Annotated in this window: 45 protein-coding genes, 1 tRNA gene and 1 pseudogene (1 of these 47 running past the window's edge); 22 read left to right on the top strand and 25 right to left on the bottom strand. The window is 63.9% G+C overall.

Features of this window, described 5'->3' with window-relative positions:
* The first annotated feature begins 345 nt into the window (after nucleotides 1-345).
* Complete coding sequence (locus NOF55_RS05500; protein WP_306410340.1) at nucleotides 346-1,548, top strand: pyridoxal phosphate-dependent aminotransferase; 1,203 nt, start codon at nucleotides 346-348, stop codon at nucleotides 1,546-1,548.
* Nucleotides 1,549-1,627: 79 nt separating this feature from the next.
* Here NOF55_RS05500 and NOF55_RS05495 read toward each other — a convergent pair whose 3' ends face one another.
* Nucleotides 1,628-2,830 carry an OpgC family protein gene (locus tag NOF55_RS05495; protein WP_306410339.1) on the bottom strand — a complete coding sequence of 401 codons (1,203 nt, stop codon included), beginning with the start codon at nucleotides 2,828-2,830 and terminating at the stop codon, nucleotides 1,628-1,630.
* 264 nt (nucleotides 2,831-3,094) lie between these two features.
* On the opposite strand from NOF55_RS05495, the gene NOF55_RS05490 reads away from it, so the two are divergent.
* Nucleotides 3,095-3,340, top strand: coding sequence for a DUF2188 domain-containing protein (locus NOF55_RS05490; protein ID WP_306410338.1), 246 nt, complete (start codon nucleotides 3,095-3,097; stop codon nucleotides 3,338-3,340).
* A 72-nt stretch (nucleotides 3,341-3,412) separates the two neighbouring features.
* On the opposite strand, the gene NOF55_RS05485 is transcribed toward NOF55_RS05490, so the two are convergent.
* From NOF55_RS05485 to trxB, 4 genes are all read right to left on the bottom strand, one after another.
* Nucleotides 3,413-4,528, bottom strand: a complete 1,116-nt coding sequence (locus tag NOF55_RS05485) for an alkene reductase (protein ID WP_306410337.1) — start codon at nucleotides 4,526-4,528, stop codon at nucleotides 3,413-3,415.
* Between the two features lie 37 nt (nucleotides 4,529-4,565).
* Nucleotides 4,566-4,859: an ArsR/SmtB family transcription factor gene (locus tag NOF55_RS05480; protein ID WP_306410336.1), complete on the bottom strand. Its 294-nt coding sequence runs from the start codon at nucleotides 4,857-4,859 to the stop codon at nucleotides 4,566-4,568.
* Nucleotides 4,860-5,436: 577 nt separating this feature from the next.
* Entirely contained in the window at nucleotides 5,437-6,333 is an 897-nt protein-coding gene (locus tag NOF55_RS05475; protein ID WP_306410335.1) for a LysR family transcriptional regulator VtlR, read from the bottom strand.
* A 41-nt stretch (nucleotides 6,334-6,374) separates the two neighbouring features.
* Nucleotides 6,375-7,331 carry a thioredoxin-disulfide reductase gene (gene trxB / locus NOF55_RS05470; RefSeq protein WP_306410334.1) on the bottom strand — a complete coding sequence of 319 codons (957 nt, stop codon included), beginning with the start codon at nucleotides 7,329-7,331 and terminating at the stop codon, nucleotides 6,375-6,377.
* Between the two features lie 263 nt (nucleotides 7,332-7,594).
* Here trxB and NOF55_RS05465 point away from each other — a divergent pair, with 263 nt between their 5' ends.
* Nucleotides 7,595-8,059, top strand: a complete 465-nt coding sequence (locus NOF55_RS05465) for an Lrp/AsnC family transcriptional regulator (protein WP_306410333.1) — start codon at nucleotides 7,595-7,597, stop codon at nucleotides 8,057-8,059.
* A gap of 13 nt (nucleotides 8,060-8,072) precedes the next feature.
* Here NOF55_RS05465 and NOF55_RS05460 read toward each other — a convergent pair whose 3' ends face one another.
* Together NOF55_RS05460 and NOF55_RS05455 are read right to left on the bottom strand one after the other, a co-directional pair.
* Nucleotides 8,073-9,044, bottom strand: a complete 972-nt coding sequence (locus NOF55_RS05460) for a mitochondrial fission ELM1 family protein (RefSeq protein ID WP_306410332.1) — start codon at nucleotides 9,042-9,044, stop codon at nucleotides 8,073-8,075.
* A complete protein-coding gene (locus tag NOF55_RS05455) occupies nucleotides 9,041-11,302 on the bottom strand; it encodes a glycosyltransferase (protein WP_306410331.1) in 2,262 nt (753 codons plus the stop codon). Before NOF55_RS05455 ends, NOF55_RS05460 begins: the two co-directional genes overlap by 4 nt.
* 332 nt (nucleotides 11,303-11,634) lie before the next feature.
* Between NOF55_RS05455 and NOF55_RS05450 the strand changes: the two genes are divergently transcribed.
* Nucleotides 11,635-12,366 carry a hypothetical protein gene (locus tag NOF55_RS05450; RefSeq protein WP_306410330.1) on the top strand — a complete coding sequence of 244 codons (732 nt, stop codon included), beginning with the start codon at nucleotides 11,635-11,637 and terminating at the stop codon, nucleotides 12,364-12,366.
* 66 nt (nucleotides 12,367-12,432) lie between these two features.
* Here NOF55_RS05450 and NOF55_RS05445 read toward each other — a convergent pair whose 3' ends face one another.
* The 4 genes from NOF55_RS05445 to carB all read right to left on the bottom strand — a co-directional run bounded on the left by NOF55_RS05445 (nucleotide 12,433) and on the right by carB (nucleotide 18,645).
* A complete protein-coding gene (locus NOF55_RS05445; RefSeq protein WP_306410329.1) occupies nucleotides 12,433-13,272 on the bottom strand; it encodes a hypothetical protein in 840 nt (279 codons plus the stop codon).
* Between the two features lie 60 nt (nucleotides 13,273-13,332).
* The gene (locus NOF55_RS05440) at nucleotides 13,333-14,388 is read right to left on the bottom strand and encodes a glycosyltransferase family protein (protein WP_306410328.1); all 1,056 of its coding nucleotides are present in this window, start codon (nucleotides 14,386-14,388) and stop codon (nucleotides 13,333-13,335) included.
* A 92-nt stretch (nucleotides 14,389-14,480) separates the two neighbouring features.
* Nucleotides 14,481-14,957: a transcription elongation factor GreA gene (gene greA, locus NOF55_RS05435; protein ID WP_306410327.1), complete on the bottom strand. Its 477-nt coding sequence runs from the start codon at nucleotides 14,955-14,957 to the stop codon at nucleotides 14,481-14,483.
* A 205-nt stretch (nucleotides 14,958-15,162) separates the two neighbouring features.
* The gene (gene carB, locus NOF55_RS05430) at nucleotides 15,163-18,645 is read right to left on the bottom strand and encodes a carbamoyl-phosphate synthase large subunit (RefSeq protein WP_306410326.1); all 3,483 of its coding nucleotides are present in this window, start codon (nucleotides 18,643-18,645) and stop codon (nucleotides 15,163-15,165) included.
* 281 nt (nucleotides 18,646-18,926) lie between these two features.
* Between carB and ypfJ the strand changes: the two genes are divergently transcribed.
* The 3 genes from ypfJ (at nucleotide 18,927) to NOF55_RS05415 (ending at nucleotide 22,262) form a co-directional block, all read left to right on the top strand.
* Nucleotides 18,927-19,841, top strand: coding sequence for a KPN_02809 family neutral zinc metallopeptidase (gene ypfJ, locus NOF55_RS05425; RefSeq protein ID WP_306410325.1), 915 nt, complete (start codon nucleotides 18,927-18,929; stop codon nucleotides 19,839-19,841).
* Between the two features lie 218 nt (nucleotides 19,842-20,059).
* Nucleotides 20,060-21,490, top strand: a complete 1,431-nt coding sequence (locus NOF55_RS05420) for an MATE family efflux transporter (protein ID WP_306410324.1) — start codon at nucleotides 20,060-20,062, stop codon at nucleotides 21,488-21,490.
* Nucleotides 21,480-22,262 carry a nucleotidyltransferase domain-containing protein gene (locus NOF55_RS05415; protein ID WP_306410323.1) on the top strand — a complete coding sequence of 261 codons (783 nt, stop codon included), beginning with the start codon at nucleotides 21,480-21,482 and terminating at the stop codon, nucleotides 22,260-22,262. Before NOF55_RS05420 ends, NOF55_RS05415 begins: the two co-directional genes overlap by 11 nt.
* Before the next feature lie 132 nt (nucleotides 22,263-22,394).
* On the opposite strand, the pseudogene NOF55_RS05410 reads toward NOF55_RS05415, so the two are convergent.
* Nucleotides 22,395-22,525: pseudogene (locus tag NOF55_RS05410) on the bottom strand (glutamine amidotransferase-related protein); the annotation flags it as partial.
* 220 nt (nucleotides 22,526-22,745) lie between these two features.
* On the opposite strand from NOF55_RS05410, the gene NOF55_RS05405 reads away from it, so the two are divergent.
* Nucleotides 22,746-23,366, top strand: coding sequence for a rhomboid family intramembrane serine protease (locus NOF55_RS05405; RefSeq protein ID WP_306410322.1), 621 nt, complete (start codon nucleotides 22,746-22,748; stop codon nucleotides 23,364-23,366).
* Nucleotides 23,367-23,537: 171 nt separating this feature from the next.
* Here the strand turns inward: NOF55_RS05405 and carA are convergent, their stop codons facing one another.
* Nucleotides 23,538-24,755 (bottom strand): glutamine-hydrolyzing carbamoyl-phosphate synthase small subunit, encoded by a 1,218-nt coding sequence (gene carA, locus NOF55_RS05400; protein ID WP_306410321.1) that lies wholly within the window; start codon nucleotides 24,753-24,755, stop codon nucleotides 23,538-23,540.
* Between the two features lie 322 nt (nucleotides 24,756-25,077).
* On the opposite strand from carA, the gene NOF55_RS05395 reads away from it, so the two are divergent.
* The 4 genes from NOF55_RS05395 (at nucleotide 25,078) to NOF55_RS05380 (ending at nucleotide 31,466) form a co-directional block, all read left to right on the top strand.
* The gene (locus NOF55_RS05395; protein WP_306410320.1) at nucleotides 25,078-25,530 is read left to right on the top strand and encodes a GatB/YqeY domain-containing protein; all 453 of its coding nucleotides are present in this window, start codon (nucleotides 25,078-25,080) and stop codon (nucleotides 25,528-25,530) included.
* A gap of 103 nt (nucleotides 25,531-25,633) precedes the next feature.
* Nucleotides 25,634-27,634, top strand: a complete 2,001-nt coding sequence (gene dnaG / locus NOF55_RS05390; RefSeq protein WP_306410319.1) for a DNA primase — start codon at nucleotides 25,634-25,636, stop codon at nucleotides 27,632-27,634.
* Between the two features lie 442 nt (nucleotides 27,635-28,076).
* Complete coding sequence (gene rpoD, locus NOF55_RS05385) at nucleotides 28,077-30,128, top strand: RNA polymerase sigma factor RpoD (RefSeq protein ID WP_306410318.1); 2,052 nt, start codon at nucleotides 28,077-28,079, stop codon at nucleotides 30,126-30,128.
* 267 nt (nucleotides 30,129-30,395) lie between these two features.
* Nucleotides 30,396-31,466: a DUF930 domain-containing protein gene (locus tag NOF55_RS05380; protein WP_306410317.1), complete on the top strand. Its 1,071-nt coding sequence runs from the start codon at nucleotides 30,396-30,398 to the stop codon at nucleotides 31,464-31,466.
* Nucleotides 31,467-31,647: 181 nt separating this feature from the next.
* Here the strand turns inward: NOF55_RS05380 and cysN are convergent, their stop codons facing one another.
* Nucleotides 31,648-33,129 carry a sulfate adenylyltransferase subunit CysN gene (gene cysN / locus NOF55_RS05375; RefSeq protein WP_306410316.1) on the bottom strand — a complete coding sequence of 494 codons (1,482 nt, stop codon included), beginning with the start codon at nucleotides 33,127-33,129 and terminating at the stop codon, nucleotides 31,648-31,650.
* A complete protein-coding gene (gene cysD, locus NOF55_RS05370) occupies nucleotides 33,129-34,082 on the bottom strand; it encodes a sulfate adenylyltransferase subunit CysD (RefSeq protein ID WP_306410315.1) in 954 nt (317 codons plus the stop codon). The genes cysN and cysD overlap by 1 nt, the downstream gene beginning before the upstream one ends.
* Nucleotides 34,083-34,486: 404 nt before the next feature.
* Between cysD and NOF55_RS05365 the strand changes: the two genes are divergently transcribed.
* A complete protein-coding gene (locus NOF55_RS05365) occupies nucleotides 34,487-34,648 on the top strand; it encodes a hypothetical protein (protein WP_306410314.1) in 162 nt (53 codons plus the stop codon).
* Between the two features lie 82 nt (nucleotides 34,649-34,730).
* Here NOF55_RS05365 and NOF55_RS05360 read toward each other — a convergent pair whose 3' ends face one another.
* The 4 genes from NOF55_RS05360 to NOF55_RS05345 form a co-directional block, all read right to left on the bottom strand.
* Nucleotides 34,731-36,248: a tripartite tricarboxylate transporter permease gene (locus tag NOF55_RS05360; protein ID WP_306410313.1), complete on the bottom strand. Its 1,518-nt coding sequence runs from the start codon at nucleotides 36,246-36,248 to the stop codon at nucleotides 34,731-34,733.
* A 12-nt stretch (nucleotides 36,249-36,260) separates the two neighbouring features.
* Nucleotides 36,261-36,752, bottom strand: coding sequence for a tripartite tricarboxylate transporter TctB family protein (locus NOF55_RS05355; protein ID WP_306410312.1), 492 nt, complete (start codon nucleotides 36,750-36,752; stop codon nucleotides 36,261-36,263).
* Nucleotides 36,749-37,693 carry a Bug family tripartite tricarboxylate transporter substrate binding protein gene (locus tag NOF55_RS05350; protein WP_306410311.1) on the bottom strand — a complete coding sequence of 315 codons (945 nt, stop codon included), beginning with the start codon at nucleotides 37,691-37,693 and terminating at the stop codon, nucleotides 36,749-36,751. The genes NOF55_RS05355 and NOF55_RS05350 overlap by 4 nt, the downstream gene beginning before the upstream one ends.
* Before the next feature lie 210 nt (nucleotides 37,694-37,903).
* Nucleotides 37,904-38,971, bottom strand: a complete 1,068-nt coding sequence (locus NOF55_RS05345; protein WP_306410938.1) for an ABC transporter substrate-binding protein — start codon at nucleotides 38,969-38,971, stop codon at nucleotides 37,904-37,906.
* Nucleotides 38,972-39,048: 77 nt separating this feature from the next.
* On the opposite strand from NOF55_RS05345, the gene NOF55_RS05340 reads away from it, so the two are divergent.
* Nucleotides 39,049-39,732 carry a response regulator transcription factor gene (locus NOF55_RS05340; protein WP_306410310.1) on the top strand — a complete coding sequence of 228 codons (684 nt, stop codon included), beginning with the start codon at nucleotides 39,049-39,051 and terminating at the stop codon, nucleotides 39,730-39,732.
* Entirely contained in the window at nucleotides 39,729-41,141 is a 1,413-nt protein-coding gene (locus NOF55_RS05335; RefSeq protein ID WP_306410308.1) for a sensor histidine kinase, read from the top strand. The genes NOF55_RS05340 and NOF55_RS05335 overlap by 4 nt, the downstream gene beginning before the upstream one ends.
* A 29-nt stretch (nucleotides 41,142-41,170) precedes the next feature.
* Here NOF55_RS05335 and NOF55_RS05330 read toward each other — a convergent pair whose 3' ends face one another.
* Entirely contained in the window at nucleotides 41,171-41,803 is a 633-nt protein-coding gene (locus NOF55_RS05330) for a response regulator transcription factor (protein WP_306410307.1), read from the bottom strand.
* The gene (locus tag NOF55_RS05325) at nucleotides 41,800-43,809 is read right to left on the bottom strand and encodes a sensor histidine kinase (protein WP_306410306.1); all 2,010 of its coding nucleotides are present in this window, start codon (nucleotides 43,807-43,809) and stop codon (nucleotides 41,800-41,802) included. Before NOF55_RS05325 ends, NOF55_RS05330 begins: the two co-directional genes overlap by 4 nt.
* Nucleotides 43,810-44,044: 235 nt before the next feature.
* On the opposite strand from NOF55_RS05325, the gene NOF55_RS05320 reads away from it, so the two are divergent.
* From NOF55_RS05320 to NOF55_RS05310, 3 genes are all read left to right on the top strand, one after another.
* Nucleotides 44,045-45,049 (top strand): TRAP transporter substrate-binding protein, encoded by a 1,005-nt coding sequence (locus NOF55_RS05320; RefSeq protein WP_306410305.1) that lies wholly within the window; start codon nucleotides 44,045-44,047, stop codon nucleotides 45,047-45,049.
* 84 nt (nucleotides 45,050-45,133) lie between these two features.
* Complete coding sequence (locus tag NOF55_RS05315) at nucleotides 45,134-45,766, top strand: TRAP transporter small permease (RefSeq protein ID WP_306410304.1); 633 nt, start codon at nucleotides 45,134-45,136, stop codon at nucleotides 45,764-45,766.
* The gene (locus tag NOF55_RS05310) at nucleotides 45,763-47,088 is read left to right on the top strand and encodes a TRAP transporter large permease (RefSeq protein WP_306410303.1); all 1,326 of its coding nucleotides are present in this window, start codon (nucleotides 45,763-45,765) and stop codon (nucleotides 47,086-47,088) included. Before NOF55_RS05315 ends, NOF55_RS05310 begins: the two co-directional genes overlap by 4 nt.
* 264 nt (nucleotides 47,089-47,352) lie before the next feature.
* On the opposite strand, the gene NOF55_RS05305 is transcribed toward NOF55_RS05310, so the two are convergent.
* Entirely contained in the window at nucleotides 47,353-48,396 is a 1,044-nt protein-coding gene (locus NOF55_RS05305; protein WP_306410302.1) for a hypothetical protein, read from the bottom strand.
* A 328-nt stretch (nucleotides 48,397-48,724) separates the two neighbouring features.
* Nucleotides 48,725-48,800: transfer RNA gene (locus tag NOF55_RS05300), tRNA-Ile, on the bottom strand.
* Nucleotides 48,801-48,941: 141 nt separating this feature from the next.
* On the opposite strand from NOF55_RS05300, the gene NOF55_RS05295 reads away from it, so the two are divergent.
* The 3 genes from NOF55_RS05295 to NOF55_RS05285 all read left to right on the top strand — a co-directional run bounded on the left by NOF55_RS05295 (nucleotide 48,942) and on the right by NOF55_RS05285 (nucleotide 51,541).
* The gene (locus NOF55_RS05295; RefSeq protein ID WP_306410301.1) at nucleotides 48,942-49,694 is read left to right on the top strand and encodes an SIMPL domain-containing protein; all 753 of its coding nucleotides are present in this window, start codon (nucleotides 48,942-48,944) and stop codon (nucleotides 49,692-49,694) included.
* A 76-nt stretch (nucleotides 49,695-49,770) separates the two neighbouring features.
* Nucleotides 49,771-50,124: a hypothetical protein gene (locus NOF55_RS05290; protein WP_306410300.1), complete on the top strand. Its 354-nt coding sequence runs from the start codon at nucleotides 49,771-49,773 to the stop codon at nucleotides 50,122-50,124.
* Between the two features lie 304 nt (nucleotides 50,125-50,428).
* Nucleotides 50,429-51,541: a GumK N-terminal domain-containing glycosyltransferase gene (locus NOF55_RS05285; protein ID WP_306410299.1), complete on the top strand. Its 1,113-nt coding sequence runs from the start codon at nucleotides 50,429-50,431 to the stop codon at nucleotides 51,539-51,541.
* A gap of 60 nt (nucleotides 51,542-51,601) precedes the next feature.
* Here NOF55_RS05285 and NOF55_RS05280 read toward each other — a convergent pair whose 3' ends face one another.
* A complete protein-coding gene (locus NOF55_RS05280) occupies nucleotides 51,602-52,321 on the bottom strand; it encodes an AAA family ATPase (RefSeq protein WP_306410298.1) in 720 nt (239 codons plus the stop codon).
* A gap of 249 nt (nucleotides 52,322-52,570) precedes the next feature.
* Between NOF55_RS05280 and NOF55_RS05275 the strand changes: the two genes are divergently transcribed.
* Nucleotides 52,571-53,188, top strand: a complete 618-nt coding sequence (locus NOF55_RS05275) for a DAK2 domain-containing protein (RefSeq protein WP_306410297.1) — start codon at nucleotides 52,571-52,573, stop codon at nucleotides 53,186-53,188.
* A gap of 241 nt (nucleotides 53,189-53,429) precedes the next feature.
* Here the strand turns inward: NOF55_RS05275 and metH are convergent, their stop codons facing one another.
* Nucleotides 53,430-57,139 carry the 3' portion of a methionine synthase gene (gene metH / locus NOF55_RS05270; protein WP_306410937.1) on the bottom strand. Its footprint extends 64 nt past the window's final position, so 3,710 of the gene's 3,774 nt are visible here — the last part of the coding sequence; the start codon falls outside the window, past its right edge — the gene reads right to left on this strand; the stop codon is at nucleotides 53,430-53,432.

The following is a 57,139-nucleotide window of genomic DNA, read 5'->3' as shown; positions in this document are numbered from 1 at the left end:
AAAAAAGGCGGTCCACGGCATTTATCGTGGCGATATTGTGGCGTTGCACAATATGGTTAATCCGTTAATATTTATGAATAAATTTTAACAGTCTGTTATATTGCGTTACATGTTTTCAAGCGGGCGGGAGAGGGGATGCCGAGCGGTGCCGCGCGCGGCTTTGCAAGCTGCCGGTCGCGGGCGCTCCATTCGCAGCGGGACGGGGCCGTCGCGGCCGGCGCGGGGCGCAGATCGCCTTTGCCCGCCGGAAATTTGACTTGAAACCGGCCCCCACATTCGACATAGAAACGGGGTCTCCGGAAGCAGGCTTTCCGGATCGTCTTTAACCAATCAGGACCCAACGTCATGGCCTTCCTTGCCGATGCCCTTTCCCGTGTGAAGCCCTCCGCCACCATTGCCGTTTCGCAGAAAGCCCGCGATCTGAAAGCGAAAGGCCGGGATGTGATCGGCCTCGGCGCCGGCGAGCCGGATTTCGATACGCCGGACAACATCAAGAAGGCCGCCATCGACGCGATCAACCGCGGCGAGACGAAGTACACACCGGTGGCCGGCATTCCGGAACTGCGCGCGGCCATCGTCGCCAAGTTCAAGCGCGAGAACGGTCTCGACTACACGCCGGCCCAGACCATCGTCGGCACGGGCGGAAAGCAGATTCTTTTCAACGCTTTCATGGCGACGCTGAATGCGGGCGATGAAGTCATCGTTCCCGCGCCCTACTGGGTGTCCTACCCGGAAATGGTGGCGCTGTGCGGCGGCACGCCGGTCTTCGTTTCCACGAAGCAGGAGAACAACTTCAAGCTGACGGCCGAGGATCTCGAAAAGGCCATCACGCCGAAGACGAAGTGGTTCATCTTCAACTCGCCGTCCAATCCGTCGGGTGCGGCCTACAGCCACGACGAGCTGAAGGCGCTGACCGACGTCCTGGTCAGGCACGAGCATGTCTGGGTTCTGACCGACGACATGTACGAGCACCTGACCTATGGCGACTTCAAGTTCGTCACCCCGGTGGAGATCGAGCCGAAGCTCTACGACCGCACGCTGACCATGAACGGCGTTTCCAAGGCCTATGCCATGACCGGCTGGCGTATCGGCTACGCAGCCGGCCCGCTGCCGCTCATCAAGGCGATGGACATGATCCAGGGGCAGCAGACCTCGGGCGCCTGCTCGATCGCGCAATGGGCCGCCGTCGAGGCGCTGAACGGCACGCAGGATTTCATTCCCGAGAACAAGAAGATCTTCGAAGGCCGCCGCGACCTCGTGGTCTCGATGCTGAACCAGGCGACCGGCATCGTGTGCCCGAAGCCGGAAGGTGCGTTCTACGTCTATCCTTCCTGCGCCGGCCTCATCGGCAAGACGGCGCCGTCGGGCAAGGTGATCGAGACGGACGAGGATTTCGTATCCGAGCTTCTGGAAACGGAAGGTGTGGCCGTCGTTCACGGCTCGGCCTTCGGCCTCGGCCCGAACTTCCGCATTTCCTATGCGACGTCGGAAGAGCTGCTCGAGGAAGCCTGCAAGCGCATCCAGCGCTTTGCCGCCGCCTGCAAGTAAGTCTTCCGTCGCATCGAGATGAAAAAACGGCCGGGGTGAAAAGCCCCGGCCGTTTGCGTTTGCGGTGTGCCGTTACCGATTATCCCTGCTGGCGGGCAGGGACCGCCGGTGCGGGCGCGACGACCCGCGTGCGTTCCCGGTAGAGCGCCGGCAGGCTCAGGAGCAGGACGCCGGTGATGGCGATGACGGTCTTCGTCGCCTGCGTCAGTTCCGGCGTCAGTCCGTCGATATAGAAGACGAAGTACACGATGACGACGTGCCAGATATACACATGCAGCGAATGGCGGCCGAGCAGCTGGAGATAGCTGCGGGTGAACAGCCAGTTCAGCGCGGCCGACACGTTCTGCACGATCGTGTTGCGGTGGCGCGCGCCGGCGATCAGAAGCCAGGTCACGCCGTAGAAGACCGCCGCGAGGTTGATCAGATAGACCGGGCCGAGATCGGCGCGGATTTCCATCGTCGCGAATTTGGCGAGCACCGCTTCGGGCATCAGGCCATGCGCGGTGAGAATGCGCAGCGGCATGAAGAAAAGGCATATGGCAAGCGCCAGCTTGGGCAGGAACGTCCGCTCCGGATGGAAGACCTCGGACCAGTTGATCTCGCGCATTGAGGTCAGCGCGCCGGCGATGATGCCCGCGAAGAACACGATCTGCCATCCCAGCAGATTGAAGCTGACCCGCAATCCCTCCTTGCCTTCCACGCCACCCGAGAGAAGCCCGTCGAGGGGGACGGTGAGCACGCGTTGCAGGCCGAGCTGGCCGGCCAGCCACAACAGCAGGGAAATCGTCGCGACCGTTCGCCAGCGTCCGTCGAGGCACATGCGGATCGCGAACGGCGCCACCACCATGTAGATGATGTACTGGGGCAGAATGTCCATGAAGGTCGGCTGGAAGAGGAAGGTGGCGATCGTCGCCAGTCGCAGCGGGTCGCTGAGGCGCGTGCCGCCCAGCCAGTTGTCCCAGATGCGGAACGCGCCGGGCAGGAGCAACTGGGCGACGAGAATGAGAAGAATGATCGCCATCGCATGATAATAAAGCTCGAAAACGCGGCGATGTATCTGGTCGCGCCCGGCGGCGTAGCCGCTCTTGAGCATGCGGCGGGAGTAGATCATGCCGGTCAGGAGACCGGACAGGAAGACGAATCCCTGAGCGTCTTCGACGAAGGCGAACTGGCGGTGGTTGATCTCGACGAGCCAGTAGCCGCCCGTGAATATGAGATGATTGATGAGCATGAAAACAAGAAAGTATCCACGCATTCCGTCAATAATATCAAGTCTTTTCAAAACCGGGTCCCTCCACGGTGTACCGTTGTCGGTCAGGGTGGACGTTCTGCCAGGCGATGCGGGATTACCGGGCAGCTCCTCGGTTGGGAACGGTTTTTTCGCCGTAAGGTTCCAGCCGGGAGTACAAAACGCGCGATTGCTATCGCGTTTTTTTGAGACAATACTGGGGCCGGCGTCAGGGATGGTGTGATCTTTCTGCGACAGGGCGCGTGCGAAAGCAGCCTCCCGGCCTGGAAAAACGAGAAAAACACGTTGGAGGAAGGCATGACCAGGATCGTTTACGAAGTCGTTCCCCATGACGGCGGCTGGGCCTATCGTCAGAACGGGGCCTATTCGGAGGCTTTCCCAAGCCATGCAGATGCGCTGGAAGCGGCGCGTATCGTGGCGACGGCGCAGATGGCAGCCGGGGAGGCGAAGCAGATCGTCTATCAGGATGCCAAAGGCATCTGGCGCCGCGAATTCGATGACGGCAGCGATCCGATCGAGACGGAGATCGAGGATCGCTTCTGAGCGTGTCGGTGCCGGCGCCGGTGCGAATGGCCGGCGAAGAGTTTCCTCCCCGCCAGCCTTTGATTCGTTGGTTCAGGCGAGGGCCGGATAGTCGGTGTAACCCTTTTCGCCGCCGCCATAGAAGGTTGCCGTGTCTGGGGCGTTGAGTGGCGCCTTTTCCTTCAGCCGGCGCACCAGATCGGGATTGGCGATGAAGGCACGGCCGAAGGAGACGAGGTCCGCATAGCCGCTTTCGACGGCGTGGGCGGCCGTTTCCCCGGTATAGCCGTTGTTGACCAGCCATGCGCCCTTGCCGCCCGCATTGCGGTAGGCGGCCTTGAAGGCGACGTAGTCGAACGGATTTTCGCCCTGCTGGTAATCGCGCGCGCCGCCGGTCTGTCCCTCGACGACATGGATGAAGGCGAGGCCGAGCGGGGCAAGCCGCTCGACGGCGCGGTTGAACAGCGGCTGCGGTTCCGGGTCGGACGCATCGTTGGCGGGCGTGACCGGGGAGAGGCGGATGCCGGTGCGGCCGCCGCCGATTTCGTTGGCGACGGCTTCGGCCACCTCGAACAGGAAGCGGGTGCGGTTTTCGACCGGGCCGCCATAGGCATCGGTGCGGTGATTGGTGCCGGAGCGCAGGAACTGGTCGACCAGATAGCCGTTCGCGGCATGGATTTCCACGCCGTCAAAGCCGGCGACGTCTACGGCGGCGCGGGCGGCCTTGCGGTAGTCTTCGAGGATACCCGGGATTTCATCGAGTTCCAGAGCGCGTGGCTCCGAGGTTTCCGCGAAGCCGCCGCTGCCGTCGGGATTGATGATGTAGGTCTTGGCATTGGCTTTGATGGCCGAAGGGGCGACAGGCTGGCCGCCGTTCGGCTGGAGACTGGTGTGCGAGATGCGCCCCACATGCCAGATCTGCGCGACGATCCTGCCGCCCGCCGCATGCACGGCATCCGTGACCTTGCGCCAGCCGGCAAGCGATTCCGGCTTGTAGAGGCCGGGCACGTCGGCATAGCCCTGACCCTGCTGGGTGATCGACGTGCCTTCGGAAACCAGAAGGCCGGCGCTGGCGCGCTGGGCGTAGTAGGTGACGGTAATGTCGACCGGTACGGCGTTCGGGGACCGGTTGCGCGTCAGCGGCGCCATGACGATGCGGTTGGCGAGTTTAAGGTCGCCGGCCGTGACGGGCTCGAACAATGTGCTCATGGTTTCGTCCTCTTGGATGCAGGGCTTGGAGGGGAGTTCAGATGTCGTCGGACATCCGTTTCAGGAAAGCCTGGATGACGGGTTCGTTGCGCTTGTAGAACACCCATTGCCCCACCTTTCGGGTCGTCACGAGCCCGGCTTTCTGAAGCGTGGACAAATGGGTGGAAACGGTGGATTGCGACAGGCCACAACGTTCGAACTGGCTGGCGCACACGCCCATTTCCAGCGGATGTTCCTGAGCGGAAAAGTGGAGCCGGGGCTCCTTCAGCCATTTCAGCATTTCCACCCTGGCGGGATGGGAAAGCGCCTTGAGGATTTCGTCGCGGTCCATCGTCTTCTCGTATCGATGTTTTTCGATATTTGAATTTACGATGATCAATATGATGCCGCGCGCACGGATTTGCAAGAAGGTGGGGAAAGGCTACCGGCGGGCAAAAAAAGAGGGCCACTGGAAATCCAGGGCCCTTTTAAGTTTGAAGGTCTATAACCTCCAGAGGGGAACAGCTGCTGCGGTGGCATTGGGAGAAGGCCACCAAAGTGCATCAGCTATGTGCGATATGGCGGTTTTTTGAGCATAAAGCAATGCATTTTTGTGCATGTCTGCCATGCAATTTCATTTTTTTTGATCAATTGGAAAAAACTGAAGGCAAAAAAAGAGGGCCACTGGAAATCCAGGGCCCTTTTAAGTTTGAAGGTCAATTAACCTCCAGAGGGGAACAGCTGCTGCTGTGGAACCGACCGGAGCCGTCCACACGGTGCATCAGCTAATTGGGGATATGGTGCCTGCTGGCTTTATCTTCAATACCTTATTTTGCAAATCAGCCATGCATATTTGCATTGTCTTGCGCCATGTTTCGTCATTTATTCGGAATGTCGAATAAAATTCCAGGTTTAAAGGCGCTGCGGCGTTAAAAATTCCAGTTGCGTGCCTTCGCCACGATGAAGTCCCGGAAGGCTTTCAGTTTGGCGGCGTTCTTCATTTCGTCCGGATAGCAGAAATAGGTGTCGAAGGAGGGCACGTCGGCGCTGGTGAAAAGCTGGAGAAGGCCCGGGTCGCGGCCGACGATATAGTCCGGCAGCATGGCTATGCCGATTCCCAGAAGGCATGCGCGCTTCACCGAGGTGAGGCTGTTGATCTGGAGAATGGGCGTGCGCGGATTGTCGGAGGTGCGTCCGGCCGTCTCCAGCCAGTTCAGGTCCATCAGATAGCCGGGGGCCAGTTCGCCGAAGGTGATGATCTTGTGGCTGTCGAGATCCTCGATGGACTGCGGCTCGCCGTAGCGGTTGACGTAGGAGGGCGCCGCATAGACATGCATGTGTACGGTGAAGAGCTTGCGCTGGATGAGGTCCGATTGCAGCGGCTGGCGCAGGCGGATGGCGCAATCCGCATGGCGCATGTTCACGTCCAGCTCCTCGTTGTCGAGGATGAGCTGGATCTGCATGTCGGGATAGAGTTGCAGGAACTCCTGGATCTTGTCGGTCAGCCAGCCCTGGCCGAGGCCGACGGTGGTGGTCACGCGCAGGCGGCCGCTCGGCTTTTCGGTGTTCTCGGTCAGCTGCACGCGCACCGATTCGAGCTTCAGCAGCACGTCGTGGGCGGTGCGGTAGAGCAATTCGCCCTGCTCGGTCAGAATCAGGCCGCGGGCATGGCGGTGGAACAGCTTGATGCCGACATCCTGCTCCAGCGCGCTGACCTGACGGCTGATCGCCGATTGGGAAAGGTGCAGCTTTTCCGCGGCGTGGGTGAACGAACCTGCCTCCGCCGCGGCGTGAAAGATACGCAGCTTGTCCCAGTCCAAAGGCATTTCCGTTCCCCTTATGATTATGACGGGTCGTTGTTTCGGCGTCAGCCGGATTTTGCCGTCAGGTAGCGTTCGGCCTCGAGTGCCGCCATGCAGCCCATGCCGGCGGCGGTGATCGCCTGACGGAAGGTGTCGTCGGTCACGTCGCCGGCGGCGAAGATGCCCTCGAGGCTGGTGGCCGTCGAATCGGGCGCGGTCCACAGATAGCCGCTGTCCTTCAGCTTCAGGCTGTCGCTGAACAGTTCGGTGGCGGGCGCATGGCCGATCGCGACGAAGACGCCATCGATCGCGACATCGCGGATCTCGCCCGTCCTCGTGTCGCGCAGCCTTGCACCGGTCACGGACGGCGGCATGGGCGGTTTGGCCGCGGTGCCGGTGATTTCGGCGACTTCCGTGTTCCACAGCACGTTGACGTTCTCCTTGGCGAACAGGCGTTCCTGAAGGATCTTTTCCGAACGGAACGTGTCGCGGCGATGAACGACCGTGACGCTTCTGGCGATATTGGAGAGATAAAGCGCTTCCTCCACAGCGGAATTGCCGCCGCCGACGACGATCACGTCGCGGTTGCGGTAGAAGAAGCCGTCGCAGGTGGCGCAGGCCGAGACGCCGAAGCCCTGGAAATGCTGCTCGCTTTCGATGCCGAGCCACTTCGCCTTGGCGCCGGTGGCGATGATCAGCGTGTCGGCTGTCCAGACGGTGCCGGAATCGGTCTCGACGGTGAAGGGACGCGTGGACGTGTCGACCTTCGTCACCAGGTCGTTGACGATTTCGGCGCCGACATGTTTTGCCTGCCCGAGCATCTGCTCCATCAGCCACGGGCCCTGGATCGGATCGGCGAAGCCCGGATAGTTCTCGACGTCGGTGGTGATCATCAACTGGCCGCCCTGTTCCAGACCGGCGATCAGAACCGGTTTCAGCATGGCGCGCGCCGCATAGATCGCGGCCGTGTATCCGGCAGGGCCGGAGCCGATGATGAGAACCTTGGTATGCTGGGCAGACATATATACTTCCTTTCGCGGCACGGTCGAAATCGTCAGGCTGCGGGGAGGAAGGCAGCCATCGAACCGTGCCTGTATTGACCTTTCATTTAGTGTTTTTCCATGCGTTTATTCAAGGTCAGCCCTGCGTTTCCAACAAGGCAATTCAATCAGGATTTCACGACGGCGACATTATCTTCCCCGATTGCGTCATATTCTTGCGAATCCTGTCGTTTTCGCTAAACCTGCCTTGGGTGCGGACCCGGGCGGGAACAAGGAATATCTGCGTGCGCGTTGAACTCGATGCCATCGACCTCAAGATTTTGCGGGAGTTGCAGCAGGATGGTCGCATGACCAATGTCGAGCTGGCCGACCGCGTGGGCATTTCGCCGCCGCCCTGTCTGCGGCGCGTCAGGAAGCTGGAGGAGGCGGGCGTCATCGAGGGCTATCATGCGATGCTGAACGCGCCCAAGCTCGGCTTCGACCTCGTCGCCTTCTGCATGGTCGGCCTCAAGCACCAGTCGGAAGCCAACCTGAAGGCTTTCGCGGCGGCGACTGCGCAATGGCGCATCGTCCGTCAGGCGTGGATGGTCTCCGGCGACAGCGATTTCCTGTTGCATTGCGTGGCTGAGAACCTGACGGCGTTTCAGGATTTCGTCATCGAGGTGCTGACCGCCAACGAACATGTCGACACCGTCCGCACGATGCTGACCATCCGTCAGGTCAAGCGTCTGGGGATCGTGGAAATCTGAAGGGGCGGCCGGCCTACGCCTGCCGTGTGCGTTCCAGCCGGAGGCGGAGGATCGCATCGGCGATCTCGCGCGTCGAGTTCACCGGCGGATAGGTGCCCGACGCGGGAGCCTCCGGGAAGCGGCCGACATGGGCGATCTGCGACAATGCCGTCACGAGCCGGTCGATCTTCGGGTGGCCGCCGCTCGGGTGGAACACCTGCAACGGCCTGCCGGTGGAGGCCGCTTCGCCCAGCATGTTGGTCGAATCCGCCGTCACCACCACTTCGTCGGCGAGCGCCAGATAGGCCAGCAGCGGATTTGCGCCGCTTCCGTTCCAGACCGTGACGCCGGGCAGCGCGGCCAGCGCTTCGAGCGTCTGCTTCAGCACCGGCGGGGTCCGCCGCGAGGCGGTGATCATCAGCGATGCGCCTTCGGCCTGACGGGCCCTGAGTCCGCCGGCCAGCCGTTCGATATCGCCCGGCGTAAAGGTGTGGTGGCGGCTGTTGCCGCCGATCAGCACGGCCAGACGCGGATGCGCCAGACCTGCCAGTGCGGCGGGCGGCTCGCGGCGCAGCGCGTCGAGCGCGCCGGGATCGATGCGGTTCGGCATGGTGGCGACCGTCAGCACGTTCGCGCCGGTCAGCCGGTCGTGCTTCTGGGCGACGATGAGGTCGGCGCCGTTGCGGGCGGTCCGCGGGTTCTTGAAGAAGACGGTCAGCGTCGCGGGCGACGCCTTCTTGAGCGCGCGCAGATAGGCCACGGCGCGCCGACCCGTGGCAAGGCAGATGTCCGGGAAGGGAGGGGCAAGCGGCGAGCCTGGCTTTCCCGGCGCCTCGCGCGGGTCGATCGGGCCGGACGGCATCAGAAGCGTGAAGATGGGCCGGGGGCTGACGCGGCGCAGTTGCGGCTCCGCGCCGAGTGCTTCGCACACGCCGATCAGCGGCTGCTCATCGCCGGCCTTGCCGTCGGTCAGAACCCAGACTGTCGGGCGCGGATCGTCGGTCATGGGCGCTCCGGTGCGGCGGACACGCGGACATAGGCGGAAAATTCCTTGTCCAGCATGGCCTGCGTGGTGAATTGCGCCAGCACGTTCTCGCGTCCCCTGGCGCCCATGACGGCACGGCGGCCCGGGTCTTCCAGCGCCTCGTCGAGGGCGGCGGCCAGCGCGGCGGCATCGCCGGGCGGCACGAGCCAGCCGGTTTCGCCGGGAATGACCGTCTCGCGGCTGCCGCCGTGATCGGTGGCGATGACGGGAATGCGCATGGCCTGCGCCTCGATGACCGCGCGCCCGAAGGCTTCCGGCCGGGTGGAGGCGGAGACGGCGAGGTCGGCCGCGGCGAGAACGGCAGGAATGTCGCGCCGGCTGCCGGCCAGATAGACGCGGCCATCAAGGCCGAGCGCGGAAATCCGGTCTTTCAGCCCGGCAATGACGCTTTCGACGCCGCTGCCGACGAAGGCGAGGTCGGCATCCTGCCGCTTCATCCGGGCAAAGGCTTCCAGCAGGACGGCATGTCCCTTCCAGCCGGTGATGCGGCCGACCATGACGACAAGCGGGCGATTCGGCATGCCGCCGAGTTCGCCGCGAACTTCCGCGCGCCGCTCTGCCGGAACCGCCTCGGGGTCGAAGACGTCCGGTTCGATGCCGCGCGGCGCGACGACGATCTGGCCGGCCGGATAATGATAGACCGAGACGATGTGATCGCGGATGAACAGGGAATTGGCGATGACGACCGGCGCGCGCAGCATGGCGCTGTTGTAAAGCCTTTTCAGCGGGTTGCCGTGGCTGTAGACGCCGTGGAAGGTGGTGACGTAGCGAGGTTTGCGGCGGGCCAGCTTCAATGCGATCAGCGCCGCCCAGGCCGGTGCGCGGCTGCGGGCGTGGACGATATCGATGCCCTGCGCGTCGATCAACCGGGCGATGGCGCGGCCGGCGGTGAGCATGCCGAAGGGCGATTTCGATCCGACGGCAATCGCCGCATGCTTTGCGCCGCACTTTTCGGCCTGCGCCACGAGCGGCCCGCCGGAACTGGCGATCCAGTTTTCCAGGCCCTTGGAGGAGAGATAGCCGGCCATCTCCACGGCGCTGCGCTCGACCCCGCCGTCGCCGAGCGCGGGAACGAGTTGCAGGACGCGCGGGGAGGCGGGTGCGGAGGCGGGCGGCGGAGGCGGGAGGTAAGCGGTCAGCCGGTCGCGCCAGATCTGGCTATGGGCGTGGGCGGCGGCGCGCTCGCTCATATGGGTGAGAAGGTCAGGATCGGACAGGAATTGCCTCACTGCCGCCGTCACTTCGAATGTGTTGTCTCCATCGCAGACGAGACCCGTCTCGCCGTTCAGTACGGCATCCGACGCTCCGCCCTCGTGGCCGGCGATGGAGGGCGTGCCGTACCAGCCGGCTTCGAGGTAGACGAGGCCGAAACCTTCCACCGACGCGCCTTCGCGCCGCGCGGGCATGGCGAATATGTCGGCGGCGGCGTAGAGGGCGGCCTTTTCCTCGTCGGAGACGCGGCCGTGGAACATCACGGCATCGGCGACGTCGAGGGAGTGGGCGAGGCTTTCGAGCCGTTCCCTGTCGGGGCCGTTGCCTGCGACATGCAGCCGGAGCGCGGGATAGTCGGACCGGAGGGCGGCCAGCGCCTCGATCACCTTGTCCACGCCCTTGCGCGGTTCCAGCCGGCAGAGCGTGAGGATGTTGAAGCCTTGCTCGCCGGGCTGGCGGAAGCGCTCGACCAGATCCGGCGCGGCGTCAGGCTGCGGCGGGATCGGCGGCGTTACGACACGGATCGCGCCGCCCTCGGCATAGCGCGCGCAAAGACCAGCGGTGTAGCGCGAGTTGGCGACGATCTCGTCGGCCTTCGCGAGCGCGGCGCGGATGCGGCCGGTTTTTTTCGAGGAGGCGTCCTGCGGAAACTCCATGCCGTGCGCCAGCGCGATCAGTCTGGCGCCGCCGCGGGCAAGCGCGCCGGGCGATAGGAATTCGAGGCTTTTCCAGCTATCCGCGATGACGATCCCGAACGCGCCGGAACGGATCAGGCGGTTTGCGGCAAGGCCCTTGCGCCAGCGCCGGACCGGCTTGAAGCCGCCGAACCGGCGGATGGTAAAGGGCGAGGGGCGGTCGGGTGGCGCATCACGGCCATCGGCCAGCACGGTCACGCCGTAGCCGGCGGCGGCGCAGGTTTCGGCAAGATTGCCCATCATCGATTCGATGCCGCCGACATCCGGGGGAAAGCATTGCGTCAGGATGAGAATGTTCAGTGGCGTCGTCATGGCATTCCTCGGCCGGCAGGGCGTGCGGTGTCGCATCGGCAGCGAAAGGCATCGGGAAAGGAGGCGCGGCGGAATGGGCAAGAGCGGCCCAAGGGCGCGGTATCTCCTTGTTTCTTATGCCGTTGACCAAAGTCCACGCGGGCATCCGGGTGGTTTCCTGTAGCAAGTGTGCCCGGTCACGGCAAGCAGTCTCGTTCGCCGGGCCGCGAACCGGGCGGTCGATGCCGCGAAAGCCGGTCCGCCGCGCCCAAATTAAGGCTGTTCGGAGGCCGGCAACTGTATTATGGACGGTCCGGCGGCAGCCGGGCGCTGTCAACGGGAGTGGACAAGGTATGCAAACCATCGTGTGCATGAAGTGGGGGACGCGGTATCCCGCCGATTACGTCAATCGGCTCTGGTCGATGGTCAAGCGCAATACGCAGCGCCCGACGCGGCTGGTCTGCTTCACCGATGACACTTCCGGCATTTCCGAAGAGGTCGCCGTCCACCCGCTTCCGCCGATCACCCTTCCCGAGCGGGTGATGTGGCTGCCCTGGCGCAAGCTTTCCATGTGGCAGGCACCGCTGGCCGATCTCGATGGGGACGTTCTCTATCTCGATCTGGATGTCGTCGTCACGGGCGGGCTCGACGTGTTCTTCGATTACAGGCCGGGCCAATTCTGTGCTGCTGAAAACTGGACGCAGCCCGGCAGCCGCATCGGCAACACCTCGATCTATCGCTGGCATGTCGGCCGGCATAGCGAGATTTTCGACCGATTTAATGCGGACCCCGAGGCGGTGCTGCGCGACTATCGCATCGAGCAGCAGTATATTTCCGCGCTGGTCGACGACATGGAGTTCTGGCCCTCGGACTGGTGCGTCAGCTTCAAGCACACGCTTCTGCCGAAATGGCCGATGAACTTCTTCAAGGTTCCGCCCCTGCCGGAGGGGACGCGCGTCGTCGCCTTTACCGGAAAGCCGGACCCGGACGAGGCCGAGATCGGGGCGTGGCCGGTCAATGCGCCGTGGAAGCGGCTTTACAAGCATGTCCGGCCGACCCCGTGGATCACCAAGCACTGGCGGTAGAGCGTTTCCGCTTTTCTCCGAAACGCAAAACTACTTCACACTTTTGCTGGAAATGCTTTAAGCGCTTCAGATCACTTTCTTTTCGTCGTCCTGTGGCCGTTCCAGCCGATGATGGCCGAACAGGCCCGGATAGACGATGCCGATACGGAACTTCTGCCCGCGCCACCAGTGCCGGTTCTGCGGGCAATTGATCGGATGTTCCAGATCCGGCAGGCCGTTGACCTTGCGCGAGGTCGGGTGTTCGCGCGCGAAGCGGATCAGCGTATCGAGAAAGAAACCCTTCGTCGTCAGGAACGACCGGTTGCACCAGTTGAGGGTGTTGGAGCGGGCGACGAATATGCCGTCGCCGAGCGGCTCGATGTCGTCGATGCCCTGATGGGGGAAATCCGGCAGGCAGACGGCTTCATTGGTCCGGGCATTGGCCGATTCGCGGCGCAGCCGTCCGGCAAGCGTCGGCCTCAGCGGAAAGCCGGGCTTCCAGTAGTGCCAGTAGCGCGTGGTCGGCTGCTCCGGGCGAACCTGGAGCTGGATGGCCTGAAGGTCCTGCTCGTCCAGAAGGGTAATGCACCGGGCGACCAGCGCGGCGGCGTTTTGCGGATCGCGCAGCATGCAATCGCATTCCATCACCATGACGGTTTCGGCTTCCGGCAGTTCGGCGCAGCGCGCAAGGCCTTCCTGAATGCCGAGATTGCGGTCGGTGGTGACGGGCGTGTAGCCGAACTGGCGGGCGATCTCGATCTCTTCCGGATCACCTTCCTGGCACAGGACGTAATGCTCGGAAAACAGCGGATAGATCGGCGCCAGCGCCGCCAGCGTGTTGCGCAGCGTCTTCGGCGCCTTCCATGTCAGAATGGAAATTCCGGCGGGCTTCGCCGGCGCGGGTCGGGGAGCAGGATGGTTCGACAAGGATGGGCTCGGTTCGATGACGTTGGAGGGGGCAGGCAGGTGTCGCTTTTTCGTGTTCGTTCAGCTCAGAGGGCCGGTCGGCCATCCGTAATCCTCCGAAAGCGGCAATGCAAACAGGCATTCCAGCATGTATTTCGCGACGCGGGTGCTGTTCGTCCTGCTGTGGGCGATTTGCCAGCCCCGCTGCGCGATCCGCCGCCGGCGTTCGTCGTCCTTCGACAGCGCGACGATATTCTCGGCCAGTTCCTCCCGGCTGGAGAAGGCAAGGACGCCGTCGTCGTAAAGCGTGTCGAGCCTTGCGGGTGCGGAGGTGTGGGCGGCCGTTCCCTGGCCGAGCAGCAGCGCGATCCGGTCGGAACTGTAGAGCAGGGCCTCGGGACGGCGGTCGTCGATCGGGATGTTCAGGTTCTGTGCGGCGGTCGCCAGCGCATTCAGGAAGGCGAGGCCCGAAATCCGCTCCGACCCGCGAATGCCGCCGGCAAAGCGGCGGCGGACATCGGGCGCCAGGTGCGAATCGAGAAAATCGATCTGCTCGTCGCGCGTGCCGATCCGGGTGCCGAGAAACAGGAGATCGAGTTCCAGCTCGTTGCGCTGCCGCTCGAACACGCGGGCGGTCTCGACGGAGCCGTCGACCGGATTGGGGAAGAAATGCACGTTCTTCGGTGCCGGCTCGATGGCGCGGATGGCGGCGGCGTCGCCCGTCGTGATGAAGGAGACGTCGACGTGGTTCGCCCGTTCCCCGAACGTCGCCATCGTCTTCGGACGGAAGGTCGGGTCGACGTTGAACTGGGCGAGTCGGACTGTCTTCACCGCCTCGCGCAGCGCCGCCCAGGTTTCCCCGGTGACGAGGTCCGCGTGGCCGACCATGATGACATGCGGCTGGTAATGGCGGGCGGTTTCGACCAGCTTGAGGTTCATCTTCGCCGCGCCGCGACGGCTGGACCGCAGCAGCGAGGATTCGCGGGCAGTATCCCGGTCCGAGAAGCAGACGACATTGTGCCCCAGCCGGATGAAACCGTTCGCGAGCTTGCGTTCGACGCTGAAGAACGTGCGCTGCGCCTTGCTGCGGGCGAAATCGGCAGCAAGCAGGATTCTCAAGGGGGCGTCACCGGTCATGGCCGCATCTTATCTGCAACAGGAAATTTCAAGATCGGCAGGCGTTTCCGTCATGGTGTCGCCCGAAGGTGATCCGGGCGGCACCGTTGCCTTCAACCCCAGTTGACCGACAGGATCTCATAGCCCTTCGCGCCGCCCGGCGCGTTGACCTCGATCGAGTCGCCGACTTCCTTGCCGATCAGCGCCCGCGCGATCGGCGAGGAGATGGAGATGCGTCCCGCCTTCACGTCGGCTTCCTGATCGCCAACGATCTGGTAGACCTTCTCCTCGTCGGTGTCCTCGTCCACGAGCTTGACGGTCGCGCCGAACTTGATCTTGGAGCCGGACATTTTCGACAGATCGATGACCTCGGCGCGGGCCGTCAGGTCTTCGAGTTCGCCGATGCGTCCCTCGTTGTGGCTCTGGGCCTCCTTGGCCGCGTGGTATTCGGCATTTTCGGACAGGTCGCCGTGGGCGCGCGCTTCCGCGATCGCCTCGATGATCCGGGGACGCTCTTCCTGCTGCCGCCAGCGCAGTTCTTCCTGCAGCTTGACGAAGCCGCTCTGCGTCATGGGCACTTTCTCAACCATTTCCACTTCCTTCTGTCTTCTCGTCGCGCAGCGGCGGACACAAAAGAAAACAGGTCCCGAAGCAAGGCCACGGAACCATGTCTCAAATCAAACGTCCGGCGCTTATAGCAGAAGGACGCAGGCAAATGCCACTTAATTCCGCATCCGCGTCACGATGACCCGGAAAGCATGTCGTCGATTGCCCAAATCCCGGGCGCAGCCGCCTTCAGAAGTAGCTTTGCAGCGGGCGAACCTCGAGCTGGCCCTTCTTCAGCGCCTCGATGGCTTCCGCCGCGGCCTGCGCGCCGGCCATCGTGGTGTAGTAAGGCACCTTCTGCATCAGCGTGGCGCGGCGCAGAGATTTCGAATCGGAGACCGCCTTGTTGCCGTCCGTGGTGTTGATGACGAGCTGGACCTGACGGTTGCGGATGGCGTCCTCGATATGCGGCCGGCCTTCCAGAACCTTGTTGATCTTCAGCGCCTCGATGCCCTTTTCGGCCAGGAAGCGCTGCGTGCCGCCGGTCGCCAGAACCCTGAAGCCGATGTTCGATAACAGGCGGATGGCGGGCAGCACGCGCTCCTTATCCTCGTCGCGCACCGAGACGAAGACCGTTCCCTCGCGCGGCAGCTCGACGCCGGCGCCGAGCTGCGATTTGGCAAAGGCCAGCGCATAATCCGTGTCGAGGCCGATGACCTCGCCCGTCGAGCGCATTTCCGGCCCGAGCAGGATGTCGACGCCGGGGAAGCGGGCGAAGGGGAAGACGGCTTCCTTGACGGCGATGTGGTTGAGGTTGCGCGGATCGGGCTTTTTTCCGTAGGCGGCGATGGCGACGTCGAGCGCTTCCCCGGCCATGACGCGGGCGGCGATCTTGGCGATCGGCGCGCCGATGGTCTTGGCGACGAAGGGCACGGTGCGCGAGGCGCGCGGATTGACTTCGAGGATGTAGATCGTGCCGTCCTTGATGGCGTATTGCACGTTCATCAGGCCGCCGACATTGAGCGCCTTGGCAAGCGCCACCGTCTGCCGCTCCAGCTCGTCGACGGTTTCATTCGACAGCGAGTGGACCGGCAGCGAGCAGGCCGAGTCGCCTGAATGGATGCCGGCTTCCTCGATATGCTCCATGATGCCGCAGACGAAAACGTCGCTTCCATCCGAGAGGGCGTCGACGTCGACCTCGATGGCGTTGGTCAGGTAGCTGTCGAACAGCAGCGGGTTCTTGCCGAGCAGGGTGTTGATCTGGCCGGTCTTGTCGTTCGGATAGCGCTGCTTGATGTCTTCCGGCACCAGTTCCGGAACCGTGTCGAGCAGGTAGGTCTGGAGCATGGATTCGGAATGGATGATCTGCATGGCGCGGCCGCCGAGCACGTAGGACGGGCGCACGACCAGCGGGAAGCCGATCTCGGACGCGACGATGCGCGCCTGCTCGACCGAATAGGCGATGCCGTTGTTCGGCTGGTTGAGGTCGAGCTTCATCAGAAGCTTCTGGAAGCGGTCGCGGTCCTCGGCAAGGTCGATCATGTCCGGGGCGGTGCCGAGGATCGGGATGCCGTTCTTTTCCAGCGCTTCCGCGAGCTTCAGCGGCGTCTGGCCGCCGAACTGCACGATGACGCCGACAAGCTGGCCGTTTTCCTGCTCGGCGCGCAGGATCTCGATCACGTCTTCCGCCGTCAGCGGTTCGAAGTAGAGGCGGTCGGAGGTGTCGTAGTCGGTCGAGACCGTTTCCGGGTTGCAGTTGACCATGATCGCCTCGTAGCCGGCGTCCTTCAGCGCGAAGGCGGCATGGCAGCAGCAATAGTCGAACTCGATGCCCTGGCCGATGCGGTTCGGGCCGCCGCCGAGAATGACGACCTTCCTGCGATCCGAGACCTGGGCTTCCGAGCGGGCCTGGCCGACGAACGGCGTCTCGTAGGTCGAGTACATGTAGGCAGTCGGCGAGGCGAACTCGGCGGCGCAGGTGTCGATGCGCTTGTAGACGGGGCGGACGTTCAGGCCGTTGCGCAGCTCCGCCACTTCCTTGGGGCGCCTGCCCGTCAGGCTGGCGAGGCGGGCGTCGGAAAAGCCCATAGCCTTCAGCATGCGCAGGTTTTCGGCGTCTTCCGGCAGGCCATGCTCGCGGATGCGGGCTTCCGTGTCGACGATGGCCTTGAACTGGGCGATGAACCACGGGTCGATCTTGCAGCCTGCGTGGACTTCGGCCTCAGGCATGCCGAGGCGCAGCGCCTGGGCGACCATGCGCAGGCGATCCGGCGTCGGCGTGCCGATGGCCGCACGGATGGCGTTGTGGTCGTCGCCTTCGCCGAGGCCGGGAATTTCGATCTCGTCGAGGCCCGTCAGGCCGGTTTCGAGGCCGCGCAGGGCCTTTTGCAGCGATTCCGCGAAGGTGCGGCCGATGGCCATGACTTCGCCGACCGATTTCATGGCGGTGGTGAGAACGGGATCGGCGCCGGGGAACTTCTCGAACGCGAAGCGCGGGATCTTCGTCACCACGTAGTCGATGGAGGGTTCGAAGGAGGCAGGCGTCGCGCCGCCGGTGATGTCGTTCTCCAGCTCGTCCAGCGTGTAGCCGATGGCGAGCTTGGCGGCGATCTTGGCGATGGGGAAGCCGGTAGCCTTCGAGGCCAGCGCCGAGGAGCGCGACACGCGCGGGTTCATCTCAATGACGACGAGGCGGCCGTCCTTCGGGTTGACGGCGAACTGCACGTTCGAGCCGCCGGTCTCGACGCCGATCTCGCGCAGCACCGCGATCGAGGCGTTGCGCATGATCTGGTATTCCTTGTCCGTGAGCGTCAGCGCCGGGGCGACGGTGATCGAATCACCGGTGTGGACGCCCATCGGGTCGATGTTCTCGATGGAGCAGATGATGATGCAGTTGTCCGCCTTGTCGCGGACCACTTCCATCTCATACTCCTTCCAGCCGAGCACCGATTCCTCGACGAGGACCTCCGTGGTCGGCGAGGCGTCGAGGCCGCCGGAGACGATCTCGAAGAATTCCGAGCGGTTGTAGGCGATGCCGCCGCCGGTGCCGCCGAGCGTGAAGGAGGGGCGGATGATGGCGGGAAGGCCAACGGTGTCCAGTGCCTGGGCGGCGACGGCCATCGCGTGGCTCATGTAGCGCTGCTTGCGGTCGGTCTCGCCGAGGTTCCACTGGTTTTCCAGCTCGTCGAGCGCCTTGTCGAGTTCGGCGCCGGAAAGCCTGGCCTTCAGCCCGGAGCGGTCGGCCTCGTGCTTCTTGCGGTCGGCGTTCTTGATCTCGGTAGCGTTGGCGAGCATGGAGCGCGGCGTCTCCAGCCCGATCTTCGCCATCGCCTCGCGGAACAGGGCGCGGTCCTCCGCCTTGTCGATGGCTTCCGGCTTGGCGCCGATCATCTCGACATTGTAGCGGTCGAGAACGCCCATGCGCTTGAGGGACAGGGCGGTGTTGAGCGCAGTCTGGCCGCCCATCGTCGGCAGAAGTGCGTCCGGGCGCTCCTTGGCGATGATCTTGGCGACCACTTCGGGCGTGATCGGCTCCACATAGGTGGCGTCGGCCAGGTTCGGATCGGTCATGATCGTCGCCGGGTTGGAGTTCACCAGAATGACCCGGTAGCCCTCTTCCTTCAGCGCCTTGCAGGCCTGGGTGCCGGAATAGTCGAATTCGCATGCCTGGCCGATGACGATCGGCCCCGCGCCGATGATGAGGATGGACTTGATATCTTGGCGCTTGGGCATGACTTCCTACTTCCCGTCTCGATGCCGTGCGGAAGGCCAGCCAGCGCGGATTTTCGCACGGGCCGGGCACAGGCTTTTCTCTATTTCAGGCTAGAAGGGGCTTATAGGCAAATGTCTTGCCGAACGGAACCCCGTATTTTCCGGAATCGACAGAATCCTTGCCGCCGGTTTCCTCGGGCGGTTTCGCGCGGCCGGGCGGCGAATCGCGGCCGATATGGCAATGCGACTGGCTATCTGCGATATATGCGCTATGTACGCCGGCACGTTACGGAGAGATTCCCATGAAGTGGCAAGGTCGCAGGCAATCGGACAATATCGAGGACCGGCGCAACCAGTCGGCCGGCGGTGCCGGTCGCGGCGGCGGCGGCTTTCGCGTGCCGATCGGGCGCGGACGGGGCGGCGGACTGAGCATCGGCGGCATCGTCGTCCTGCTCATCATCAGCTGGGTCCTCGGCATCAATCCCCTGACGCTGCTTTCCGGCGGCGACATCGATCTTGGCGGCGATACGCAGCAGACGAGCGCTCCGGGTTCGTCCGCCCCGCCGGCCAACGACGAGATGACGCAGTTCGTGCGCACCGTTCTCGCCGACACGGAAGACACCTGGAGCGGCATCTTCCAGGCTGCCGGCGAGACGTATCGGGAACCGGTTCTGGTCACGTTCAGCGGGCAGACCTCGTCGGCTTGCGGCATGGCGTCCGTCGCCACCGGCCCCTTTTATTGCCCGGGCGACCAGAAGGTCTATCTGGACATGGACTTCTTCCGCCAGCTTCAGCAGCAGTTCGGCGCATCCGGCGATTTCGCGCAGGCCTACGTGATCGCCCATGAGGTTGGGCACCACGTCCAGAACCTCACCGGCATCCTGCCGAAGTTCAATCAGGCCCGCCGCTCGATGAGCGAGGCGGACGCGAACCGCATGTCGGTGCGCGTCGAGCTTCAGGCCGATTGCTTCGCCGGCATATGGGGCCGCTTCACCGACCAGAAGGGCATTCTCGAAAGCGGCGATCTGGAAGAAGCGCTGAACGCCGCCCACCAGATCGGCGACGACACGTTGCAGAAGCGCAGCCAGGGCTATGTCGTGCCCGACAGCTTCAACCACGGAACGTCGGCCCAGCGCATGCGCTGGTTCAAGCAGGGCTTCGACAGTGGCCGGGTCTCGGCCTGCAACACCTTCGAACTGCCCTACGAGCAGCTTTAGGGGCCGTTCCCAAGCGTATCGGAGAACCTGCGTCGGCGCGTTTCCGCGGCGATGCACGAGGAAATTCGCGGTCCGTCATCACGCGGATTGAAGGCATTCATCAATAATTCTGCTCGGTCGCCCGGCAGGCTTGCCAGCTGCCGGCATGTCGAATATGCACGATTGCAAGGCCGCTCACCCTTTCAGGGAGCGGCCTTTTGTCGTCTGGAGAATGGAAAATGCAGGATCTGGTGCGGAAAAGCGCGGTTTTGCCGGAAAATTCATGGTGGTCGCATATTCGCGGCACGCTTTCGATCGGCATACCGCTGGTCGGCGCGCAACTGGCGCAACTCGGCATCCACACGACCGACGTCATCATCATCGGTCAGCTCGGTGCCCAGTCCCTTGCCGCCATCGTGCTGGCCGGGCAGTTCCTGTTCACGATCTTCATCTTCGGCACCGGCTTTTCGATGGCGGTCGTGCCGATGGTGGCGCAGGCCTACGGGCGGGGCGAAGTGACGGCGGTGCGCCGCTCCCTGCGCATGGGGCTCTGGGTCGCCATCGGCTACTGGATCGCGATGCAGCCGGCGCTCCTGAATGCCGAGGCCATCCTCATCCGGCTCGGCCAGCAGCCGGAAACCGCCGCCCTTGCCGGGCGATATGTGGCCATCGCCGAATTCGGCCTCCTGCCGGGCCTGCTGTTCATCGCGCTGCGCTCGATGGTCTCCGCCATCAATCGCGCGGCCGTGGTGCTCTGGGCGACGATCTTCATGCTGGTCACGAATGCGGTGCTCGCTTACGGGCTGGTGCTCGGCCATTTCGGACTGCCGGCGCTGGGGATGGATGGCGCGGCCTTCGTCGCCGTCTTCGTGCAGTTCGCCGGCCTTGCCGTTCTGGTCGTCTATATTCAGGGCCGCGCCGAGACGCGCGCCTACCAGGTTTTCGTCCGCTTCTGGCGGCCCGACTGGCAGGCGCTGAAGGAGGTCATCCGGCTCGGTCTTCCGATCTGCATCACGATCCTGGCGGAAGTGTCGCTCTTTTCGGCCAGCTCTCTGATGATGGGCGCGCTCGGCACCGTCGAGCTGGCCGCGCACGGCATCGCGCTTCAGCTTGCCTCGATCACCTTCATGATTCCGCTCGGGCTGGGGCAGGGTGCGACGGTGCGCATCGGCGTCGCCCACGGCAAGGGCGATTTCACCGGCGTGCGCCGGGCGGCGATCACCGTCGTCATCCTGGCCGCGATCGTCTCCATCACAGGCGGCCTGGCCTTCGCCCTCATTCCGGAAAAGTTCGCCGCCCTGTTCCTGAACCCGGAGACGCCGAATGCCGGGGCCGTGCTGGCCTATGCCGGACCGCTGATCGTCACGGCCGGGCTGTTCCAGCTCTGCGACGGCCAGCAGGCGATCTTCGCGAGCCTGCTGCGCGGTCTCAAGGACGCGCGCGTGCCGATGCTTCTGGCGCTGGTGGCCTACTGGCCCATCGGCTTCTTCACGGCCTGGCTCCTGGCCTTCCCGCTGGGGTTCGGTGGCATCGGCGTCTGGTTCGGCATCGTCTTCGGCCTGCTCGCGGCCTCGATCATGCTGTGCATCCGCTTCGTGCTGCTGCTGAAGCGCGAGAAGCTGGCGCTCGATCCAGGAGGAATCGGGCAGGAGGCGGTTCATGCACGTTGACGCAGATGGCTTGATCGGAACAGTGGGAGAGGCACCCTATCAGGACGAGTTTTGTCCTGTGTTGAAGGCTGTTCGTTTCCGTCTGGTCGGCGACGCAGGCTCTCTGGTTCACAGCATCTATGTTTATGGAAGCGTGGCGGCGGGATGTGCAATTCCGGGACGATCCGATCTCGACCTGTCCCTGATCCTGAACACGCCGCCTTCTATGAATGAAAGGGCGCTGCTCGAACGAATCCGGCAGGAGACCGAGTCAGATCATCCCGTCGTCAGCAAGATTGACTTTGACATAGGTTCACTGGGTGACTTTGCCTCACCTGATGCAGGGATGGCCTGGCGCTATTGGCTCAAGCATCATTGCCGATGCATAGAGGGCGAGGACCTTGCCAGCGGTATCGTCCCGTTCGCGCCGTCGAAGGCGCTTGCGCTCGCTGTGAATGATGATTTCAGCACCGTTCTCGGCCAATATGTGACTCTGCTGCGAGAGGAGCCGCCTGCCAGAACCTCACAGCGCCTTGTCAGAGAAGCTTCCCGAAAGGTTGTTCGCGCGACCAATATCCTGCGTCTGGAAACGGATCGGGACTGGCCGGCAACTCTCGAAGATCACGCAGAGAGGTTCTGTCGCCTCTTTCCGGAGCAAGCCCGCGAGATGCGGTATTTTCTGGAGCAGGCGCACGAACCGGTGGCAGAACCGGCTGATTTCACGAGGCGTCTGCGACTCTTCAAGGCGTGGATGGAGACTGTCATCCGGAATGACACCCCATCCAGCCAGTAAGCGGTTCGTGCGCATAACCGCCGTTTCGTCTCGGAAACCTGAATTTAGCGGCAGATATTTGCGACAGAAAGTATTCTGCATTCCGGTTGAGGATCGGGCTCGTCGCGGGCCCTTTCCATTCTGGAATTGTCGAGTCTCCTCAGCGCCTTCCGGCAGGCTGTTCCTGTCGACTGTGAAGCCGTGGGTCATGGAAACGATCTCGACTTGTCGGTCGTGTAGTCCTTCACCGGATGGTTGGCGCCGTGGTGGCCTTGGTGCATCTTGATCGCGGCGGCTTGAGAAACGCTCAGCGTCGAAAGCAAAAGATCCTCTCGTCGCGCCAGCCCCTAACCCGAATAATGCACTGTTCGGGGGCGGGACGGGTGTGGCTGGCGGTTTATCTTGCGGTCAATATTTCCGCGAAACATTCATTTCGCCCGACCGTCGCATAACATCCGAATTTGCGACACGTGAGAAGGCTTTTGAAAATTACGAGAAACGTCAATGGGTAGCTTGCGGATGCGCTGGTTGAATGTCTCGGCGGCTTTGACGATATTGACGATAGTCGTTTCGTTTTCAGTCGCCTATTCTGCCAATCACCAGCTTTTCGGCACTGTAAAGATGCCAATCCTCCGGGGCTACGGCGGCACGACCTTTGAGGACATACGAAATTTCGAACTCTGGCGTGTCGTCACCGCACAACTCATTCATGCGAAACAGGCCCATATGCTGCTGAATGCCCTCTGCCTGCTTCTACTCGGCAGTCTGGTGGAAAGCAGGGTCGGTGGCTGGTGGACGTTTTCGATCTGGCTGATTGCGGGTGGAATAGCTACTGTCATCAGCCCGATCCTGATCGAGGCACCGTGGAATGTAGGAACCGGGGCATCACAGGCGACCTTCGCGTTTGCGGGATGCGCGACAGTGCTTGCGCTTTCAGATGCCCTGAAGCGTAAGCCGGCGTGGACCTTGATTGCGCTTGTCGTCCTTCCTGGTTTCGCGCTCGACCTGATTTATGACGGGTATCCCAAACCCGGTCATGTTGCAGGTTTTGTGCTCGGAATGATCTTCGGCAAACTTTACATGAACCGCCGGAGCACAGGTCTTCGCTTGTCGCACAAATCCTGAGTTTCGCGCTAAAATCGCCAGCGCAGAAAAATCGGGGAAATTTCTGTCGCAAGCGTCAGGTGCAAAGGTTTCTGGTTTTGCACCTGACGTTCGCGACAGAAAGTATTCCACATTCCGGCTGAGGATCGGGCTCGTCGCGGGCCCTCTCCATCCTGGAATTGTCGAGTCTTCTCAGCGCTCTGCGAGCGCCGGCTCGCCCTTCTTCTCGCGCACCATGTTGATGAAGCGGCGGAAGAGGTAGTGGCTGTCCTGCGGGCCGGGGGAGGCTTCGGGGTGGTGCTGCACGGAGAAGACCGGCTTGCCCGCCAGCCGCAGGCCGCAGTTGGAGCCGTCGAACAGGGAAACGTGAGTCTCCTCAACGCCTTCCGGCAGGCTGTTCCTGTCGACTGCGAAGCCGTGGTTCATGGAAACGATCTCGACCTTGTCGGTCGTGTAGTCCTTCACCGGATGGTTGGCGCCGTGGTGGCCCTGGTGCATCTTGACCGTGGTGCCGCCGAGCGCCAGCGCCAGCATCTGGTGGCCGAGGCAGATGCCGAAGACCGGCAGGCCGCTTTCCACCAGCGTGCGGATGACCGGAACGGCATATTCGCCGGTGGCGGCCGGGTCGCCGGGGCCGTTCGACAGGAAGATGCCGTCCGGGTTCAGCGCCAGAATGTCCTCGGCGGCGGTTTTCGCCGGAACGACCGTGACGCGGCAATCGAGCCCGGCGAAGAGGCGCAGGATGTTGCGCTTCACGCCGTAGTCGACGCAGACGATGTGATAGCGCGCGCCGGCCGGGTCGAGTTCGCCGTAGCCCTCGTCCCACACCCACGGCTTTTCCGTCCACTGCGAGGACTGGCCGGACGTGGCTTCTTTCGCAAGGTCAAGGCCGACGAGGCCGCTCCAGTCGCGGGCCTCCTTCTTCAGCGCCTCGACGTCGAAGACGCCGTTCGGATCGTGGGCGATAACGGCGTTCGGCGCACCGTGCTCGCGGATCCACGCGGTCAGCGCGCGGGTGTCGATGCCGGAAAGGCCGATGACGCCGCGGGCCTTCAGCCACTGGTCGAGATGCTTCGCGGCCCTGTAGTTCGAGGGCTCGGTGATCGAGGCCTTGAAGATGACGCCGACCGCGCCGCGGCGGGCGGCGGGCGTCAGGTCCTCGATGTCCTCTTCATTGGTGCCGACATTGCCGATATGCGGGAAGGTGAAGGTGACGATCTGGCCGAGATAGGAGGGATCGGTGAGGATTTCCTCATAGCCGGTCAGCGCCGTATTGAAGCAGACTTCGGCCTGGACCTTGCCGGTCGCGCCCACGCCGACGCCTTCGATGACAGTGCCGTCTGCCAGAACGAGCAGGGCGGTCGGTCTGGCGGTGGTCCAGCCCTCGGTCGGTTTGGGGGTCGCGGTCATGTTGTCTCGCCTTTCCGGTTCGGTCCGGGGCGTGCGGAAACCGGCCCCGGCGAACCTCGTTTTCGTGCAGCCGGGCGCGCGGGCTGGAGGCCCGGTCGGCGCAGGATTTTCGGATTTCGTGCTAGGTGCGGGAAAATAGACAAAGGCTTCTTCCGGGTCAATCGCGCGGCGCCAGATTCCCGGGAATTAAGGACTCTTTTCTTTCCAATGCCTTGCCGGATTGCATTTGCATATCGCCTCGGCCTTGGGATATGACGGTTGCGTCTGACGGGAAACGCCATCGTTCCGAAGCCGCTCACGACTTTTCAGGGAGACGCACACAATGATCCGCGATACGCTCACGTCGGCCATGAAAGAGGCGATGAAGGCCAAGGACACTGTGCGGCTTTCCACCGTGCGGTTGATCCAGACGGCCGTCAAGGATCGAGACATCGCCCATCGTGGCGCCGGCAAGGACCCGGTGACGGACGACGAAATCCTCCAGATCCTCACCAAGATGATCAAGCAGCGCGAGGAATCGGCGAAGATCTACGACGATGGCGGTCGCGCCGAACTCGCCGCACAGGAGCGCGCCGAAATCGAGATCATCCGCGATTTCATGCCGCAGCAGCTCGACGATGCGAAGGTGCGCGAGATCATCGCCGCCGTGATCGCGGAAACCGGCGCCGAGGGCCTGCGTGACATGGGCAAGGTGATCGGCACGCTCAAGGAGCGCTATCCCGGCCAGATCGACTTCGCCAAGGCGTCGGGCGTGGTGAAGGAACTGCTGAAATAGGTTCCCGCTTTCCCGGTTGTGGATAGCGGGCAGGACATGCCGCCCTTATGGCGCTTGAGGGATGGACGGCCTATATAGAACAAGGCCGGAGCCCGAGGACCCAATGCGCTTTTCCCAATCCTTTCTCGAAGAGATACGTGACCGCGTACCGATCTCCCAGGTGATCGGGCGGCGCGTGACGTGGGACCGGAAGAAGACCAACACCTCGCGCGGCGACTGGTGGGCGTGCTGCCCGTTCCACGGCGAGAAGAGCCCGAGCTTCCATTGCGAGGACCGCAAGGGGCGCTACCATTGCTTCGGCTGCGGCGTGTCGGGCGATCACTTCCGTTTTCTCACCGATCTGGAAGGATTGAGCTTTCCCGAGGCGGTGCAACAGATCGCCGACCTTGCCGGCGTGCCGATGCCGCAGCGCGACGTTCAGGCCGAGCGGCGCGAGAAGGAGCGGGCCGGGCTGATCGACGTCATGGAAATGGCGGCGCAGTTCTTCCAGGACCAGTTGCAGACGGCGGCGGGCGCGAAGGCGCGCGCCTATCTGCGCGAGCGCGGGCTTTCCGGCCGCACCATCGAGACGTTCCGCCTCGGCTATGCGTCCGACAGCCGCAATGCGCTGAAGACCTTCCTTGCCGGCAAGGGCATCCCGAAGGAGGATATCGAGGCGTGCGGCCTCGTCGTCCACGGGCCGGAGATTCCGGTCTCCTACGACCGTTTCCGCGACCGCATCATGTTTCCGATCCTGTCCTCGCGGGAAAAGGTGATCGCCTTCGGCGGGCGGGCGCTCTCACCCGACGCACCGGCGAAATATCTCAACTCCAACGAGACGGAACTCTTCCACAAGGGCAGCGTGCTTTACAATTTCGCCCGCGCCCGGCGGGCCGCGCAGGCCGGCGGCGGACGTTCGGAGCCCGGCACGGTGATCGCCGTCGAGGGCTATATGGACGTGATCGCGCTGGCGCAGGCGGGCATCGAGAACGCCGTCGCGCCGCTCGGCACGGCGCTGACCGAGAATCAGCTCGAACTGCTCTGGCGGATGACGCCCGAGCCGGTCCTCTGCTTCGACGGCGACGGCGCGGGTCTGAGGGCCGCGGCGCGGGCCGCCGATCTGGCGCTGCCGCATATCAAGCCGGGGCGTACCGTGCGCTTCGCGCTGCTGCCGGACGGCAAGGACCCGGACGACCTGGTGAAGCATGAGGGGCGGGCGCCCTTCGACCGGGTGCTGAACGAGGCGAAGCCGCTTGCCGAGATGATCTGGAGCCGGGAAGCGAACGGCACCTTCGACACGCCGGAAAAGCGCGCCGAACTGGAAGCGCGGCTGAGGCAGATCGTCTCCGTCATCGCCGACGAGAACGTGCGCCGCCATTACCAGCAGGACATGCGCGACCGGCTGAACGCCTTCTTCAACGCCTCGCGTCAGCCGCGCGGCAATGGCGAGGGGCGTTTCCAGCCGCAGGGCGGGCGCGGCAATTTTCGCGGGCAGGGAGGTCGCGGAGGACAGGCGCCGTCGGGTTTTTCCGGCGGCATCTCCGACCGGCTGACGCGTTCGACGCTGGTCAAGGGGGCTTACGAGCATCCGTCGCTGAGGGAAAGCGTCCTGGCGCTCACCGTGGTCAACCATCCCGGCCTGATGCTGGAGACCTATGACGAGATCGCCGGCATCGAATACGAGAACCGGGAGCTGACGCGCTTCTGGTCGGCGCTTCTGTCGGCCGGGGCGCTGCTCGGCCACCGGCTTTCGGCGGAAAGCCTGCGCGAGGTGCTGGAGGCGGAAGGGTTCGGGCCGCTGATTGCGGCGATGGAGCAGCAGATCCGCAATGCGCGTCTGTGGACCGCGACGGTGGAGGCGGCGTTTGAGGATGCACGCGAGGGATACGGGCAGGCCTATGCGCTGCACAAGCGGGCGATCGATCTCAGGCGGCAGAAGCTGGAACTGGAGCGTTCGATCGCCGAGGCGACGGAGGCGGAGGACGCCGAGCGCCTGACGCCGCTTTACCGCGCGCTTCAGGAAGTTCACCTCGAAATCAGCCGGATGGAAAACCAGGAGGCGATCATCGACGGGTTCGGCGTCCTGTCGGGCCGGATCAAGGGACCGGCGGCCTCCGGCTCCTGATTGGCGCGGAACCCCTTGTTTTTGCCGGTTGCGATCCTAAATAGGGAAACGAGATTGCCGGCTAGTGCGCTTTAGGGACCTGAATCCCGGTGCCGGTTCATTTTTCGTTAAGTTTTCCACCGGAAAGGCTTGACGGGACGCAGAATTGTGGGAATCACGATTTGAGTCAAAAATGCAGGGGCCGGACGGGCCGCGGAACCATGACCGGACAGTCTCTCGATAAAGCGCTGCGCACGGTGCGTGCGGCGGCGGTGGTTAAGCAGGAATTAAAGATCGCTCCGATAGGTTCGGAGAAGTGATTCGGTAGCAGGCCGGCGCACGACGATGCGACGGCCTGTCTTTGCGAGTTGCGATATCAAGTTGGAGCGGTTCCGAAGTCGGGAGCAGCCGGGCTTCCGCCCGGATCTTCCGCGAAGAACATAGGCGTCAGGGAAAGCGACGAATGGCAACCAAAGTCAAAGAAAACGAAGAAGCCGAGAACGAGCGCGAAGGTTCTCACGACGGTCCGCTTCTCGATCTTTCTGATGACGCGGTCAAGAAGATGATCAAGGCCGCGAAGAAGCGCGGCTATGTGACGATGGACGAGCTGAACTCGGTCCTGCCTTCGGAGGAAGTGACCTCCGAGCAGATCGAGGACATTCTCTCCATGCTTTCCGACATGGGCATCAACGTCATCGAGGACGAGGATGTCGAGGAAGCCGCGCCGAGCGAGGACGACGACAGCGACGACGACGCCGAAGGCGGCGAGATCGCTCCGTCCTCCGGCACGGCGCTTGCCGCCGCCAAGAAGAAAGAGCCGACCGACCGCACGGACGACCCGGTGCGCATGTATCTGCGCGAGATGGGTTCGGTGGAGCTTCTGTCGCGCGAAGGCGAAATCGCCATCGCCAAGCGCATCGAGGCCGGCCGCGAAACCATGATTTCGGGCCTCTGCGAGAGCCCGCTGACCTTCCAGGCGCTGATCATCTGGCGTGACGAGCTGAACGAAGGCACGACACTGCTGCGCGAGATCATCGACCTCGAGACGACCTATTCCGGTCCCGAGGCGAAGGCCGCCCCGCAGTTCCAGAGCCCGGAGAAGATCGAGGCTGACCGCAAGGCGGCTGAGGAAAAGGAAAAGACCCGCCGGGCGCGGCCGTCCGCCGCCAATGACGACGACATCACCAATGTCGGCGGCGAGGGCCTGCCTCCCGAGGAGGAAGAGGAAGACGAGGACGAATCCAACCTCTCGCTCGCCGCGATGGAAGCGGAACTGCGCCCGCAGGTCATGGAGACGCTGGACGTCATTGCCGATACCTACAAGAAGCTGCGCAAGCTTCAGGACCAGCAGGTGGAAGCCCGCCTTGCCGCCACCGGCACGCTGTCTTCCGCCCAGGAGCGCCGCTACAAGGAACTGAAGGACCAGCTTGTCACGGCGGTGAAGTCGCTGTCGCTGAACCAGAACCGCGTGGATTCGCTCGTCGAGCAGCTTTACGATATTTCCAAGCGCCTGATGCAGAACGAGGGCCGCCTGCTGCGCCTTGCCGAATCCTACGGCGTCAAGCGCGAGGCGTTCCTGGAGCAGTACCAGGGCGCGGAACTCGATCCGAACTGGATGAAGTCCATCGGCAATCTGGCCGGCCGCGGCTGGAAGGAATTCGCCAAGAGCGAAAACCAGACGATCCGCGACATTCGTCAGGAGATCCAGAACCTCGCCACGGAAACCGGCATCTCCATCGCCGAATTCCGCCGCATCGTCTCGATGGTCCAGAAGGGCGAGCGCGAGGCGCGCATCGCCAAGAAGGAAATGGTCGAGGCCAACCTACGTCTGGTGATTTCCATTGCCAAGAAGTACACGAACCGCGGCTTGCAGTTCCTCGATCTCATCCAGGAAGGCAATATCGGCCTGATGAAGGCAGTCGACAAGTTCGAGTATCGCCGCGGCTACAAGTTCTCGACCTATGCCACCTGGTGGATCCGGCAGGCGATCACCCGCTCGATCGCCGACCAGGCCCGCACCATCCGCATTCCGGTGCATATGATCGAGACGATCAACAAGATCGTCCGCACATCGCGCCAGATGCTGCACGAGATCGGCCGCGAGCCGACGCCGGAGGAACTGGCCGAAAAGCTCGCCATGCCGCTCGAAAAGGTGCGCAAGGTGCTGAAGATCGCCAAGGAGCCGATCTCGCTCGAAACCCCGGTGGGCGACGAGGAGGATTCGCATCTCGGTGACTTCATCGAGGACAAGAACGCGCTGCTGCCGATCGACGCCGCCATTCAGGCGAACCTGCGCGAGACGACCACCCGCGTTCTCGCCTCGCTCACCCCGCGCGAGGAGCGCGTGCTGCGCATGCGTTTCGGCATCGGCATGAATACCGACCACACGCTGGAGGAAGTTGGCCAGCAGTTCTCGGTGACGCGCGAGCGTATCCGCCAGATCGAGGCCAAGGCGCTGCGCAAGCTCAAGCACCCGAGCCGCTCGCGCAAGCTGCGCTCGTTCCTCGACAGCTAGGCGACGCGACGATCGCGATATTCCAAAGGCCGGCGGAAACGCCGGCCTCACTGTATTGGCACACCTTGTCTTTCGTCACCCTCGGGCTCGAGCCCCAAGGGTCCACGCCGCATGCGGCACGGTGGATGGTCGGGTCGAGCCCGACCATGACGGAAGAGAGGGATGAACCGTTTGAGCCGGCGTTATCGCCGGCCTTTGCCGTTTGTATCGGCTGACCTCTCGAAGATTTTCCTGCGGATTCCCGATTGAGGATTGGACCTTGCCGGCATGCGGTCTTACATGCGTGTCATGCAGGAAAGGTCACACCAGTCGAGCCGGGGTTTTGCATGGGGCGTTGCGGTCTCGGTGCTGCTGCACCTGTTCGCCGTGGCCGCTTTCCTGATCCACCTGCCCATGCCTTCGCCGACGCAGGAGGAGACGGTTTCGGTGGATATCGTGCCGGAACCCGAGCCGGAGCCCGAACAGGCACCGGAGCCCGAACCCGAACCCGAGGCCGAAGCGCCTCCTGAACCGGAAGCACCCGAACCCGAACCGCCCGAGCCGGAAACGGCCGAGGAGGAGGCGTCGCCGCCTGAACCGCCTGCGCCACGGGCGACCATGCTTGCGATCCCGCCGCCGGTGTCCGACGCTCCCGAATCCGAGACGGCAATGGGGAACACGGCGCCGGAACGGGTGGAAGCGCCCGTCGAGACGGGACCGAAGGCCGAGGAGACGGGTGAGGACGCTTCCGCTCCGACGGCACCCGATGCGCAATCCGAGACGATGGACGACGCCGCCGCCGACGTCGCGCCGGAGGCTGCTGGCGAAGAGGCGCCTGAAGCCGCGGTGGATATTCTGGCGGTCGAGGGAGAGGAGGGGACCGAGATTTCGATCGAGAACCCGCCGGTGCCTTTGCCGCGGCCGGAACTCCCGGCCGGCGCGCCGGAGACCGGCACCGCCCATGCCGCTGCCGGCCCGCTCGAGCCGGCGGAGCGAACGTTCTCCGACGACCGGCTGGTGGCCGACCCCACGTTGCGCGACTCGCTCGGCCAGCTTCCCCTGTCGCGGCGGATCGTTCAGCTTTGCGCGGTGGAGGCGCTATCGCAGATCATGGCGGCGCGGCCGGGCGTTGCCTTGCACGGCATGGTTCCGTTCGCCGACAATGTCGGCAAGGTCGAGAACAACACGCTGGATGCGTCCGGCGGCGCTTACCGCACGATGAGCGGCGACTGGTACGATATCTCCTTCCGCTGCTCGGTGAACCCGGAGCGGATGCAGGTCACGGATTTCAGCTATCGTCTGGGAGAAAAGAAGATTACCCGCGAGGAGCGCCTTGCGCGCGGTCTGTCGCGCGATTGAGGGAAGATGGGTGAAACGGCGGCCCGGACGGACGACAAGACGGCTTATCGTTCTCTTTCGTCATGGTCGGGCCTGACCCGAGGATCCACCGCGCCGCTCGCGGCGTGGAGCGTTGGGGCTCGAGCCCGAGGGTGACGAAGGAAGATGGCGTAAAGGCCGGCGGCAATGCCGGCCTTCTGCCTCATTCCTCGGCGCTGAACACCGTTTTCGCTTCGCCGGCGTTCAGCTTGCAGATCTTGATCCGGTCGCGGTGCTGGGCGAGAAGATCGCTCGAAAGCAGTTTTTCCGCCAGATCCGCCGGCAGGGACAGCAGAACGCGGTCGCCGTCTTCGGTGGCGGTTTCGTCCGTCACCCTGGCGGTGATCATGCCGCCGGCGATGGTGTTGTGGGTTTCGGGATCGATCAGGATGAAGGCGCCGGTCGTGCGGTTGTCGAGATAGGCGTCGAAGATCGCCATTTCCTCGAAATCCAGCCGCACGCTGCCGATGGCGTTCATCGGCAGGTGCAGCGCCGGGTTCCATCGGCCGGTGGCGAGATCGAGCGCGTTCTGCGGCTCGACGACGACACGCTGGCTGCGGCTGCCGGCCTTCAGCCAGTAGCGCTTGCCCGGCTCGATGCCTTCCGGCTGGAGGGCGACCAGCTTGGCGGCGAAGGAAAGGCCGGTCATGGGCTGGCTTTCCTCGGAAACGATCATGTCGCCACGGGCCACGTCGACCTGCCGGTCCAGCACCAGCGTGACCGCGTCTCCCGCCACGGCGGCGTTGCGCACGAGGTCGAAGGTCACGATCTGGCGGACATGGGCGGTTTCGCCCGAGGGCAGGATCGTCACGGCGTCGCCCGGCTTGATCGCGCCGCCGGCCACCGTGCCCTGATAGCCGCGGAAGCTCTCGCCCGGGCGGGCGACGCGCTGCACGGGCAGGCGGAAGCCGCCGGTCTGGGACGAGCGTGCCGGCGAGAATTCGAGCGTTTCCACCAGTGTCGGGCCTTCATACCACGGCATGGTCTCATGCGCGGGGCTGACGACGTTCTCGCCCTTCAGCGCCGACATGGGGATCGCCGTCACCTTCACCGGCCCGAGGTTTCTGGCGAATTCGCGGAACGCGGTAGCGATTTCCTCGAAGCGGAACTGGCTGTAGTCCACGAGGTCGATCTTGTTCACGGCCAGGACGAACTGGCGGATGCCCATCAGCGAGGCGATGGTGGCGTGGCGGCGCGTCTGTTCGAGCAGGCCAGCGCGGGCGTCGATCAGCAGCACCGCAAGGTCTGCCGTCGAGGCGCCGGTCGCCATGTTGCGCGTATATTGTTCGTGGCCGGGCGTGTCGGCGACGATGAACGACCGGCGGTCGGTCGCGAAATAGCGATAGGCGACGTCGATGGTGATGCCCTGTTCGCGCTCGGCCTGAAGACCGTCGAGCAGCAGGGCGAAATCCGGCAGGCCGAGGTCGTTCTGGCGCGAGCCGTCGCGCTTCAGCGACGCGGCCTGGTCTTCCTTCACCGCCTTGGTATCCCAGAGCAGGCGGCCGATCAGGGTCGACTTGCCGTCATCGACGCTGCCGCAGGTGATGAGGCGCAGCGGGCGCGTGTCGCGGCCCGGGCGGCCCGGCTCGGCGAAGGGAATGATCGTGGCGGACGCGGAAATAGCGATCTCGGATGCGGTGCTCATCAGAAGTAACCCTCGCGCTTCTTCTTTTCCATCGAGCCGGACTGGTCTCGGTCGATGGCGCGGCCCTGGCGTTCGGACACGGTTGCGATTTCCAGTTCGGCGATGACTTCGTCCAGCGTCGCGGCTTCGGAGCGGATGGCGCCTGTCAGCGGGAAGCAGCCGAGCGTGCGGAAGCGGATCGAATCCTCCTTGATCTCCTCGCCCGGCAGAAGCGGCAGGCGCGGGTCTTCGGCAAGGATCATCATGCCGTCGCGCTCGATGAAGCGGCGACGCGTGGCGAAATAGAGCGGCGGCAGCGGAATGTTTTCGAGCTGGATATAGCGCCAGATGTCGACCTCGGTCCAGTTCGACAGGGGGAAGGCGCGCACGCTTTCGCCCTTCTTCACCATGCCGTTATAGATGTTCCACAGTTCCGGGCGCTGGTTGCGCGGGTCCCAGCGGTGGTCCGGCGTGCGGAAGGAATAGATGCGCTCCTTGGCGCGGGAGGCTTCCTCGTCGCGCCGGGCGCCCCCGAAGGCCGCGTCGTATTTGCCGGCATCCAGCGCCTGCCGCAGCGCCTCCGTCTTCATGATGTCCGTGTAGACGGTCGAGCCATGCGTGAAGGGGGTGATATTTTCCGCCTTGCCGCGCGGATTGGTGTGAACGACGAGATCGAGGTCGTATTTCTCGGCGATCTCGTCGCGGAAGGCGATCATTTCCCGAAACTTCCAGCCGGTGTCGATGTGCAGCAACGGGAAGGGGATGCGGCCCGGAAAGAATGCCTTGCGGGCGAGATGCAGCAGAACCGAGGAATCCTTGCCGATCGAATAGAGCATGACCGGGCGTTCGAATTCTGCGGCCACTTCCCGGAAGATATGGATCGCCTCGTTTTCGAGCGCTTTCAAATGCGGGTCGAGCGGCGGCCTGGCGGTCTGCGTCGGATGAGCTTCCGTCTCGGGAAGGCTGGTCTGCATCGGGTGTCTCCGGGAAATGCACGCGGCGGGCTTTTCTTTGATGAGGCCGCAGTATCGCGTGTCATCGGGCCGGAAGACAGAAATCCGGTTCCAGAGTGAAGCGGGAAATGAGCAAATGTCACCTGAACGCACAAAAATTGCGCAAAACAATCGACCGCATCCGGATATTCCGGGCGGTTCGGCTCGTGACGGAACCGACATTAGCAGGACGGATCCGAATAATCCATATGAATTTTATGGACAATATGTTTTTCAGGTGCGTGGCTATGAGCTGCAACCGTCGATGCCTATACTTTCGTCGAAGGTTTTTGCATTACAGCCCTGCGTTTTACAATGTTGTAAAAGTGCGTGGCCGGGCCGATCTTGCAACCGTGAAAAAATAGCAAGAATGGATGGAAAAAGTCATGTCCGCTGTAAAGAAGAATGTCTTTCGTCGCACGCTTGCCGTGGTCGGCGCTGCTGTCAGCGCTGCGGCTGCCGTGCGCAATCATCGCCGCCCGAGCGATGCCGCGCTTCGCGAACTGGGAATCGATCCCGCAGGCTTCCCGTCCGTCCGCGAATTCTGAGCGGGGCGGCGGGTTCCCCCGCCGCAATCTCCAGAGTGCTTGATGAAGAGAACTCCGCCCGAGGCGGGGTTCCCGTGGTGGATCAGTCCTCGTTTGCTGCAAGCTGGCCCAGAATCTTTCCGCGTCCGCGCAGGCGCAGGATGAGCGGAACGACGAGTGCCGCCGCGGCGAGAAAGAGCAGCGTTGCCGCGATCGGCGAGGTGATGAGCACCGTAAAATCGCCCTGGCCGATGGCCAGTGCGCGGCGCAATTGCTGTTCGGCGAGCGGCCCGAGAATGAGGCCCACCACGACCGGCGCAATCGGATAGCCCAGCACCCGCATCGCATAGCCGACCACGCCGAACGCCAGCAGCATGCCGAGTTCGAACACGGACGGATTGGCGCCGATGGTGCCGAGCGTGGCGAACAGCAGGATTCCCGCATAAAGCCACGGCCGCGGAATGGTCAGCAGCTTCACCCAGAGGCCCACCAGCGGCAGGTTGAGGATCAGCAGCATGAGGTTGGCGATCAGCAGGCTGGCGATCAGGCCCCAGACGAGCTGGGGATTGGTGGCGAACAGCAGCGGCCCCGGCTGGAGACCGTATTGCTGGAAACCGGCCAGCATGATCGCCGCCGTGGCCGAGGTCGGCAGGCCGAGGGTGAGCAGCGGGACGAGCGTGCCGGCGGCCGAGGCGTTGTTGGCGGCTTCCGGCCCGGCGACGCCCTCGATGGCGCCGTTGCCGAATTCCTCCGGATGCTTGGTCAGACGCTTTTCGGCGGCATAGGACAGGAAGGTGCCGATTTCGGCGCCGCCTGCCGGCATGGCGCCAATGGGGAAGCCGATGGCGGTGCCGCGCAGCCAGGGTTTCCACGACCGCGACCAGTCCTTCGCCGTCATCCACACCGAGCCGCGCACGGCCTCGATGGTTTCCTGAACGCGATTGCCCTGTGCGGCGATATAGAGCGTTTCGCCGATGGCGAACATGGCGACGGCGAGCGTCGTCACCTCCACCCCGTCGAGAAGATCCGGAACGCCGAAGCTCATGCGGGCCTGCCCGCTCAACTGGTCGATGCCGATGATGGCGAGCGCGAAGCCGACGAAAAGCGAGGTCAGGCCGCGCAGTGTCGAATCGCCGAAGGCCGAGGAGACGGTGACGAACGCCAGCACCATCAGCGCGAAATATTCACGGGGGCCGAAGACCAGCGCCAGCTTGACGATGACCGGTGCGATGAAGGCCAGCCCGATGGTGGCGATGAGGCCGGCGATGAACGACCCGATGGCCGCCGTCGCGAGCGCCGGGCCTCCGCGACCGGCCCGGGCCATCTTGTTGCCCTCGAGCGCGGTGACGATGGAGGCGCTTTCCCCCGGCGTGTTGAGCAGGATGGAGGTCGTGGAGCCGCCATACATGCCGCCGTAGTAGATGCCGGCGAACATGATGAGCGAACCCGCGGGATCGAGCTGGAAGGTGATGGGCAGGAGCAGCGCCACGGTGAGCGCCGGCCCGATGCCCGGCAGAACGCCGACGGCCGTGCCGAGCGTCACGCCGATCAGCGCATAGATCAGGTTCATGGGCTGGGCGGCGACCACGAGGCCCTGGGCGAGAAAATCGAAAGTGCTCATGGCGTGTAATCCCTAGAACAGCAGGTTTTCGAGCGGGCCGGCCGGCAGCGAAAGCTGCAATTGCCGGGCGAAAACGTACCAGACGCCCAAACAGAGAAGGATGCCGACCGGCAGCGAGATCCAGAGCTGCCGCCTGCCGAACGCATAGGCCGTCGCGGCGAAGAGCACGCCGGTGGCGATGGAAAAGCCTGCGGTGTTGAGCAGCAGCATCTGCGCGGCCAGGCCGCCGACGATCCACAGGACCGGCCTTGCTTCCTGCGGCTCGCGTTCGGGAAAGTCGCCCCGGAAGGCGGCAATTACCGTCCAGACGGACAGGCCGAGCAGCGCGAAGCCGATGGCGTAGGGAATGGTGGCCGGGCCGACCGGCGAATAGCTGACGATGGCGGAAAGCCGCGATACATCCCAGAGGATGACGCCGGCGAGGGCTGCGAGGCCGGCCGCGACCGCAAGCGCCGCCCTGTCGGGGCGGCGCGGCGACGATGTGCGAAAATCGTTATGGCTCATTTGACCAGACCGATATCCTTGAGGGTGGCTTCCGTCGTGGCGATATCCTCGGCGAGTTGCGCCTCGAAGGCGGGGCCGGCGAGATAGGTGTCCTGCCAGCCCTTGGTCTTCAGCGTTTCCTGCCAGCTTGCGGAGGTGACGAGCTTTTCGATGTCGGCGGTAATGGCGTCCTTCTGCTCGTCGGTAATGCCCGGCGCGGCGGCGACCATGCGCCAGTTCTCCACGACCACGTCGAGGCCGGATTCCTTCAGCGTCGGGCCGTCGATGCCTTCGATGCGCTCGGCGCTGGAGATGGCGAGCAGGCGCAGCGTGCCGGACAGAATCTGCGATTCGAACTCGCCATAACCCGAAACGCCGGCCGAAACCTGGCTGCCGAGAATGGCCGCCAGCGCCTCGCCGCCCCCCGAAAACGCGATGTAGTTGATCTTGGTCGGATCGACGCCGGCCGCCTTGGCGATCTGGCCGACGAGGATGTGGTCGGTGCCGCCGGCCGAGCCGCCGCCCCAGGACACCGAGCCGGGGTTCTGCTTCAGCGCCTCGATGAGATCGCCGATGGTCTGGAACGGCGAGGACGCCGGAACGACGATGGCCTCGTATTCGCCGGTCAGGCGGGCGATCGGCGTCACGTCCGTGAGGGTGACGGGCGCGTTATTGGTCAGGATGGCGCCGACCATGACGTAACCGCCGATGATGAGCGCGTTCGGGTTGCCCCTGGACTGGCTCGCGAACTGCGCGAGACCGATGGTGCCGCCGGCGCCGGGCACGTTCTGCACCTGAACGCTGCGGGAAATGCCTTCCTGTTGCAGCACGGTCTGGATCGTGCGGGCCGTCTGGTCCCATCCGCCGCCGGGATTGGCCGGAGCGATGATGGTGTAGTCGGCGGCGACGGCCGGGAGCGAGAAAGAGCCGGCGACGAGCGCGGCGAGAAAGAGTTTCTTCAAGATCGTTTCCTCCGTTTCCGCGTTCGCGACGCGGATGATTGAACGGACACGGAAGAAGCGAACGTGAAGAAGGGCGGCCGAATGGATCGTGGCCGCGCCGGTTTCGACTCCTCCCGAGTCACCCCGCCTTTCGCCTCCACGAAAAACGGAATGGCATAAGCCACCACATTAAGCTGACATTTAGCTGACGGACGAAGGACGATGCTGGGCTTATTGCAGCCGCAGCGTCTCGTTCCAGCGCTTGATCAGCCGGGTCCGCTTGACCTGATCGTAATAGACCATGAGGCCGAGGCTGACGGGAACGGGCTTGAGCTGGGCGCCGTGGATCTCATGCATCGTGGTCGCGGTATTGTCGCCCGTGACCTCGGGGCTGACGGCGGGAATTTGCAGCTTCCGTGCCATGATCTGCTGGCCTTCGCGCGACATGAGGAACGCCAGATAGCGGCGCCCGAGGTCGGGAGCGGCGGCGGCCTGCGGCACGAGGCCGATTCGCGACATCACCACCGTATAGTCGCGTGGCAGGAGGATGCCGACATCCGGGTGGCGCGAGGCCCAGTCGGCGGCGTAGGAGCCGAGAATATTGTAGCCGAGCAGGAAGCGGCCGTCCGAAACGCGCTCGAGAATCGCCTGACTGGTCGAATAGAGTTTGACGCCGGCCTCGCCCATAGCGCGGATGACGGCCCAGATGTCGCTGAACTGTTCCTGGTCGCGGGCCATGAACAGGAACCCCACGCCGGACCGTTCGATGTCATAGGTGCCAATGCGGCCGAAGACGGAATCCCCGTTCGTCTTCAGGAAATCGACGAACTCGGCGCGGGTGGCCGGCGCCGACCGGCCGGCGAAACTCGGCTTGTGATAGACGAAGACCGCCGGCTCGAAGGTCAGCGCATAGGCGGTGTCGCGCCAGCTCGCCCAGTCCGGCCATGCGTCGCTCATCGGCAGGTCGCTCGGCTGGGCGTAGCCGTCGTTGCTGAGCTTGATCTGGAGGTCCATAGCCGAGGAGAAGGCGAAATCCGCCGTCTTGTGGCCGCTGTCCGTCTCGCTGACGATCCGGTCGTAGATTTCGCCGGTCAGCATGTCCTCGTAGGAAACGGCGACATCCGGGTTCGCGGCCTGAAAGCCTTCGATCATCGGGCGGGCCAGCGGTTCGTCGAGGGAGGAATAGATGGTGAGCACCGGCGCATTCTCCGCGCCGGATTGCGCCGGGAAGACGACGGGAGCCGCCCGTGCCGGAGCCGCCAGGACGAGGACAATCCAAAAAAGGTGGACGAAGCGCATAAGCCGATAATGCCGGAGCGATGGCGTGTTCACAAGCGGCGCAAGCATGGATAATCTGGCGGGGAGGGGGAACTGACGTGCGTTTGCTGCTGGTCGAGGACAATGAGGCGCTGGCCGACGGGCTGCTCGCCATTCTGCGCGGCAGCGGCTACGCCGTCGATGCGGTCGGCGACGGCGCGTCCGCGCTTGCCGCCATCACGGCGGAGGCCTTCGATCTCGTCGTGCTCGACCTGAACCTGCCGGAAATGGACGGTCTCGAGGTGTTGAAGGCGATCCGCGGACGGCAGAACCGCACGGCGATCCTCGTCCTGACGGCGCGCGGCGCGCCGGAGGAGCGCGTGCGCGGTCTCGATCTCGGCGCGGACGACTATCTGACCAAGCCCTTCGACGTCAGCGAACTGGAGGCGCGCATCCGGGTCCTGCTCCGGCGGCAGGCGGGCCTTCGGGCCTCGACGATCGTGTGCGGCGCCGTGACCTTCGATCTGGTGTCGCGCGCCTTTTCCGCCGCAGGCGTGCCCCTCGACATTCCGGCACGGGAGCGGGCGGTGCTCGAAACGCTGTTCCTGCGGGCCGGCAAGGTGGTCTCCAAGGAGGCCATCATGCAGTCGCTGATCGGCTTCGACGAGGATCTGAGCCTGAACGCCATTGAGCAATATATAAGCCGCCTGCGCCGTCGCCTCGCGCCGCACGGGCTGACGGTCAAGACGGCGCGCGGCATCGGTTATTATGTCGACAGGGCTTTCGACGGGCGCGCGGAATGAAGCGCTTCGGCCATTCGTTGCGTGGCCGCCTGCTGGCCTGGCTGCTGATCGCCACGGTGGTCATGGGGGTGCTGGCGCTCGTCGATACCTGGCGCGATGCCGTCCAGACCGCGCAGACGGTTTCGGACCGGGTGCTGACGGGCTCGGCGCTCGCCATCGCCGAGCGCGTGGTCGTGGCGGAGGACGGCTCGCTGGAAGTCGACATTCCCTATGTCGCGCTGGAAATGCTGACCTCGGCGGCGCAGGACCGCGTCTTCTACCGGGTGGACGGGCCGCCCGGAACCTTCATCACCGGCTACCAGCAACTGCCCGTCGTCGGCGTTCCCGCCGGGCAGGTGACGGCGTTCGCCAACGACACGTTCCGTGGCGAGCCGATCCGCGTCGCGACGTTGCAGCGGTCCGCATCCACTGGCATCCGGTCCGTTCCCTTCGTCGTTACGGTTGCCGAGACGACGATCGCGCGACGGCAGCTTTCCGAGGCGATCCTGCTGCATTCCGCGCTGCGGCTTCTGATGATGATCGCCGGGGCAGGGACCATCGTGTGGATCGCCGTAACCGTTTCGCTGCGGCCGCTGCACCGGCTCGGCGAGACCATCGCCCAGCGCAACCCCGACGATCTCCAGTTGATCGACCAGGCCGTGCCCAGCGAAGTGGAAGGGCTGGTGGAAACGGTCAACACCTTCATGGAGCGTCTCGGCGGCGCGCTGAAGGCGCTGCGCCAGTTCACGGGCAATGCCAGCCACCAGTTGCGCACGCCTCTTGCCGTCGTGCGCACCCAGCTTGCGCTTGCCATGCGCGCAACCTCGCTCGACGAAGCGCGCGAAGCCGTTCGCAAGGGAGACGATGCGGTGGCGAGGGCCGAGCGCATCCTGGCGCAATTGCTGACGCTGGCGCGGCTGGATGCCGCCGCGACCGGCAGGCAGCAGCCGAAGGGCGAGATCGACCTGACCGCTACCGCCCGGCTGGCGACCGCCGAGCATGTGCCCGCCGCCGCCGAAGCCGGGATCGACCTCGGCTTCGAGGGCGACGAGGCGGTTCATGTGCGGGCGGAACCGCTGCTGATCGGCGAACTGCTTCGCAACCTGATCGAAAACGCCATCGCCTATGCCGGACACGGGGCGGAAGTTACGGTGCGCTGTGTTCGCGCGGACGGCACTGCCCGGCTGGAAGTGGAGGACAACGGGCCGGGCATTGCGCCCGAACGGCGCGGCGCGATGCTGACCCGGTTCGTGCGCGACGAGGGTTCGGAAACGGCGGGAACGGGTCTCGGCCTGCCGATCGTCGAGGAAATCGCCTCGCTCTATGGCGGAACCGTCGTGCTCGACAGTGGCGCGGGCGGTCGCGGATTGAAGGTCGTCGTGCGTTTCGGCCTGACCGAAGAGCGGGCCCACCCTGCTGGCCGCGAGTAGCGGGCGGACTGGAGGGCGGCAGCTTCCTCTTATACTCGCCAGCCCGTCATTCCGGCCTTGTCGCGTATCTCGGGGCCGATCAGCGCGGCCAGTTCCAGCGCGTTGCGGACCCCCATCTTGGACAGCACGCGGCCGCGATGGACCTCGACCGTGCGCATCGCGATGCCGAGCGCGTCGGCGATCTGCTTGTTCATCGCCCCGGTCAGCATCAGCGCCATGACCTCCTGTTCGCGGGCGGAAAGGGTGGCGCGCCGGGCAGCGAGGTCGCGCTGCGTTTCCGCCTCGGCCTGGGCGGCATTACCCGCGGCAATGGCGTTCAGCGCCAGATCGACGATCTGGTTGTCGTTGAAGGGTTTCTCGACGAAATCGAAGGCGCCGGCCTTGAGCGTGCGCACCGCCACGGGCACGTCGGCATGGCCCGTCAGGAAGATTACCGGCACCACGGAGCCCATCGCGCGCAGGCGCTCGTAGACCTCGGGCCCGGAAAGCCCGCCCATCCGCACATCCATGATGATGCAGGCCATGTCGTCGAGCGGCTGGGCGCCGAGGAAGGCCTCGCCGGAGGCCCACACGCGCGCCTGCAGGCCGCGCGAAGCCAGCAGGAAGGCCAGCGAATCGCGGATCGCATCCTCGTCGTCGACGATGTCGATCATACCGTTCATGCGGCTTCCTCCGTGACGCCGGTTTCCGGGCCTGCCAGCGGCAGGCTGACGCGGAAGACCGTGCCGCCTCCCGGCGCGGGCCGGTGGGTGAGCTGCCCGCGATGCAGCTCGATGATGGAGCGGCAGATTTTCAGCCCCATGCCCATGCCCTGCGCCTTGGTGGTGGCAAAGGCATCGAACAGGCGGTTGTCGAGGCCGGGGGCGATGCCGCTGCCCTGATCGACCACCTCGATCACCGCCTGACCGTCCTGTTCGCGCAGGTGGACCGTCACCTCGTCGCCGTGGCGGCGTTCGGACATGGCCTCCATTCCGTTGCGGATCAGGTTGATCAAAACCTGTTCCAGCAGGATGCGATCCGCCGTGACGGGCGGAACCGGCGTGCTCTGCGCCTTCAGCCTGACCCGGTGCTCGCGCGCATCGGCATCGAGGAAGCCGAGCGTTTCGGCGATCACCTCGTCGAGCCGGGTTTCGATGAATTTCGGCTCGCGTTTTTTCACCAGATCCTGGATGCGGCGGATGATCAGTCCGGCGCGCCCGGCCTGTTGCGCCAGTTTGGCCGTCGCGTCCTTCAGGGTCTTGGGATCGGGATCGCCGCGTTCCATCAGGTTCAGCATGCCGGCGGCATAGGAGGCGATGGAGGAAAGCGGCTGGTTCAGTTCGTGCGCCAGCGTCGAGGCCATTTCTCCCAGCGTCACCAGCCGGCCCGTGCGGGCCATCGTCTCGTCCTGGGCGCGTGCGAGGCGGGCGGCGCGCTTGGCCTCGGTGATGTCGATGACCGATCCCATCCAGCCGCGATGGACGCCGCGCGCGTCGATCAGCGGTGCCTCGAAGACCTGCACGTCGATCTCGTGCCCGTCGCGGTGGCAGAAGCGGGTCTCGAAACTCTGGCTGACGGCGCCGCCGGCGGCCAGCTTGCGATGGCGCTCCTGGGTTTCCGTCAGCGTCGCCCGGTCCCAGTAGGGCATGGGCGGATCGCGCCCGACCAGTTCCTCCGCCCGCCAGCCGACCAGATTGCAGAAGGCCGGGTTGACGAACAGAATGCGGCCCCGATGGTCCTTGGCGCGCAATCCCACGGTCAGGCTTTCCTCCATCGAGCGGCGGAACGCCGTTTCGCCGCGCAGTTGCAGCTCCACGGCGCGGCGGCGCTGGGCGGAGCGGAACAGCACCACCAGCGCCAGGATCGCGAAGGCTGCCAGGCCCGCAATGGCGCCGAACAGCGCCGCCGAGCGGAAGCCCGCCGGCCGGTCGTAGGCATTGATGTGCAGCCAGATGCCGTGCAGAGGCGGATCGAAACTGATCGTGTGCGACGGATTGGCAGGGTCGGGTTGCAGCCGTTGCCGCGTGGCCAGCACGGTGTCGTCGGCACCGACGATCCGGACGCCGTATTGCTCGGCGATCCACCAGGGCAGGTGCCTCTGGAGCAGCAGCGGCATGGAAACGGTCGCGGTCAGGACGCCGGCACGCTCGGGCAGCTTCATGCCGATGGAGACGATGCCCTGCGGGCTGACCGCGCCGTAGACGGGGCGTGAGGGCTGCGCCTCGATCTGGAGGAGCTGCATGACCAGAGCGTCGTCCGTCGGCGCGCCGTCGCCGGGCAGCGAGCGCATCCTTGCGCCTTCCGCGTCATGCCAGACGATGGCCAGCGCTTCGGGATTGGTGACGATATGGCTGCGTGCCCGGGCGTCCATCGTCGCCATGTCGATGCCGCCGACCGTGTCCATCGCCAGGCTGACGAGCATGTCCTCGTCGATATTGAGCTGGAAGCGCAGCGTCTGCTCGACCCAGAGCGCATCGGTTGCGAGCTTGAGCCGCGCCTGTTCGTTTTCGCTGCGGCTGACGGCCCAGACCAGCGCCCACACCAGTCCGACCAGTGCGATGATCGCCACCAGCGGAACGAGGGAAAGAAGGTCTATCCGGCGCTGGGGAACGGCGTTTTCAAGCGCCCAGGGGACGGCACCGGGCAAATCCGGGTCCGGCCGTCCGGCCGCGGATTCGACTTTGCTCATGTCGGACATCACCGGCTGCGTGTCTCCTCCGCCGCACCATCGGACCATTTCCTCCACCTCCCGATCGCGGAAATGCTCCCACACTTCGAGCCCGTGCCCGCGATTCCGTTTCTGCATTTTCCGGAATGGCTTCGGCGCCCGCTATTGCGGAAAACCACAATAGCGGAATTGTGACCCGTGTGACAAGAAGATGGCAGACCCGCCGCGGGAGGGCGGGATAAACGGAGGACATCACATGCTTACCCGTCGCACACTGGCCCGCCTTGCGGGCGCCGCCGCCATTGCGCTCGCCACCGCTCTGCCGGCTCTCGCCAACCCCGTCGTCATCAAGTTCAGCCATGTCGTCGCCCCCGATACGCCCAAGGGCAAGGGAGCGCTGAAGTTCAAGGAACTCGCCGAGCAATATACCGACGGCGCCGTTTCCGTGGAGGTCTATCCGAATTCGCAGCTCTACAAGGACAAGGAAGAGCTCGAGGCGCTGCAACTCGGCGCGGTGCAGATGCTTGCGCCGTCGCTGGCGAAGTTCGGCCCCCTCGGCGTCCAGCAGTTCGAAATCTTCGACCTGCCCTTCCTGATGAACGGCTACGACGACCTGCGCAAGATCACCGACGGTGAAGTCGGCAAGAGCCTTCTGGGCATGCTGGAGGACAAGGGCATCAAGGGGCTGGCCTACTGGGACAACGGCTTCAAGGTGATGTCGGCCAATTCGCCGATCCACACGCCGGATGATTTCCTCGGCCTGAAGATGCGCATCCAGTCCTCGAAGATCCTCGAGGCGCAGATGCAGGCGCTGAACGCCGTGCCGCAGGTCATGGCCTTCTCGGAGGTCTATCAGGCATTGCAGACCGGCGTCGTCGACGGCACCGAAAACCCGCCGTCCAATATGTTCACCCAGAAGATGCACGAGGTGCAGAAGCACGCCACGCTCTCCAACCACGGCTATCTGGGCTACGCGGTCATCGTCAACAAGAACTTCTGGGAAGGGCTGGACCCGGCGCTTCGCGAGAAGCTCGACCGCGCGATGGCGGAGGCGACCGTCTATGCCAACTCGATCGCCAAGGAAGAGAACGACTGGGCGATGGAGCAGATGAAGGCCGCTGGCCGTACCCAGTTCCACGAACTTTCCGAGGACGAGCGCGCGGAATGGGTGGAAGCCCTTCGCCCGGTCCACGACCAGACGGCAAGCCGCATCGGCCCCGACCTGATCAAGCAGGCCTACACCGTTCTGGGCATCGAATAAGCCCGTTTTCCCGGAAGGGAACCCTCGGGGCGGCGTCAGGGTATGAACCCCGGGGCGCCCCCCTTTTTTGAGACGAGGTTTGCCATGTTGCTGCGCATCCTCGACCGTTTCGAAGAAATCCTGATCTCCTTTCTCATGGCTGCCGCCGTGGTGTTGATCTTCGTCGCGGTCGTTCACCGTTTTTCCATCGGCTTCGCCGCCGATCTCGTGGCCTTTGGCCGGGCCAACGACATGCCCACCCTGATGGCCTGGGCGCGTTCGACCTTCCGTTCCATCAACTCGCTCAAGCTGACCTGGGCGCAGGAGGCCTGTATCTACCTGTTCGTGTGGATGGCCAAGTTCGGCGCCGCCTACGGCGTGCGGCAGGGCATCCATGTCGGCGTCGACATGCTGGTGATCCGCCTCAACGAGAAATGGCGCAGGATCGTCACTTCCATCGCCATGTCCGGCGGCATCCTGTTCACCGCGATCATCACCTGGATCGGCACCGACTTCGTCTATCACGTCTGGAGAGGCGGACAGATTTCGGCCGACCTCGAAATGCCGATGTGGATCGTCTACCTGGCCGTGCCGCTCGGCTCGGCGCTGATGTGCTTCCGCTTCATCCAGGCGCTTTATCTCTATCTCACCACCGGCTACATCGCCCATCACGACCACGGTGCCGTGGACGGGATCGGGGATGAGGGCGCCGATACCCATCAGGGAGGCCGCGCATGACCGCCCTCATCATCTTCGCAATCCTCGCCGTCCTGCTCGCGACGGGCATGCCGGTTTCCATCGCGCTCGGCCTGACGGTGTTCAGCTTCCTGTTCGCCTTCACCAACATCCCGATGGACAGCATCGCGCTGAAGCTGTTCACCGGCATCGAGAAGTTCGAGATCATGGCGATCCCGTTCTTCATCCTCGCCGGGAACTTCCTCACCCACGGCGGCGTCGCCAAGCGGATGATCCGCTTCGCGACCTCGATGGTTGGTCACTGGTATGGCGGCATGGGGCTTGCGGCGGTGCTGGCCTGCGCGCTGTTCGCGGCGATTTCCGGCTCCAGCCCGGCCACCGTGATGGCCGTCGGCTCCATCCTCATCCCGGCTATGGTGAAGATGGGCTATCCGCCGCATTTCGGCGTCGGCACCGTCGCTTCCGCTGGCGGCCTCGGCATCCTCATTCCGCCCTCTATCGTCATGGTCATGTATGCGGTGGCGACCTCGGGCATGGTGGTGCAGGGCCCGAACGGCGAGACCGTGCTTTCCGCTTCCATCGGCACGCTGTTCATCGCCGGCGTCGTTCCCGGCCTGATGCTGGCGGCGATGCTCGGCTTCACCACCTTCCTCAAGGCCTGGAAGGGCGGCTATCCGCGCATGGAGCGGGCAAGCTGGGGCGAGCGCTTCCGGGCGCTGCGCGAAAGCATCTGGGGCCTGCTGCTGATCGTCATCATCATGGGCGGCATCTATGGCGGCATCTTCACCCCCACCGAAGCCGCCGCCGTCTCGGCCGTCTATGCCTTCATCGTGGCGGTGTGGATCTATCGTGACATCCGCCTGAAGGACGTGCCGAGGATCCTGCTGACCTCCGCGGGCATGTCGGCCATGCTGCTTTACATCATCACCAATGCCGTGATGTTCGCCTTCATCCTGACGTCCGAGCAGATCCCGCAGGCGTTGTCGGACTGGATCGTCAACCTCGGCTTCGGCAAGATCGGCTTCCTCCTGATGGTGAACGTCATGCTGCTGGTCATCGGCATGGTGATGGAGCCCTCGGCCATCGTGCTGATCATGGCGCCGATCCTCTATCCGGTGGCGGTCAAGCTCGGCGTGGACCCCGTCCATTTCGGCATCATGCTGATCGTCAACATGGAGATCGGGCTCTGCACGCCACCGGTGGGTCTCAACCTCTATGTCGGCTCGGCGATTTCGAAGCTCGGCCTGACGGAGGTGTCGAAAGCGGTGATTCCGTGGCTTCTGACGGCGCTCGTCTTTCTGGGGATCATCACCTACATACCGGAAATATCGCTCTTCCTGCCCAACCTGCTCGGCATGAACTGACGAAAACCCGGCGGCGGGCAGACTACCCGCCGCTCCCGACAAGCTTCGGCCACGGTCCAGCGACCGTGGCCGAAGCCGTTTCAGCCGTCTTGGAGAGGGTTGAGAAATCCGACGTCTCCCTCGGATTTTTTACCGGAAAGTTTATGTATAAGTATTTGGTTTTAAAGAAAAACGGTGGGCCCGAAGGCAGGGGGTTGTCGTTGAAATCATTGAAGTTTTTCGGGTCATTCACTCAGATGCTCCCTCTCAAATCCGAATGTTTTTCTACCACGGTTTTGGTATCTCGCCATTGATAAGACCATAGATTACCGCTGCCACCAAGGCTGAGGTAAATGCCAATCCCCAAGAGAGGAATGTTGGCAATGCGCGTCCAACAATTCCCGGCTTGCGAGGGCTGAGATAGATCACGGTGTTGGGGATCAGCCTCTTGTGCATCTGCACGACCACAGCTGCAATAAGCACCACAGCTGCAAGAAATGCGATGCGCCCCCAAAAATCCAAGTCTGGGATCAAAGCGACAACGAAAAGCAGCATTAGCCCATTCACGTTCAGACCGAACTTCCGCACAGATGTTGCCAAGGGCTTCTCGAAACTTCTCATGTGAGCGACCAAAGACTCGGCTTTGCCCGTGACCCAACTTTCCTGAGCGCCTTGAACGCGAACTTCGTTTTCGCCTTCGGCATTCAATTCGATCACAACCATCTTATTCACACCGTAAAGGTCCGGCTCCTGAATATAAAGCCGAAGGTAACGGTGCTCACCCAGTCTCTCGCTCTCGTTGAGGAAGTCGGCGGCATACATGTTGGTCTCGATGCGGCGCTCGCGGAAGCTGACCGTGACCGTATTGTGTCCAAAGTCGCTGGCAATAAACTGGATCAAGTGACGCACATCTTCGGCATAAAGCCGGACAGCGCCTATCTGCCGAACAGCAGTATGTAGCTGTTCGGGCGACGGACCCTGTTTGGTCGCCGAGTTGTCTTGGTCATGCGGATGCAGGATGAATGTGCCGCCTGTCCCGAGCGTTGATGACCATCGACCCCGGACCTGCCCGTTTTCAGTGAGCGTCCCATTAACTTCAATATCGCCCGCCGCGACGCCCTCTGCCGTTTGCTTGGCAGTTCCGCAGAGTAGGAGTATCTTGCCGTCGAACTTTCCGTCCACATCAAACAGCGCAAGTCCGAAAAGGTGGTCTTGTAGTCGGATCAGACCCTTCAGGTTGTCCTGGTTACTGGGGTCGAGTTCGACGAACACGTTGCCGGTGTTCGTGCCGTAAATGTTACCAGCCCAAAGCCGACTCAGTGTGCTCATGAAGTCTCCGTATTCGTTGAGCGAGAATATCAGGCGCAGTGACCGTAACGAAGTACCTGCAACATCTCGGACACGAACCCGCAGCCGTGAGCGTGCAATACATGCGCCTGACCTGGGTACCTGAACGCTAGACAAAGTTCAATAAGTAGTTGTTAGTGTTTGGTAAATAGCCTCAAGCGTCACCCTCGCCATTACTCATTGAGCGATCCTCCGGGGTAACACGGCACACGAACGCGGGGGGGGGGCATCGGAGACTTTTGTTACCCCCAAAAATCTCTAAAAAGATGCGTTCTCTTAAATTATTGATTTAATTGGAAAAAATATAGACTGGTGGGCCCGGAGGGACTCGAACCCCCAACCAAGCGGTTATGAGCCGCCGGCTCTAACCATTGAGCTACAGGCCCGGCGGCGCGGCCGCAGGTTGCCGGCGCAATGGCCGCCGGACGGAGGTTCCTCTAGCCGAATTTTCCGAGAGTCTCAAGCGCGCCGTAATCAACCCACAATCGCCGGGCAGGAAAGCGGGACAGTCCACAAAGGAGGAAAGCATGCGTTCTCGGTCCATTCGTCATTTCGTTCTCGCCGCAGCCGCGACCGGAGGTCTGGCGCTGGCGGCATTACCGGCCGGCGCCCAGCAGGCCGCGCCGGCGCCCGCAGAGGCGACGATCACCGTTTCGGGCGAGGGGACGGCGGCGCTCGCGCCGGATATGGCCGTGGTCGACCTCGGCGTGCTGCGCGAGGCCGAGACCGCCGCCGAGGCGCTGTCCGCCAACAACACGGCGATGGCCGACGTCCTTGCCGCCCTGGCGGAGCAGGGCATCGAGGAAAAGGACGTGCAGACGTCCGGCTTCACCATCCAGCCGCAGTACCGCCATGACGAGCCGAAGAACGGCCGTTACGAGCCGCCGGTCATCATCGGCTACCAGGTGCAGAACGGCCTGACCGTGCGCGTGCGCGACCTCGACAAGCTGGGCGGCGTGATCGACAGCACGGTCAAGCTGGGCGTGAACCAGGGCGGCAACATCCGCTTCACCAACGACAAGCCGGATGCGGCCGTCGAAGAAGCGCGCCGCAACGCGATGTCGGAGGCGATCGCCAAGGCGCGCACGCTGGCCGAGGCCGCGGGCGTCAAGCTCGGCCGCGTCATCAGCATCAATGAAAACTTCATGAGGCCGATGCCGGCGCCGCAGATGATGATGCGCGCCGCCGCCGCGAAGGAAATGTCGGATGCCGTTCCGGTCGCCGCCGGCGAAAACACCTATTCCGTGACGGTCAATATTTCCTACGCGATCGACCAGTAATTCTCCCGGATTTCTTGCGTGGAGGCGAAACCTTTCGTCTCCACGGACGTTTCTTATGAAATGCAAGGAGATGACCATGCTCATTACCGACACACGCATCATTCGAGACGATCCGCAGCATCCGACGGTGGAGTTCGTGTCCGAGACCGGCGCAATCGCTTCCGTGCGTTTCCAGGTTCCGGCCGCGGCGAACGACAAGCGGATCATCACCGCCGCCCGCGCTCTTCTCGGCGAGTTCGCCCGGTCGCGACGCCAGGAAACGCTGCTTCTTCCCGAGGAAAGTGTCCGCGCGCGTGAAAGCGCCCGGCAGTCCGGCGATACCGAGGTTCTGGAAGAAGAGCTCGAAGAAGGGTTGGAGGATTCTTTCCCCGCGAGCGACCCCGTGTCCGCAACCGTTTCCACCACCGCCCGCGCGCCGCTGAGGCGATGACGAAAGTTTTCGGGGCCTGAAACCGTTTCGCTTTTTCCCTGGAAGGGGAAGGGGTGCTTCAGGCTCGCGATGGCGATGCCGCGCTAGCCGGGCCCTTGCAGGTTTCGAGGCGGGTAGTGTGGGGATAATGGGCGCTAAAGGGCTGCGCATGCGCCATTCCGCCGATTAATTCCCCGGTAAGCAGGGCGCGGTAGAGTGCGGGCAGCGCAATGGAAGAGCCCCGCGATCCCATGACGGAAATCAGGATGCCGTTGAGCCGGAACCGCCGGTTCGAGAAGACCTCCCTGTCTGTCGGGACAGCGGGATGAATTTCCTTTTTCTGTCCACGCATGCCTTCCTGCCGAACACGCGCAAGACCAGCGTGCATTTCGTCAGCGAGGCATTGGCCGCGCGCGGCCATAGCGTGGAGACGCTCAGCGTCGGATACAGTCTCCTGACGGCGCTGAAGAGCCGGGATCTCTACCGGCAGCTATCGCGGGAGCAGAAGGGCCGGTTCCGCGAAAGCGCGTCGCGCTACCGTTCCGCCTGCTACCTGCCGCTGCTGCATCCGTTCAGCACCGGCAGCGCGCTGTTCAACAGGGCCATGTCGCCGTTCTTCGATCTCTACGGCAGGGTGCTTCCCCGTTTCATGAGGGAAGCCGTGCTGCGGGCGGATACCGTGGTCATCGAATCGGGAACGTCCATCGTCTTCTTCGAGGCCGTCCGCCGCCTCAAGCCCGCCGCTCGCACGATCTACTTCGCCCGCGACCTGCTCAACACGGTCGGCGCGTCCGAATATCTTCAGCGGCTGGAGAGACGGATCGCCCCGCAATTCGACCGGGTGATCGTCCCGTCGTCGCGCATGGCGGAGCATCTTCCGAGCGGCAGCAGGGTCGTCTTCGTTCCGCAGGGCATCGACAAGAGCGGGTTCGACGTCTGCGACACCTCACCCTATCCGGCGGGCTCGCGCAACGGCGTGGCGGTCGGCAACATGCTGTTCGACAAGAACGCGATGACCGCGATGGCGCTGCATGCCCCGGACGTGACGTTCCACTTCTTCGGTGCCGGCATTCCCGCCGACTTCCCGCAGAACGTCACGGTCTACGGGGAGAGGGCCTTTTCAGACATCATTCCCTATCTCAAGTTCGCGGATTTCGGGATTGCGCCCTACCGTCTTACGGAACGCGAACTTTATCTGGTGGAATCGAGCCTGAAGCTCCAGCAATATTCCTATTGCCTGCTGCCCATCCTCGCGCCGGAACTGATGCGCCGCGGCTGCCGGGCGAACATCGTCGCCTACGATCCGAACGGCGAGACCGACTGGGCGGGGAAGGTGCGCGAAGCCGCCACGCGGCCGCATGATCCCGCATGGCGCGACGGCATCGCGACCTGGGACGACGTCGCGGACCGGATCGCGGACGAGGCCGTTTCCGCCTGACGGCCTTCTCTCTCGGTGCATTGCACCGCTTTCCAATTTCTGGTTTTGACGCCGGCGGTCTCAGGCGGCCCAGACGAGGCGGAAGACGTTCTTCCGGCGCGGCGGTGCGTCGGTCGAGCGCACGGGCACCATGCGCTCCACTTCCAGCGCGAAGGCGTGGGCGTTGTCCTCGGCCTTGTCGATGTTGGAGACGCGGGCCGGATCGAGGGTCGCGAGGGTGGCGCCGGCCGCGAAGATTTCCTTGTAGGCCGCGCGCTCGGCAATGGCCGTGTTCAGGACGTTCACGCCACGGGTGGCGAGCATGCCCTTGATCGTCAGCATGGCGCGCGTGGTCAGCATGGAGGCGACGCGGGTTAGTACGACCGAATGGGCGATCTCAAGGCCCGCCTTTTCCTTCAGGAACGCGATGAGGTCGAGGATCTGCGCGCCGCCGCGCGCGTCCATCGCCGATCCCTGGATCGGAATGAAGACATGGTCGGAAAGGCTGATAGCGGCCGTCGTCAGCGCATCGCGGGCGCCGGCGAGGTCGATGATGAAATAGTCGGTCCGCTCCACCGCCTCGCGGATGTGACAGTGCAGGGCGGCGACGGTGACTTCGGAGATCACCGTCAGGCCGTTCATGCCGCCGCTTGCCTCGTGCCATTGCGTGATCCAGCGTTGCGGGTCCGCGTCGATCAGCGTGACGCGCCGCCCCATGCGGGCGAGTTCGCAGGCAAGGATCAGGGCAGCCGTCGTCTTGCCGGCACCGCCCTTGGCGTTGGCGAAGGAAATAACGGGCATGGCGAATATCCTCGTCGGAGATGGCGCGATCATCGCTGGGCAAGGGACGCACTGAATCGCGCCGCCTGTAGCGACTTTCCTCCGCCGCGGTTAATAAAGGGCAAAAGGTCGCGCCCCGTTTCTGCTACAAAAACTTGCGGTTTGGCCTCAGGCGCTGTTCACTAACGTCTTGCAATTGCAGGCGGCGTGGAAAACAGTGTGCAAGGATGTGACACAACGCGCATGCGACCGTTGACCGAAGGGGAACGAATGATCAGGAGTCTCGATCTCATCGAAATGTTTTCGGAAATCGCCGTGGCCATGAGCGAGAACCGGGAGCGGCTCTGTCAGCTCGACGGCGAGGATGGCGACGGCGATCACGGCATGACGATGACCTACGTCTTCACCATTCTCGAAGACACGTTCTCGGCGCTCGACCCGGCGAGGACGACGCCCGCCGAAATCTTCGACATAACGGCGGAAGCCTTCCTGAAGATCGACGCGAAGTCCGCCGAGCTTTATGCAAGCGGCTTTCGCCGTGCCGGCACGACGCTGATGCGCCGCCGGCAGGTCACGCCCGAGCAGTTCGGCAAGGCGCTCGTGGCGATGGGGTCGAGCTTCAAGGAGAAGGGGACGCCGGGCGTCTCGCGCCTCAACGTGGCCGATGTCTGGCAACTCGGCGTGAACGCCTATCTCGATTCGCTTGAGCAGGGCCTGACCCTGTCCGAAGCGCTCGACACGGCGCTGACCGCCGCCAACGGCGGCCACGTGATGGCCGATGCCGGCAGGAAATCGGGGGCCGTCAATCAGGCCGATTTCACCGGCTACGATGCCGGCGGCGCCTCGGCGCTGCTGATCTTCCGCGCCATGCGCGACACATTCTCGTAGGGCAGGCAAAAGCGGCGAATGGACGGGAATCGTTTGCCGCTCTGCGTATTGGCAAACCTCCTCTTTCGTCACCCTCGGGCTCGACCCGAGGGTCCACGCCGCAGGCGGCGCGGTGGATGGTCGGGTCAAGCCCGACCATGACGAAAGAGAGGGGGCGAGTGGTCTGTCAGCAGTCTGGCGGCAAACGATTCCCGATCGTTTGCCGCTTTTCGAAACGGGCCTTGGCTTGGCGAGGCCGCCGTCAGGCCGCCTCGTTGTTCTCCCGGCCGGCGCCCGGCACGTAGTTGAGGACCGGGCCGAGCCAGCGTTCGACCTCGGCGACCGGCATGCCCTTGCGTGCGGCATAATCCTCCACCTGGTCGCGCTCCACCTTGGCCACGCCGAAGTAATAGCTCTGCGGGTGGCCGATATAGAGGCCGGAGACGGACGAGCCCGGCCACATGGCGTAGCTTTCCGTCAGCCGCACGTCCGTCGCCTTTTCCGCATCGAGCAGTTCGAACAGCGTCGCCTTCTCGGTATGGTCGGGCTGCGCCGGATAGCCGGGGGCAGGGCGGATGCCGGCATATTTCTCCGCGATCAGGTCGTCGGAGGACAAGGCCTCGTCCGGGGCGTAGCCCCAGAACTCCTTGCGGACACGCTCGTGCATGCGCTCGGCGAAGGCTTCGGCGAAGCGGTCGGCCAGCGCCTTGACCAGGATCGAGGAATAGTCGTCGTTCGCCCGCTCGAAGCGTTCGGCGATCGCCACTTCCTCGATGCCCGCCGTCACCACGAAGCCGCCGACATAATCGGCGACGCCGCTGTCCTTCGGCGCGACGAAATCGGCCAGCGCCACGTTGGGGCGGCTGTCGCGCTTGGAAAGCTGCTGGCGCAGCGTGTAGAACGTCCCCAGTTCGCTCGAGCGGCTGTCGTCGGTATAGAGCCGGATATCGTCGCCCACGGCGTTCGCCGGCCAGAAGCCGATGACCGCGCGCGGGCGGAACCACTTCTCCTCGATGATCTGCGTCAGCATGGCCTGCGCATCGCGCCACAGGTTGCGCGCCGCTTCGCCCTGCTTCTCGTCCTCAAGAATGGCCGGATACCGCCCCTTCAGTTCCCAGGTCTGGAAGAAGGGCGTCCAGTCGATGTATTTCGCCAGTTCGGCGAGGTCGTAATCCTCGAAAATCTTCGTGCCGTAGAATTGCGGCTTCACCGGCCTGTAGGCCGCCCATTCGACCTTCTCGGCATTCTCGCGGGCGCGGGCCAGCGGCAGGCGCTTCTTCTCGGCCTCGGCGCGGGCGTGCGCCGCCGCCACCTTGGCATATTCGGCGCGGATATCGGCGACGTAGGTCTCCTTCGTATCCGGCGAAAGCAGCGAGGAAACGACGCCGACGGCGCGCGAGGCGTCGGTGACGTAGATCGCCTGGCCGCGATTGTAGCCCGGATGGATCTTCACCGCCGTGTGGACGCGGCTTGTCGTCGCCCCGCCGATGAGCAGCGGGATCTCGAAGCCCTGGCGCTCCATCTCGGAGGCGACATGCACCATTTCGTCGAGCGACGGCGTGATGAGACCGGACAGGCCGATGATGTCGGCCTTTTCGCGGATGGCGGTCTCGAGGATGGTGGCCGCCGGAACCATGACGCCGAGATCGACGATGTCGTAATTGTTGCAGGCCAGCACGACGCCGACGATGTTCTTGCCGATGTCGTGCACATCGCCCTTCACCGTCGCCATGATCACCTTGCCGGCGGCGCTCTTTTCACCATTGCCGCCGTTCAGCCGCTTCTCCTCCTCCATGTAGGGCAGGAGAACGGCGACGGCCTGCTTCATGACGCGGGCGGATTTCACCACCTGCGGCAGGAACATCTTGCCGGCGCCGAACAGGTCGCCGACCACGTTCATGCCGGCCATCAGCGGTCCCTCGATGACGTGCAGGGGCCGGGCTGCCTGAAGACGGGCCTCTTCCGTATCGGCCTCGATATATTCGGTGATGCCGTTGACCAGCGCGTGCTCGAGGCGCTTTTCCACGGGCCATTCGCGCCAGGAAAGGTCCTGTGTCCGGGCTTCCTTGGTGCCCGTGCCGCGATAGCGCTCGGCGATCTCCAGCATGCGCTCGGTGGCGTCGGGACGGCGGTTGAGCACGACGTCCTCGCAGGCCTCCTTCAGTTCCGGCTCGATCGTCTCGTAGACGATGAGCTGGCCGGCATTGACGATGCCCATGTCCATGCCCGCCTGAATGGCGTGGTAGAGGAAGACGGAGTGCATCGCCTGCCGCACGGTCTCGTTGCCGCGGAACGAGAAGGAGAGGTTGGAAACGCCGCCCGAGATGTGCACATGCGGCAGCGTCTGGCGGATCGTCTTCGTCGCCTCGATGAAGTCGACGCCGTAATTGTTGTGCTCGTCGATGCCGGTCGCGACCGCGAAGATGTTCGGATCGAACACGATATCCTCCGGCGGGAAACCGGCTTCCTCGGTCAGCAGCCTGTAGGCGCGGGTGCAGATGTCCACCTTGCGCTCGTAGGTATCGGCCTGTCCGGTCTCGTCGAAGGCCATGACGACCACGGCCGCTCCATAGGCGCGCACCAGCCGGGCATGGTGCAGGAAGGCTTCCTCGCCTTCCTTCAGCGAGATCGAGTTGACGACGGGCTTGCCCTGGACGCATTTCAGGCCCGCCTCGATGACGGAGAACTTCGACGAGTCGATCATCAGCGGCACGCGGGCGATGTCCGGCTCGGCGGCGATGAGGTTGAGGAACTCGACCATCGCCTTCTCGGAATCGATCAGGCCCTCGTCCATGTTGACATCGATGACCTGCGCGCCGCTTTCCACCTGCTCGCGCGCCACGTCGAGCGCGGCGGCATAGTCGCCCGCCGTGATCAGCTTGCGGAATTTGGCCGAGCCGGTGACGTTGGTGCGCTCGCCGACGTTCACGAAGGGAATGTCGGAGGTCAGCACGAAGGGTTCGAGGCCGGACAGGGCGAGGAACGGCTTGTGTTCCGGAACCTGGCGCGGTGCGAGGCCCTTCACGGCGTCGGATATCGCCGCGATATGCTCCGGCGTCGAGCCGCAGCAGCCGCCGAGAATGTTGACGAGGCCGTCGCGCGCGAAGCCCTCGACCTGACGCGCCATCATCTCCGGCGTTTCGTCGTACTGGCCGAACTCGTTCGGCAGGCCGGCATTCGGATAGGCGGAGATGAAGGTGTCGGCGACGCCCGACAGTTCCTGGATGTGCGGGCGCATGGCTTCCGCACCGAGCGCACAGTTCAGGCCGATGGCGAAGGGCCGGGCATGGCGCACGGAATACCAGAAGGCGGAGGGCGTCTGGCCGGACAGGGTGCGGCCGGAAAGGTCGGTGATCGTGCCGGAGATCATCACCGGCAGGCGGATGCCCTTGGCGATGAAGCGTTCCTCACAGGCGAAGATCGCCGCCTTGGCGTTCAGCGTGTCGAAGATCGTCTCGATCAGGATGATGTCGGAACCGCCGTCGATCAGGCCGTCGATCTGCTGCCCGTAGGCGATGCGCAATTCGTCGAAGGAAACGGCGCGGAAGCCCGGATTGTTGACGTCGGGCGAGATGGAGGCCGTGCGGTTGGTCGGGCCGATGGCGCCCGCCACGAAGCGGCGCTTGCCGTCCTGTTTCTGCGCGCGCAGCATGGCGCGGCGGGCAAGGCGCGCACCGTCGCGGTTCAGCTCGTAGACGGCATCCTCCATCTGGTAATCGGCCTGGGCGATGGTGGTGGAGGAAAACGTGTTGGTCTCGACGATATCCGCGCCCGCCATCGCATAGCGATAGTGGATTTCCTCGATGGCCTGCGGCTGGGTGAGGATCAGAAGGTCGTTGTTGCCCTTCTGATGGCAGGCACAGCCGACGAACCGCTCGCCGCGAAACTGATCCTCGTCCAGTGACAGGCTCTGGATCTGCGTGCCCATCGCGCCGTCGAGAATGAGAATACGTTCGCGCGCCGCCTTATCGA

The organism is Ectorhizobium quercum (assembly GCF_026552795.1).
Lineage (GTDB): Bacteria > Pseudomonadota > Alphaproteobacteria > Rhizobiales > Rhizobiaceae > Ectorhizobium > Ectorhizobium quercum.
This window is presented reverse-complemented; position numbering and strand designations above follow the sequence as displayed.

Excerpts from the sequence above, each read along its gene's own strand:
- dnaG (WP_306410319.1), top strand. The coding sequence starts at position 25,634 with ATGCGCTTTTCCCAATCCTTTCTCGAAGAGATACGTGACCGCGTACCG.
- cysD (WP_306410315.1), bottom strand. The coding sequence starts at position 34,082 with ATGCAGACCAGCCTTCCCGAGACGGAAGCTCATCCGACGCAGACCGCC.
- NOF55_RS05315 (WP_306410304.1), top strand. The coding sequence starts at position 45,134 with ATGTTGCTGCGCATCCTCGACCGTTTCGAAGAAATCCTGATCTCCTTT.
- NOF55_RS05275 (WP_306410297.1), top strand. The coding sequence starts at position 52,571 with ATGATCAGGAGTCTCGATCTCATCGAAATGTTTTCGGAAATCGCCGTG.
- NOF55_RS05310 (WP_306410303.1), top strand. The coding sequence starts at position 45,763 with ATGACCGCCCTCATCATCTTCGCAATCCTCGCCGTCCTGCTCGCGACG.
- carA (WP_306410321.1), bottom strand. The coding sequence starts at position 24,755 with ATGACCGCGACCCCCAAACCGACCGAGGGCTGGACCACCGCCAGACCG.
- cysN (WP_306410316.1), bottom strand. The coding sequence starts at position 33,129 with ATGAGCACCGCATCCGAGATCGCTATTTCCGCGTCCGCCACGATCATT.
- NOF55_RS05355 (WP_306410312.1), bottom strand. The coding sequence starts at position 36,752 with ATGAGCCATAACGATTTTCGCACATCGTCGCCGCGCCGCCCCGACAGG.
- NOF55_RS05500 (WP_306410340.1), top strand. The coding sequence starts at position 346 with ATGGCCTTCCTTGCCGATGCCCTTTCCCGTGTGAAGCCCTCCGCCACC.
- NOF55_RS05440 (WP_306410328.1), bottom strand. The coding sequence starts at position 14,388 with ATGACCGGTGACGCCCCCTTGAGAATCCTGCTTGCTGCCGATTTCGCC.
- NOF55_RS05380 (WP_306410317.1), top strand. The coding sequence starts at position 30,396 with ATGCGGTCTTACATGCGTGTCATGCAGGAAAGGTCACACCAGTCGAGC.
- NOF55_RS05365 (WP_306410314.1), top strand. The coding sequence starts at position 34,487 with ATGTCCGCTGTAAAGAAGAATGTCTTTCGTCGCACGCTTGCCGTGGTC.
- NOF55_RS05290 (WP_306410300.1), top strand. The coding sequence starts at position 49,771 with ATGCTCATTACCGACACACGCATCATTCGAGACGATCCGCAGCATCCG.
- NOF55_RS05415 (WP_306410323.1), top strand. The coding sequence starts at position 21,480 with ATGCACGTTGACGCAGATGGCTTGATCGGAACAGTGGGAGAGGCACCC.
- ypfJ (WP_306410325.1), top strand. The coding sequence starts at position 18,927 with ATGAAGTGGCAAGGTCGCAGGCAATCGGACAATATCGAGGACCGGCGC.
- NOF55_RS05455 (WP_306410331.1), bottom strand. The coding sequence starts at position 11,302 with ATGACGACGCCACTGAACATTCTCATCCTGACGCAATGCTTTCCCCCG.
- NOF55_RS05305 (WP_306410302.1), bottom strand. The coding sequence starts at position 48,396 with ATGAGCACACTGAGTCGGCTTTGGGCTGGTAACATTTACGGCACGAAC.
- NOF55_RS05335 (WP_306410308.1), top strand. The coding sequence starts at position 39,729 with ATGAAGCGCTTCGGCCATTCGTTGCGTGGCCGCCTGCTGGCCTGGCTG.
- NOF55_RS05405 (WP_306410322.1), top strand. The coding sequence starts at position 22,746 with ATGGGTAGCTTGCGGATGCGCTGGTTGAATGTCTCGGCGGCTTTGACG.
- NOF55_RS05285 (WP_306410299.1), top strand. The coding sequence starts at position 50,429 with ATGAATTTCCTTTTTCTGTCCACGCATGCCTTCCTGCCGAACACGCGC.
- NOF55_RS05345 (WP_306410938.1), bottom strand. The coding sequence starts at position 38,971 with ATGCGCTTCGTCCACCTTTTTTGGATTGTCCTCGTCCTGGCGGCTCCG.
- NOF55_RS05420 (WP_306410324.1), top strand. The coding sequence starts at position 20,060 with ATGCAGGATCTGGTGCGGAAAAGCGCGGTTTTGCCGGAAAATTCATGG.
- NOF55_RS05330 (WP_306410307.1), bottom strand. The coding sequence starts at position 41,803 with ATGAACGGTATGATCGACATCGTCGACGACGAGGATGCGATCCGCGAT.
- NOF55_RS05480 (WP_306410336.1), bottom strand. The coding sequence starts at position 4,859 with ATGGACCGCGACGAAATCCTCAAGGCGCTTTCCCATCCCGCCAGGGTG.
- NOF55_RS05320 (WP_306410305.1), top strand. The coding sequence starts at position 44,045 with ATGCTTACCCGTCGCACACTGGCCCGCCTTGCGGGCGCCGCCGCCATT.
- rpoD (WP_306410318.1), top strand. The coding sequence starts at position 28,077 with ATGGCAACCAAAGTCAAAGAAAACGAAGAAGCCGAGAACGAGCGCGAA.
- NOF55_RS05360 (WP_306410313.1), bottom strand. The coding sequence starts at position 36,248 with ATGAGCACTTTCGATTTTCTCGCCCAGGGCCTCGTGGTCGCCGCCCAG.
- NOF55_RS05450 (WP_306410330.1), top strand. The coding sequence starts at position 11,635 with ATGCAAACCATCGTGTGCATGAAGTGGGGGACGCGGTATCCCGCCGAT.
- NOF55_RS05475 (WP_306410335.1), bottom strand. The coding sequence starts at position 6,333 with ATGCCTTTGGACTGGGACAAGCTGCGTATCTTTCACGCCGCGGCGGAG.
- trxB (WP_306410334.1), bottom strand. The coding sequence starts at position 7,331 with ATGTCTGCCCAGCATACCAAGGTTCTCATCATCGGCTCCGGCCCTGCC.
- NOF55_RS05460 (WP_306410332.1), bottom strand. The coding sequence starts at position 9,044 with ATGACCGACGATCCGCGCCCGACAGTCTGGGTTCTGACCGACGGCAAG.
- NOF55_RS05325 (WP_306410306.1), bottom strand. The coding sequence starts at position 43,809 with ATGAGCAAAGTCGAATCCGCGGCCGGACGGCCGGACCCGGATTTGCCC.
- NOF55_RS05485 (WP_306410337.1), bottom strand. The coding sequence starts at position 4,528 with ATGAGCACATTGTTCGAGCCCGTCACGGCCGGCGACCTTAAACTCGCC.
- greA (WP_306410327.1), bottom strand. The coding sequence starts at position 14,957 with ATGGTTGAGAAAGTGCCCATGACGCAGAGCGGCTTCGTCAAGCTGCAG.
- carB (WP_306410326.1), bottom strand. The coding sequence starts at position 18,645 with ATGCCCAAGCGCCAAGATATCAAGTCCATCCTCATCATCGGCGCGGGG.
- NOF55_RS05490 (WP_306410338.1), top strand. The coding sequence starts at position 3,095 with ATGACCAGGATCGTTTACGAAGTCGTTCCCCATGACGGCGGCTGGGCC.
- NOF55_RS05395 (WP_306410320.1), top strand. The coding sequence starts at position 25,078 with ATGATCCGCGATACGCTCACGTCGGCCATGAAAGAGGCGATGAAGGCC.
- NOF55_RS05280 (WP_306410298.1), bottom strand. The coding sequence starts at position 52,321 with ATGCCCGTTATTTCCTTCGCCAACGCCAAGGGCGGTGCCGGCAAGACG.
- NOF55_RS05295 (WP_306410301.1), top strand. The coding sequence starts at position 48,942 with ATGCGTTCTCGGTCCATTCGTCATTTCGTTCTCGCCGCAGCCGCGACC.